At 52.7% G+C, this 54,952-nt stretch carries 66 protein-coding genes, 3 pseudogenes and 1 riboswitch (2 of these 70 only partly in view); of the genes and pseudogenes, 18 read left to right on the top strand and 51 right to left on the bottom strand.

Annotation, left to right across the window (positions count from 1 at the left end; all coding sequences use genetic code 11):
- The 5 genes from MOMUL_RS03810 to MOMUL_RS03790 all read right to left on the bottom strand — a co-directional run.
- On the bottom strand, positions 1-623 hold the start of the coding sequence (locus MOMUL_RS03810) for a PFL family protein (protein WP_062281738.1). Its footprint begins 751 nt before the window's first position; the window shows 623 of its 1,374 coding nt (coding positions 1-623); its start codon is at positions 621-623; its stop codon lies off the left edge, out of view.
- Positions 624-704: 81 nt separating this feature from the next.
- Positions 705-989, bottom strand: coding sequence for an ACT domain-containing protein (locus tag MOMUL_RS03805; RefSeq protein ID WP_062281736.1), 285 nt, complete (start codon positions 987-989; stop codon positions 705-707).
- Positions 986-1,738 carry a TorD/DmsD family molecular chaperone gene (locus MOMUL_RS03800; protein WP_236712972.1) on the bottom strand — a complete coding sequence of 251 codons (753 nt, stop codon included), beginning with the start codon at positions 1,736-1,738 and terminating at the stop codon, positions 986-988. The genes MOMUL_RS03805 and MOMUL_RS03800 overlap by 4 nt, the downstream gene beginning before the upstream one ends.
- Complete coding sequence (locus MOMUL_RS03795; protein ID WP_153018255.1) at positions 1,693-2,835, bottom strand: DUF362 domain-containing protein; 1,143 nt, start codon at positions 2,833-2,835, stop codon at positions 1,693-1,695. The genes MOMUL_RS03800 and MOMUL_RS03795 overlap by 46 nt, the downstream gene beginning before the upstream one ends.
- Positions 2,836-3,067: 232 nt before the next feature.
- The gene (locus MOMUL_RS03790) at positions 3,068-5,746 is read right to left on the bottom strand and encodes a calcium-translocating P-type ATPase, SERCA-type (RefSeq protein WP_062282399.1); all 2,679 of its coding nucleotides are present in this window, start codon (positions 5,744-5,746) and stop codon (positions 3,068-3,070) included.
- 493 nt (positions 5,747-6,239) lie between these two features.
- On the opposite strand from MOMUL_RS03790, the gene MOMUL_RS03785 reads away from it, so the two are divergent.
- Genes MOMUL_RS03785 through MOMUL_RS03775 form a run of 3 tightly spaced genes read left to right on the top strand, consistent with a single transcriptional unit; the run spans position 6,240 to position 7,317 of the window.
- On the top strand, positions 6,240-6,446 hold the full coding sequence (locus tag MOMUL_RS03785) for a spore coat associated protein CotJA (protein ID WP_054937203.1): 207 nt from the start codon (positions 6,240-6,242) through the stop codon (positions 6,444-6,446).
- A gap of 25 nt (positions 6,447-6,471) precedes the next feature.
- The gene (locus tag MOMUL_RS03780; RefSeq protein ID WP_054937204.1) at positions 6,472-6,729 is read left to right on the top strand and encodes a spore coat protein CotJB; all 258 of its coding nucleotides are present in this window, start codon (positions 6,472-6,474) and stop codon (positions 6,727-6,729) included.
- Between the two features lie 15 nt (positions 6,730-6,744).
- The gene (locus MOMUL_RS03775) at positions 6,745-7,317 is read left to right on the top strand and encodes a manganese catalase family protein (RefSeq protein ID WP_062281725.1); all 573 of its coding nucleotides are present in this window, start codon (positions 6,745-6,747) and stop codon (positions 7,315-7,317) included.
- Between the two features lie 14 nt (positions 7,318-7,331).
- On the opposite strand, the gene MOMUL_RS03770 is transcribed toward MOMUL_RS03775, so the two are convergent.
- Together MOMUL_RS03770 and MOMUL_RS17795 are read right to left on the bottom strand one after the other, a co-directional pair.
- Complete coding sequence (locus tag MOMUL_RS03770; RefSeq protein ID WP_161484960.1) at positions 7,332-7,601, bottom strand: CopG family antitoxin; 270 nt, start codon at positions 7,599-7,601, stop codon at positions 7,332-7,334.
- Entirely contained in the window at positions 7,585-7,860 is a 276-nt protein-coding gene (locus tag MOMUL_RS17795; protein ID WP_064774333.1) for a BrnT family toxin, read from the bottom strand. The genes MOMUL_RS03770 and MOMUL_RS17795 overlap by 17 nt, the downstream gene beginning before the upstream one ends.
- A 166-nt stretch (positions 7,861-8,026) precedes the next feature.
- On the opposite strand from MOMUL_RS17795, the pseudogene MOMUL_RS15585 reads away from it, so the two are divergent.
- Positions 8,027-8,493, top strand: a pseudogene (locus MOMUL_RS15585) (manganese catalase family protein).
- Positions 8,494-8,576: 83 nt separating this feature from the next.
- Here the strand turns inward: MOMUL_RS15585 and MOMUL_RS03760 are convergent.
- The 3 genes from MOMUL_RS03760 to MOMUL_RS16860 form a co-directional block, all read right to left on the bottom strand.
- Entirely contained in the window at positions 8,577-8,990 is a 414-nt protein-coding gene (locus MOMUL_RS03760) for a HEPN domain-containing protein (protein ID WP_062281718.1), read from the bottom strand.
- On the bottom strand, positions 8,980-9,303 hold the full coding sequence (locus MOMUL_RS03755; protein WP_236712971.1) for a nucleotidyltransferase domain-containing protein: 324 nt from the start codon (positions 9,301-9,303) through the stop codon (positions 8,980-8,982). Before MOMUL_RS03755 ends, MOMUL_RS03760 begins: the two co-directional genes overlap by 11 nt.
- A gap of 200 nt (positions 9,304-9,503) precedes the next feature.
- The gene (locus MOMUL_RS16860; protein WP_169802158.1) at positions 9,504-9,755 is read right to left on the bottom strand and encodes a hypothetical protein; all 252 of its coding nucleotides are present in this window, start codon (positions 9,753-9,755) and stop codon (positions 9,504-9,506) included.
- On the opposite strand from MOMUL_RS16860, the gene MOMUL_RS03745 reads away from it, so the two are divergent.
- The 3 genes and pseudogenes from MOMUL_RS03745 (at position 9,744) to MOMUL_RS03735 (ending at position 11,719) form a co-directional block, all read left to right on the top strand.
- Entirely contained in the window at positions 9,744-9,923 is a 180-nt protein-coding gene (locus tag MOMUL_RS03745; RefSeq protein ID WP_062281713.1) for a hypothetical protein, read from the top strand. The genes MOMUL_RS16860 and MOMUL_RS03745 overlap by 12 nt on opposite strands.
- A gap of 96 nt (positions 9,924-10,019) precedes the next feature.
- Positions 10,020-10,352 (top strand): annotated as a pseudogene (locus tag MOMUL_RS03740) (manganese catalase family protein); the annotation flags it as partial.
- Between the two features lie 422 nt (positions 10,353-10,774).
- On the top strand, positions 10,775-11,719 hold the full coding sequence (locus tag MOMUL_RS03735; protein ID WP_062281710.1) for a glycosyl hydrolase family 18 protein: 945 nt from the start codon (positions 10,775-10,777) through the stop codon (positions 11,717-11,719).
- Positions 11,720-11,760: 41 nt separating this feature from the next.
- On the opposite strand, the gene MOMUL_RS03730 is transcribed toward MOMUL_RS03735, so the two are convergent.
- The 13 genes from MOMUL_RS03730 to nikB all read right to left on the bottom strand — a co-directional run bounded on the left by MOMUL_RS03730 (position 11,761) and on the right by nikB (position 24,260).
- Complete coding sequence (locus MOMUL_RS03730) at positions 11,761-12,042, bottom strand: EscU/YscU/HrcU family type III secretion system export apparatus switch protein (RefSeq protein ID WP_062281707.1); 282 nt, start codon at positions 12,040-12,042, stop codon at positions 11,761-11,763.
- A 39-nt stretch (positions 12,043-12,081) separates the two neighbouring features.
- Positions 12,082-13,443 carry a hypothetical protein gene (locus MOMUL_RS03725; RefSeq protein ID WP_062281704.1) on the bottom strand — a complete coding sequence of 454 codons (1,362 nt, stop codon included), beginning with the start codon at positions 13,441-13,443 and terminating at the stop codon, positions 12,082-12,084.
- 244 nt (positions 13,444-13,687) lie between these two features.
- A complete protein-coding gene (locus MOMUL_RS03720) occupies positions 13,688-14,449 on the bottom strand; it encodes an energy-coupling factor ABC transporter ATP-binding protein (RefSeq protein ID WP_062281703.1) in 762 nt (253 codons plus the stop codon).
- Complete coding sequence (gene cbiQ, locus MOMUL_RS03715) at positions 14,450-15,262, bottom strand: cobalt ECF transporter T component CbiQ (RefSeq protein ID WP_062281700.1); 813 nt, start codon at positions 15,260-15,262, stop codon at positions 14,450-14,452.
- Between the two features lie 73 nt (positions 15,263-15,335).
- Positions 15,336-16,376, bottom strand: coding sequence for an energy-coupling factor ABC transporter permease (locus MOMUL_RS03710; RefSeq protein ID WP_062281697.1), 1,041 nt, complete (start codon positions 16,374-16,376; stop codon positions 15,336-15,338).
- Positions 16,377-16,640: 264 nt separating this feature from the next.
- A complete protein-coding gene (locus MOMUL_RS03705; RefSeq protein ID WP_062281694.1) occupies positions 16,641-17,393 on the bottom strand; it encodes an ABC transporter ATP-binding protein in 753 nt (250 codons plus the stop codon).
- Entirely contained in the window at positions 17,390-18,463 is a 1,074-nt protein-coding gene (locus tag MOMUL_RS03700) for a FecCD family ABC transporter permease (RefSeq protein ID WP_062281691.1), read from the bottom strand. Before MOMUL_RS03700 ends, MOMUL_RS03705 begins: the two co-directional genes overlap by 4 nt.
- 21 nt (positions 18,464-18,484) lie before the next feature.
- A complete protein-coding gene (locus MOMUL_RS03695) occupies positions 18,485-19,606 on the bottom strand; it encodes an iron ABC transporter substrate-binding protein (RefSeq protein WP_062281688.1) in 1,122 nt (373 codons plus the stop codon).
- Between the two features lie 185 nt (positions 19,607-19,791).
- Positions 19,792-20,217 (bottom strand): tRNA (N6-threonylcarbamoyladenosine(37)-N6)-methyltransferase TrmO, encoded by a 426-nt coding sequence (gene tsaA / locus MOMUL_RS03690; RefSeq protein ID WP_062281687.1) that lies wholly within the window; start codon positions 20,215-20,217, stop codon positions 19,792-19,794.
- A 44-nt stretch (positions 20,218-20,261) separates the two neighbouring features.
- Positions 20,262-21,221: an ABC transporter ATP-binding protein gene (locus MOMUL_RS03685; RefSeq protein ID WP_062281684.1), complete on the bottom strand. Its 960-nt coding sequence runs from the start codon at positions 21,219-21,221 to the stop codon at positions 20,262-20,264.
- The gene (locus MOMUL_RS03680) at positions 21,218-22,210 is read right to left on the bottom strand and encodes an ABC transporter ATP-binding protein (RefSeq protein WP_062281681.1); all 993 of its coding nucleotides are present in this window, start codon (positions 22,208-22,210) and stop codon (positions 21,218-21,220) included. Before MOMUL_RS03680 ends, MOMUL_RS03685 begins: the two co-directional genes overlap by 4 nt.
- A 178-nt stretch (positions 22,211-22,388) precedes the next feature.
- On the bottom strand, positions 22,389-23,318 hold the full coding sequence (gene nikC / locus MOMUL_RS03675; protein ID WP_084785444.1) for a nickel ABC transporter permease subunit NikC: 930 nt from the start codon (positions 23,316-23,318) through the stop codon (positions 22,389-22,391).
- Positions 23,319-23,321: 3 nt separating this feature from the next.
- Positions 23,322-24,260, bottom strand: coding sequence for a nickel ABC transporter permease (nikB, locus tag MOMUL_RS03670; RefSeq protein WP_153018229.1), 939 nt, complete (start codon positions 24,258-24,260; stop codon positions 23,322-23,324).
- Between the two features lie 314 nt (positions 24,261-24,574).
- Here nikB and MOMUL_RS16085 point away from each other — a divergent pair, with 314 nt between their 5' ends.
- The 3 genes from MOMUL_RS16085 (at position 24,575) to crcB (MOMUL_RS03660) (ending at position 25,825) form a co-directional block, all read left to right on the top strand.
- Positions 24,575-24,745 carry a hypothetical protein gene (locus MOMUL_RS16085; RefSeq protein ID WP_169802159.1) on the top strand — a complete coding sequence of 57 codons (171 nt, stop codon included), beginning with the start codon at positions 24,575-24,577 and terminating at the stop codon, positions 24,743-24,745.
- Between the two features lie 153 nt (positions 24,746-24,898).
- A riboswitch (Fluoride riboswitch) is annotated at positions 24,899-24,961 on the top strand.
- A 37-nt stretch (positions 24,962-24,998) separates the two neighbouring features.
- Positions 24,999-25,454 (top strand): fluoride efflux transporter CrcB, encoded by a 456-nt coding sequence (gene crcB, locus MOMUL_RS03665; protein ID WP_062281678.1) that lies wholly within the window; start codon positions 24,999-25,001, stop codon positions 25,452-25,454.
- Positions 25,455-25,456: 2 nt separating this feature from the next.
- Positions 25,457-25,825 (top strand): fluoride efflux transporter CrcB, encoded by a 369-nt coding sequence (gene crcB, locus MOMUL_RS03660; protein WP_054937230.1) that lies wholly within the window; start codon positions 25,457-25,459, stop codon positions 25,823-25,825.
- Positions 25,826-25,962: 137 nt separating this feature from the next.
- On the opposite strand, the gene MOMUL_RS15580 is transcribed toward crcB (MOMUL_RS03660), so the two are convergent.
- The 15 genes and pseudogenes from MOMUL_RS15580 to MOMUL_RS03595 all read right to left on the bottom strand — a co-directional run bounded on the left by MOMUL_RS15580 (position 25,963) and on the right by MOMUL_RS03595 (position 37,297).
- Positions 25,963-26,133 carry a DUF190 domain-containing protein gene (locus MOMUL_RS15580; RefSeq protein WP_236712987.1) on the bottom strand — a complete coding sequence of 57 codons (171 nt, stop codon included), beginning with the start codon at positions 26,131-26,133 and terminating at the stop codon, positions 25,963-25,965.
- Positions 26,134-26,165: 32 nt separating this feature from the next.
- A pseudogene (locus MOMUL_RS17790) lies at positions 26,166-26,360 on the bottom strand (MFS transporter); the annotation flags it as partial.
- A gap of 192 nt (positions 26,361-26,552) precedes the next feature.
- Complete coding sequence (locus MOMUL_RS03655; protein WP_236712969.1) at positions 26,553-27,704, bottom strand: sensor histidine kinase; 1,152 nt, start codon at positions 27,702-27,704, stop codon at positions 26,553-26,555.
- 5 nt (positions 27,705-27,709) lie between these two features.
- Positions 27,710-29,326, bottom strand: coding sequence for a HAMP domain-containing protein (locus MOMUL_RS03650; protein ID WP_062281674.1), 1,617 nt, complete (start codon positions 29,324-29,326; stop codon positions 27,710-27,712).
- Entirely contained in the window at positions 29,319-29,690 is a 372-nt protein-coding gene (locus tag MOMUL_RS03645) for a DUF192 domain-containing protein (protein WP_054935572.1), read from the bottom strand. The genes MOMUL_RS03650 and MOMUL_RS03645 overlap by 8 nt, the downstream gene beginning before the upstream one ends.
- A 34-nt stretch (positions 29,691-29,724) precedes the next feature.
- Positions 29,725-30,648 carry a type II secretion system F family protein gene (locus tag MOMUL_RS03640; RefSeq protein WP_062281672.1) on the bottom strand — a complete coding sequence of 308 codons (924 nt, stop codon included), beginning with the start codon at positions 30,646-30,648 and terminating at the stop codon, positions 29,725-29,727.
- 11 nt (positions 30,649-30,659) lie between these two features.
- The gene (locus MOMUL_RS15570; RefSeq protein ID WP_161484957.1) at positions 30,660-31,223 is read right to left on the bottom strand and encodes a type II secretion system F family protein; all 564 of its coding nucleotides are present in this window, start codon (positions 31,221-31,223) and stop codon (positions 30,660-30,662) included.
- The gene (locus MOMUL_RS15565) at positions 31,204-31,629 is read right to left on the bottom strand and encodes a hypothetical protein (RefSeq protein ID WP_062281666.1); all 426 of its coding nucleotides are present in this window, start codon (positions 31,627-31,629) and stop codon (positions 31,204-31,206) included. Before MOMUL_RS15565 ends, MOMUL_RS15570 begins: the two co-directional genes overlap by 20 nt.
- 12 nt (positions 31,630-31,641) lie before the next feature.
- Positions 31,642-32,976 (bottom strand): TadA family conjugal transfer-associated ATPase, encoded by a 1,335-nt coding sequence (locus MOMUL_RS03625; RefSeq protein ID WP_062281663.1) that lies wholly within the window; start codon positions 32,974-32,976, stop codon positions 31,642-31,644.
- A 132-nt stretch (positions 32,977-33,108) separates the two neighbouring features.
- Complete coding sequence (locus tag MOMUL_RS03620) at positions 33,109-34,329, bottom strand: CpaE/TadZ family protein (RefSeq protein WP_062281661.1); 1,221 nt, start codon at positions 34,327-34,329, stop codon at positions 33,109-33,111.
- 88 nt (positions 34,330-34,417) lie between these two features.
- The gene (gene cpaB / locus MOMUL_RS03615; RefSeq protein WP_062281659.1) at positions 34,418-35,146 is read right to left on the bottom strand and encodes a Flp pilus assembly protein CpaB; all 729 of its coding nucleotides are present in this window, start codon (positions 35,144-35,146) and stop codon (positions 34,418-34,420) included.
- A 16-nt stretch (positions 35,147-35,162) separates the two neighbouring features.
- Positions 35,163-36,104 carry a pilus assembly protein TadG-related protein gene (locus MOMUL_RS03610; protein ID WP_062281656.1) on the bottom strand — a complete coding sequence of 314 codons (942 nt, stop codon included), beginning with the start codon at positions 36,102-36,104 and terminating at the stop codon, positions 35,163-35,165.
- 6 nt (positions 36,105-36,110) lie between these two features.
- Positions 36,111-36,509 (bottom strand): TadE/TadG family type IV pilus assembly protein, encoded by a 399-nt coding sequence (locus MOMUL_RS03605; protein ID WP_201786458.1) that lies wholly within the window; start codon positions 36,507-36,509, stop codon positions 36,111-36,113.
- Positions 36,510-36,514: 5 nt separating this feature from the next.
- Positions 36,515-37,027, bottom strand: coding sequence for an A24 family peptidase (locus MOMUL_RS03600; protein ID WP_062281652.1), 513 nt, complete (start codon positions 37,025-37,027; stop codon positions 36,515-36,517).
- A gap of 87 nt (positions 37,028-37,114) precedes the next feature.
- The gene (locus tag MOMUL_RS03595) at positions 37,115-37,297 is read right to left on the bottom strand and encodes a Flp family type IVb pilin (protein WP_062281650.1); all 183 of its coding nucleotides are present in this window, start codon (positions 37,295-37,297) and stop codon (positions 37,115-37,117) included.
- 237 nt (positions 37,298-37,534) lie between these two features.
- Here MOMUL_RS03595 and MOMUL_RS03590 point away from each other — a divergent pair, with 237 nt between their 5' ends.
- The 5 genes from MOMUL_RS03590 to mqnC are packed head-to-tail and all read left to right on the top strand — an operon-like array spanning position 37,535 to position 42,067.
- Positions 37,535-38,167: a TetR/AcrR family transcriptional regulator gene (locus tag MOMUL_RS03590; protein WP_062281649.1), complete on the top strand. Its 633-nt coding sequence runs from the start codon at positions 37,535-37,537 to the stop codon at positions 38,165-38,167.
- Entirely contained in the window at positions 38,160-39,029 is an 870-nt protein-coding gene (locus MOMUL_RS03585; RefSeq protein ID WP_062281646.1) for an MTAP family purine nucleoside phosphorylase, read from the top strand. Before MOMUL_RS03590 ends, MOMUL_RS03585 begins: the two co-directional genes overlap by 8 nt.
- 6 nt (positions 39,030-39,035) lie before the next feature.
- Positions 39,036-40,154, top strand: a complete 1,119-nt coding sequence (gene mqnE, locus MOMUL_RS03580) for an aminofutalosine synthase MqnE (RefSeq protein WP_153018228.1) — start codon at positions 39,036-39,038, stop codon at positions 40,152-40,154.
- The gene (locus tag MOMUL_RS03575; protein WP_236712967.1) at positions 40,147-41,028 is read left to right on the top strand and encodes a menaquinone biosynthetic enzyme MqnA/MqnD family protein; all 882 of its coding nucleotides are present in this window, start codon (positions 40,147-40,149) and stop codon (positions 41,026-41,028) included. The genes mqnE and MOMUL_RS03575 overlap by 8 nt, the downstream gene beginning before the upstream one ends.
- On the top strand, positions 40,997-42,067 hold the full coding sequence (gene mqnC / locus MOMUL_RS03570) for a cyclic dehypoxanthinyl futalosine synthase (RefSeq protein ID WP_062281642.1): 1,071 nt from the start codon (positions 40,997-40,999) through the stop codon (positions 42,065-42,067). Before MOMUL_RS03575 ends, mqnC begins: the two co-directional genes overlap by 32 nt.
- Here mqnC and MOMUL_RS17785 read toward each other — a convergent pair.
- The 6 genes from MOMUL_RS17785 to MOMUL_RS03545 form a co-directional block, all read right to left on the bottom strand.
- Positions 42,052-42,171 (bottom strand): phosphomethylpyrimidine synthase ThiC, encoded by a 120-nt coding sequence (locus MOMUL_RS17785; RefSeq protein ID WP_201786457.1) that lies wholly within the window; start codon positions 42,169-42,171, stop codon positions 42,052-42,054. The genes mqnC and MOMUL_RS17785 overlap by 16 nt on opposite strands.
- Before the next feature lie 72 nt (positions 42,172-42,243).
- Positions 42,244-43,146, bottom strand: coding sequence for a VanW family protein (locus MOMUL_RS03565; protein WP_062281638.1), 903 nt, complete (start codon positions 43,144-43,146; stop codon positions 42,244-42,246).
- A gap of 28 nt (positions 43,147-43,174) precedes the next feature.
- Positions 43,175-43,603, bottom strand: coding sequence for an EamA family transporter (locus MOMUL_RS03560; protein ID WP_062281635.1), 429 nt, complete (start codon positions 43,601-43,603; stop codon positions 43,175-43,177).
- A gap of 279 nt (positions 43,604-43,882) precedes the next feature.
- Positions 43,883-44,116, bottom strand: coding sequence for a hypothetical protein (locus MOMUL_RS03555; RefSeq protein ID WP_062281632.1), 234 nt, complete (start codon positions 44,114-44,116; stop codon positions 43,883-43,885).
- A gap of 52 nt (positions 44,117-44,168) precedes the next feature.
- Positions 44,169-45,449, bottom strand: coding sequence for a Ger(x)C family spore germination protein (locus tag MOMUL_RS03550; protein ID WP_062281629.1), 1,281 nt, complete (start codon positions 45,447-45,449; stop codon positions 44,169-44,171).
- A gap of 59 nt (positions 45,450-45,508) precedes the next feature.
- The gene (locus MOMUL_RS03545) at positions 45,509-47,173 is read right to left on the bottom strand and encodes a spore germination protein (protein WP_062281626.1); all 1,665 of its coding nucleotides are present in this window, start codon (positions 47,171-47,173) and stop codon (positions 45,509-45,511) included.
- 150 nt (positions 47,174-47,323) lie between these two features.
- Here MOMUL_RS03545 and MOMUL_RS03540 point away from each other — a divergent pair, with 150 nt between their 5' ends.
- From MOMUL_RS03540 to mntR, 3 genes are all read left to right on the top strand, one after another.
- On the top strand, positions 47,324-48,415 hold the full coding sequence (locus MOMUL_RS03540; RefSeq protein ID WP_062281623.1) for a GerAB/ArcD/ProY family transporter: 1,092 nt from the start codon (positions 47,324-47,326) through the stop codon (positions 48,413-48,415).
- Between the two features lie 64 nt (positions 48,416-48,479).
- The gene (locus MOMUL_RS03535) at positions 48,480-48,722 is read left to right on the top strand and encodes an alpha/beta-type small acid-soluble spore protein (RefSeq protein WP_062281620.1); all 243 of its coding nucleotides are present in this window, start codon (positions 48,480-48,482) and stop codon (positions 48,720-48,722) included.
- Between the two features lie 138 nt (positions 48,723-48,860).
- Positions 48,861-49,334 carry a transcriptional regulator MntR gene (gene mntR, locus MOMUL_RS03530; RefSeq protein WP_064774320.1) on the top strand — a complete coding sequence of 158 codons (474 nt, stop codon included), beginning with the start codon at positions 48,861-48,863 and terminating at the stop codon, positions 49,332-49,334.
- A 6-nt stretch (positions 49,335-49,340) separates the two neighbouring features.
- On the opposite strand, the gene MOMUL_RS16855 is transcribed toward mntR, so the two are convergent.
- The 7 genes from MOMUL_RS16855 to MOMUL_RS03495 form a co-directional block, all read right to left on the bottom strand.
- A complete protein-coding gene (locus MOMUL_RS16855; RefSeq protein ID WP_062281617.1) occupies positions 49,341-50,741 on the bottom strand; it encodes a nucleoside recognition domain-containing protein in 1,401 nt (466 codons plus the stop codon).
- On the bottom strand, positions 50,741-51,529 hold the full coding sequence (locus tag MOMUL_RS16850; RefSeq protein WP_062281614.1) for a FeoB small GTPase domain-containing protein: 789 nt from the start codon (positions 51,527-51,529) through the stop codon (positions 50,741-50,743). The genes MOMUL_RS16855 and MOMUL_RS16850 overlap by 1 nt, the downstream gene beginning before the upstream one ends.
- A gap of 18 nt (positions 51,530-51,547) precedes the next feature.
- Positions 51,548-51,784, bottom strand: coding sequence for a FeoA family protein (locus tag MOMUL_RS03515; RefSeq protein ID WP_062281611.1), 237 nt, complete (start codon positions 51,782-51,784; stop codon positions 51,548-51,550).
- Between the two features lie 240 nt (positions 51,785-52,024).
- Positions 52,025-52,336: a putative Se/S carrier protein gene (locus MOMUL_RS03510; RefSeq protein ID WP_064774319.1), complete on the bottom strand. Its 312-nt coding sequence runs from the start codon at positions 52,334-52,336 to the stop codon at positions 52,025-52,027.
- Entirely contained in the window at positions 52,329-53,480 is a 1,152-nt protein-coding gene (locus MOMUL_RS03505) for an aminotransferase class V-fold PLP-dependent enzyme (protein WP_062281608.1), read from the bottom strand. Before MOMUL_RS03505 ends, MOMUL_RS03510 begins: the two co-directional genes overlap by 8 nt.
- Positions 53,481-53,668: 188 nt before the next feature.
- Positions 53,669-54,214, bottom strand: coding sequence for a Uma2 family endonuclease (locus MOMUL_RS03500; RefSeq protein WP_062281605.1), 546 nt, complete (start codon positions 54,212-54,214; stop codon positions 53,669-53,671).
- Positions 54,215-54,294: 80 nt separating this feature from the next.
- Positions 54,295-54,952 carry the 3' portion of an ABC transporter permease gene (locus tag MOMUL_RS03495; protein ID WP_062281602.1) on the bottom strand. 74 nt of this gene lie beyond the right edge of the window, so only the last 658 of its 732 coding nucleotides appear in the window; its start codon lies beyond the right edge, outside the window; its stop codon occupies positions 54,295-54,297.

The raw sequence follows: 54,952 nt of genomic DNA, 5'->3' as shown, positions 1-54,952 counted from the left end.
GCCCCGGCCATGAAGGGATTGTCCTCCGGAGCATTGCAAAAGGTAACCAGCTTGGCGCACCCAATCCCACCCCTGTCAGCCGTAAGCTGCGCCGTCTTTTTAATCAATTGGCCCAGCTCGGCGATGGCGTCCATATTCATCCCGGCCCTGGTGGTGGCCACATTGACGGAAGCGCAAACGCGCTCAGTGGTGGCCAGGGCTTCCGGCAGAGAATTAAAGATGGCCCGGTCACCTTTAGTGAAGCCTTTATGTACCAGGGCACTGAAGCCGCCGATGAAGTTCACCCCTACCTCCTGTGCCGCCCGGTCCAGGGTCCGGGCCAGAGGGGTGAGGTCACTTTCTCCCGAAGGTTCACCCACCTGGGCAATGGGGGTTACGGCTATACGCTTATTAACAATAGGGATGCCATAAGCAGTTGCCACTTCCTCGCCAACAGCAACAAGTTTCTCCGCCCGGCGGGTTATCTTATCGTATACGCGGCGGCAGGTTTCCTTTAGACTCCCGGTAGCGCAATCGCGCAGGCTGATACCCAGGGTAATGGTCCGGATGTCCAGGTTTTCTACCTGGACCATGCGGATGGTTTCTAAAATTTCTTCCGGTGTAAAAGAAAATAAAGTCGGCATTGTTTTCCTCCATCTTTGAATGGGAGAAGGCTTATCATTTAGTTGCGGGCTTACCCTCATTTAACCTCATGGGGGCTGCGGTTAGATGCGGTGCATAAATTTGAAGACTTCCGCCTGCTGCATTGTCACCTGGACACCCAGTTCCTCGCCCCTGGCCTTGAGTTGTTTTTGCAGGTCAAAAAAATCAAGATTACTACCCTTCAGGTCTACAACCATGATCATGGTAAAAAATTCCTGCAAAATGGTCTGGCTGATATCGAGGATATTCACATTGGCCGCCGCCAGGACGGCGGTTATACCCGCTAAAATACCCACCCTGTCCTGGCCTAAAACAGTGATTATGGCCCGGCCGTCGGCAACTGTCATGATTTTTCACCCCCGCAAAAATCCTCCAGTACTGCTTCCATCTCAGCTACATCGACCTGCAGCCAGCCCCTAGTGAAGAGGGCCAGGCCACGGAAAAACTTAGTCCGGGCAGCTCCCTGGATATCGCTGCATAAGGCCGGTACCCATTGCTCCAGGTGTTCCTTCAAAAAGCGCCGCTGTCCCTGCAGGAATTCACTTGCATCTTCACCGGCCTGGACTTTTGCGGCTGCTGCCTGGCTGAGCCAGGCCATAAATTCCATTTCCAGGCCCAGGTGGTCGTCCGGCTCCCGGTTTTTCTTTTTACTCTCCAGGCCAAAAGAACGATAAAACTCCCTTACCGCCAGGGTTTCCTCGCCAAAGAGGAGATGCTCCTTGGATCGATATACTGACTCCCACGGCGGCGCCTCCAGGTGGCCGGGGCCGAAGAAAAGGCGGTTATAATCCTCCTGGAGTTCCTGCCGGTAGGCTTCCAGGTCACTGGCCCGGGCTGTTAGCTCGGCCTGCATCTTCCGGCACCCTGCGGCCAGCTCTTCGTTCCGGCTGCTGGCGGCTAATTCCTCCAGGAATTTTTCCCCGGCCAGGGCTGCCAGCAAATCTTCAGCTGGCCCGTCCTGGTAGATTCTGGCCAGGAAGCTGTAAATCAGTTCCCGCCCCTGGAGCCACTCAAGTAATAATTCCTTGTCCATAAAATCTCCCACTCCTTCTACCCTGGCCCGGGCAGGTTCCGGGTCAGGTAACAGCGCAGGCACTCAGTGGCCCCGGCGCTGGCCTGGAAGGTTTTCCCGCAGGTCGCGCAAAGGTGTTCGCCGGCTGTAGCCAGATTAAAATTTGCCTCGTCGGCCACAGCTTCTATGGCCATATCCTCCCCCCAGGTTAGGCTGTGCTGGGGGCAGACTGCCAGGCACAGGCCGCAGTGGTTGCAGCGGGCCGGGATAAACCTTAACTCCCCTTCGCCCAGGGTCAGAGCACCGGCGGGGCAGAGGCGGCTGCAGATATTACAGAGGTAGCAGGGACCGGCCAGTTCCAGGGAGGCCAGGGGTAAACGGGCCCTCGCCGGGTAGCCTGTCTCAGGCCGTACTCGCTGTAAGGCCTCCCTGAGGATGGACATCCTCTCCCCGGGAAAAACTGCCTGTTTCGTATCCGGACCCGGGGCTGGTGTCGCTGCTTTAACTCCCGGCACTTTGATCCCCCGTACCAGGGAGCGGAAAAATTCGCGCCTGCCCATAGCAGCCGGGGCTGCGCGGGATGCCTGGCCTTCTCGATGCTTTGGGGCCGGAGCCGGTGTAAGGGTAGTCCCCTGCACCAGACGATCGTGTGGCAGGCCCAGGGCCGCCAGGGTCCTTTGTGCCCAGGCAAAGGAAGCCTTAAAAAGCTCCTGCCCCTTCTCTCCCCAGGGACAGGCAGCGCAATCCTCGGGCCGGTAGCGAAACCCTGTTTTGCCCCTTGCGGCCAGGGCGACCATTATTTCCGGAGCCACTGCCCCCAGGCAGGGAACCATAAAAAAGCCTTGCGGCAGGCTCTTTTCCTGACCCCGGGTGCAGGAAAAAATTACTTGCCCGGTGGCAGCAATAATCTCCTGACCCCGGGCGAGAATGAAGGCGTGGGTTTGCTCTGGATCTTCCAGGGCCCCGGTAGGGCAGGCCACGGCACAAAGGCCGCAGCGCCGGCACTCTTTCAAACCGGGCCGGCCGTTTTGCAGCTCAATCCCATCAACCGGGCAGACCTCCAAGCACCTCTGACAGGTTGCCCAGGGCGACAGGGTGCGGATACATTTTTCAGTACGTAAGCGTACCTGACCCAGCCCCGTCAAGGCGCTGGCAAGGGTTTCGAGATCCAGTTCCCCCACCCCCCATTCCTGTATAAAAGCGGGCCTCATCCAGCCCGCTTTTCATTAAATCCTCAATTTATATTATCGTACTTTCCTGCCTGATGGTCAAGGAGTGGAAAGAAACTGAAACCGGCACCCGGCTTCTGGTCGTCGACCTTGAATTTCAGCTGGCTCAGGTAATTGGACGCCAAAGTAGTCCGGGTAGCGGCGAGCAGGCCCCGAGGGCCTCAACATTAACCGGCATCAAAGTCTACCCTTTTTTGCCAACCTTCAGCTTGCCCAAAAGTTTACTTATTTCCACAGCCACCAGGGGGACAAGGCTCAGACTCAGGACCACCGCCCAGTCGCTGGTACGCAACACCGCCGTCTCAAAGATACCTCGCAAAAAAGGAATGAATACTACAGCCACCTGGAGAGATATTGACGCCAGGAAAGCATACACCAAACTGCGGTTGGTTCCCAATCCTATGGACAGGAGGGATTGATCCATGCTCCGGACATTGAAGGAGTGCACCAGTTGCGACAGAGCCATGGTTACAAAAGCCATGGTATGGGCTTCCTCCAGGGTCCGTCCCCAGCTAAGGGCCAGCCAGTATGAAAACAGAGCCAGCAGCCCGATCATGGTACCCTGCCACACGATGTTAATGCCCATGCCCCCGGCAAACACTCCTTCCTTGGGTTTACGGGGCGGACGCTCCATAACGCCTTTTTCGGGTGGCTCCAGGCCCAGGGCCAGGGCAGGAGGACCGTCAGTAACCAGGTTTAACCATAGTATCTGGATGGGAGTCAGGGGACTACCCAATCCCAGTAAAATGGCAGAAAAGATAGCTACAATCTCACCGGTGTTGCAGGAAAGGAGATACTGGATAGACTTGCGAATATTGTCGTAGATGGTTCGCCCTTCTTCAACCGCATTGACGATGGTGGCAAAATTGTCGTCTAATAATACCATATCTGAGGCTTCTTTGGCTACCTCGGTACCGGTAATCCCCATAGCAGCCCCGATATCGGCCCGTTTGAGGGCCGGGGCGTCATTGACACCATCGCCGGTCATGGCCACTATATGTTTGTGTTCCTTTAGGGCTGCTACGATGCGGAGCTTATCCTCAGGGGATACCCTGGCGTAGACGGTGACGCGGTTTACCACCTCTTTCAGTTGTTGGTCGTCCATCTGGTCCAGTTGCGCACCGGTCAGGACGCCGTCACCCTGCTGCCAGATACCCAGTTCTTTCGCGATGGCCATGGCTGTTTCCTGGTGGTCACCGGTGATCATTACCGTCCGGATGCCTGCCCGGCGGCTGACAGCCACCGCTTCCTTGACCTCGGGACGCGGTGGATCCTGCATGGCATAAAAACCGACAAAGGTAAGGTCCTGCTCGGCGGTATCCGGTGAGAGGCCAGCCGGAATTTCAGGCCACCGGCGGACAGCCAGGGCCAGTACGCGTTGCCCCTGGGACGCCAACTGAGAGTTAATTTGCAAAAGCCGGGTACGCATTTCTCCAGTTAAAGGTTCAATTCCCTGCCCGGTCATTACTCCGGTAGAGCGGGCCAGCAATACATCGGGGGCTCCCTTGGTAAAGGATTGGATTGAGCCATCTATATGGTGAAAGGTGGTCATCATTTTGCGGGCGGAATCAAAAGGGATTTCGGCCAGCCGGGGGTAGGTCTTCTCCACCTTCTCCCTTATCAAACCCGCTTTGGCTGCTACCACTACCAGGGCTCCCTCCGTGGGATCGCCGATTACGCGGTAACCCTTCTCTGTTGCCTCTAACCGGGCGTCACTGTTTAACAACCCGCCAAGGAGCATTAATTCCAGGTTCCGATCAGTTAAAGGAGCAATTTCATTTCCCTGCTGGTTCAGGAACCGGCCGTCAGGCTGGTAACCAGTACCAGTTACCTGCAGGAAGTTGCCGGCAGCATAAATCTGGATAACAGTCATTTCATTTTTGGTAAGGGTACCTGTCTTGTCAGAACAAATAACAGTTGCAGTGCCCAGGGTCTCTACCGCCGGCAGTTTTCTGATAACAGCCTGCCGCTGGCTCATCCTGGTAACGCCCAGGGCGAGCACAATGGTCACTACGGCGGGCAGGCCTTCCGGAACTGCTGCTACTGCCAGGCTGATGGCTGTCATAAACATTTCCAGAACATCTTCGCCCCGCCACAACCCGGTGGCAAACACCAGGGCCACGATGAATCCTGCAGCCATTCCCAAAATTTTACCAAGTTCATTCAACCGCCGCTGCAGCGGTGTAGGTTCCAGCGGCGTTTCCTGAAGCAGTTGCGCGATCCGACCCAGTTGGGTGTTCATCCCTGTTTCCACCACCAGGGCCTTGCCGCGTCCGCTGGTAATAATAGTACCCATAAAGAGCATGTTTTTCCGATCGCCCACCGGGACTTCACCGGCCGCTATCATGGCAGGGTCCTTTTCTACCGGTACCGACTCGCCCGTTAAGGCGGCTTCGTTTGCCCGTAGGGAAGCCGCCTCGATCAGCCTGGCATCAGCCGGTACAGAATCTCCTGCATCTAATAATACTATATCACCAGGGACCAGTTCGCCTGCGTCAACCTGCGTTACCATTCCGTTCCGGATCACTTTGGCTGCAGGTTTGGTCATCTCCTTTAAAGCTTTAAGGGCCTGCTCAGCTTTATTCTCTTGATACACGCCCAGAACGGCATTCAACACTACGATGACAAGGATAACAATAGAATCTTCCCATTCGCCCAGGATACCCGAGATGATCGCCGCTCCAATCAGGATTAAGACCAGAATTTCCTTTAGCTGGCCTATAAACATGGAAAAAAGGCTGCGGGGGGGCGGCTCTTTTAAAACATTGGGGCCGTAGATCTTTAATCGTTCGTTGGCCTCCTCTTGATTCAGCCCCTGGTGCAGGTCTGAGTTAAGTTCCTGGCAGACCTGATGGCTCTCCATGGCATACCATTTCTTCTCTGGCAACTCATAATCCTCCTCCCAGTTTGTGTAGAGCTTTAACACTACAATAACCCTTAGCAAGTTAAAAAATGTAAATAAAAAACCTTTGTTCAGTGCAAAAAGCACCAAACAAAGGTCTTGCTCCCAAGTTAAGCCCCTGGGACCAGGGCGGCTCTTACCGATGCGTACTGTCGCCCTGGTCAACAGGCCATAAGGCCTACGAGCTACTCCCCTTTGATTTTAATTAAATTATATACGAGAAACCCATTGGCGTCAACCACTAGCTGAAATGCCAGTCACCAGGCCGGCACCGCGGGCCACCAAAGGGCGATGATGCCCTTAGCCTCCTTAGGAAATACCGCTCCCTTCTCCTTGTTGCAGGAGTACCGGGCTTAAACCTGGATACAGGTGGCATCAAGCTTATCTTCTGGTAACCCTTCCTCCCCTATCCATCATAATATAAATTAGCGATTTTTAGGGGAGGAGGTCTATTATGACTGCCGACCAGCAAGGAAAGCGTGGTATTACCGTCCGTCCCGGCGACGAGCAGGTAGAAAAACAATCCTTTTCTTACCAGTTGGCCCGGGCCTATGTACCCTGGCAGCGTTTTACTAACAGGTGGGACCCTATGGAAGGCCTGGCCCGGGGGACGATTTTCCCCGAACTCTTCCAGCCTTACCAGCCCCGGCGGACACCTTAAAACAATGTAGTGGAGGGGTAAAATCATGGATGGACAACGTTTAAGCCTGCTCAAAAAGATTATGGCCCTGGAATTTACCTGCGTAGACTTTAACCTTTACCTGGACACCCATCCCGAAGACTACCGGGCGCTAGCGGAATATAATGCCGCCAGCGAAGCCCTGCTGGCGGCAAAAAAGGAATACGAAAACCTTTACGGTCCTTTAACAAATTACGGCAGTACGCCCAGTCCCCAGGCCTGGCGCTGGATCGACGAACCCTGGCCCTGGGAAACAACTTTTTAGGCGGAGGGATTCTAAATGTGGATTTTTGAAAAAAAACTGGAGTACCCTGTACGCGTCGGTGGACCCAACCCCCGCCTGGCCAAGGTAATCATCACCCAGTATGGCGGGCCCGACGGCGAGCTCGCTGCATCTCTACGCTACCTCACCCAGCGCTACACCATGCCCCTCCCCCAGGCCAAGGCAGTTTTGACGGACATCGGCACGGAAGAGCTGGCCCACATGGAGATTGTGGCTACCCTGGTCTATAACCTAATAAAAGACGCTCCCCTGGAAGAAATCAAACGCGCCGGCCTGGACGGCTACTATGCCGACCACGACCGCGCCCTCTACTTTGTCAACGCCGCCGGCGCCCCCTGGACGGCCACCTACATCCAGTCCAAGGGTGACCCGGTCACCGATCTCCATGAGAATATGGCCGCCGAGCAAAAGGCCCGTTCCACTTACGAATACCTGATCCAGCTCTCCGACGACCCCGATGTTAGCGACACTCTCAAGTTCTTGCGCGAAAGGGAAATTGTCCATTTCCAACGCTTCGGCGAAACGTTAAACCTGGTACATGAATACCTGGACAGAAAGAAATATTATTAAAGCCTTAAGCCCCACTACGGGGCTTTTTTAAAGCCCTCTCTTTTTATAGCTTCCCGTAGCGCCATCCGGATGTAGGTGGTGTAACCTAGTCCCTTCTTCCTTGCGGCTTTTTTAATGGCGGCCACGTCTTCTTTCGGTAAGCGTACTGATACGTGGACGAGCTCAGGCTTTTTGAATTCAACATCGGCATCCTCCCAATCTAGCTCCTGGGTGTCAGTGCGATCAAAGAAATCAGCCAGCTTATCTATATCATCAATGCCAGGCAAGTTAGTGTCTCTTCGCAAGATAGTACCTCCTTTCGGCTGGTGTCATATCCCGCGCTGTCACGAGGTAAGCGCGGCCATGACCTTTGTAGATAAATATCACCGCTAGGTAGCGTCCTGCTTCTGTACGCCCCAGTAAGCGGTAAACATTCTCGCTAGGGTAGGACGTAGAAGGCTTAAGCCGCTGTACTATATGGTGGCGGTCTTCGTAGGCTACCTGCTCCACTTCTTCAGGACTCACGGAGTGCTTAGCAATGTGCCTAATACGGTCGGGCGGCATGATAAACCATGTTATCTTCAATGTATTTCACCTGTGGTATATTATAACACAATGTAGCACTAAATAAAATGAGCAGCTAAATGCTTATCAAAGTAGCCGCGGGGACTTCCTTGTCCCGTAAGGGAAAGAAGTCCCTTTTGGTGGTGGCTGGTCCACCAGGACCTTTTTGGCCGCTTCGCTACGCTACCTCACCCAGCGCTACACCATGCCCCTCCCCCAGGCCAAGGCAGTTCTGACGGACATCGGTACGGAAGAGCTGGCCCACATGGAATTGTCGCCACCCTGGTCTATAACCTAATAAAAGACGCTCCCCTGGAAGAAATAAAAAGGGCCGGCCTGGACGGCTACTATGCCGACCACGACCGCGCCCTCTACTTTGTCAACGCCGCCGGCGCCCCCTGGACGGCCACCTACATCCAGTCCAAGGGCGACCCGGTCACCGACCTGCATGAAAATATGGCCGCCGAGCAGAAGGCCCGTTCTACCTACGAATATCTGATCCAGCTCTCCGACGACCCGGATGTCAGTGATACCTTGAAGTTCTTGCGCGAAAGGGAAGTCGTCCACTTCCAGCGCTTCGGTGAGACGTTGAACCTGGTACATGAGTATCTGGAGAGGAAAAAGTACTATTAAAGTTAAATATGGGGGTTAGCCTCCCCCCTATATAATGTTATAAAATGGCTCCTTTATCATTGGACCCTTCCGCTTTGCTCGTTTTACTTACAGGCCTCCCCAGTTTCCAAAGCTTCAACGATATTATTGTATATAGCCTCTGCCATCGCGATCGCTTTCTTAGCATCTTCATGGGTAGCTTCGGGCCAGTCACCAGGGTAACGACCTTCAGTAACCCAATCGCTTAACCATTCAAGCTCTATACCAGCAAAGGCGGCCTTATCTTCATCCGGAAAAAGCTCGATTAGGTACTCAAGGTCATGTTTATATGCAAACTCAATTCCTGTGCTGATCAAAAACGCCTTCAAGCTTTTTTCCGCGCATTGTTGCGCCAAGTAACATGCCACGCCATACTCCGGCCCTTCCCTATCCGTAAAAGCCAGCCGGGCTACCCGTAAATCCCCCTTAGCTTTTTTCAACCACTTGAGCGCCTCTTGTTTCCTTTCCTCAACGTTCATACATCACGACCCCTTCTTTAAGAGCAGGATGATAAACTGTCCACCAGGAGTCTTTATGTTTGTTAATGTCAGAAAGGCTGGCAACTATAACATCCTTGGGCACCTTGAACTCCCGCAGTTCTTTGCGGATTGCCACCTGCATCTGACGTTTTTTTTCCCGAGCACAGTCCATTATGACTAGGATATCTACATCGCTGTTTGGCCCTGCTTCTCCTTTAGCCCAGGAGCCGAAAACAATAATCTTTTCTGGATTAAATTTCTCTTCTATACGCTTTGCCATAGAATAAATAATTTTTTCATCCACCAGATCCATCCCCCCGGGATATTAGTTACCAGGCATTTCTTCCACTATTTTACACTAATATAATTAAACATTCAACAGACAATACCAGATAATGATTTCCCCGGGGCTTATAGTGCCTTGTTGCGATGTCATTTTATTACTGTTACTGGTTTTTCTGGTTATATATTTCTCTGAGAAATAACCTGGGCGCCTACCTTCCTACCTTGACATTACTCATCTTCTTCAAATCCATAGTCCTTAAATTTCAACGTACGACAGTTTTCCGTAACTGTTCTAATTACAATTTCCGGTAACCCTTCCGGAATTTCAGCTTCTATCTCCAGGGTTACTGTTACCCTAGCCCCCATACCTGTCCGTTTCGGGGTTAACCGGAGGCCTGCCGGCAAACCTGGGTGGTATTTCAATAAAACCTTGGTAATCAAAACCGCCACCGGGTTGAGATCGCTGGCATGGGCTTCCAAGCCCAGGCGCTGCAACAACTTCTTGAAGAGCGAGCCCTGGCCAGGGTAATGCAGCCGATTGAACCCCTAGCCTGCACTCCTGAAGAAGTGCAGGTGGAAAAATTGAGGAAGGCCAGCTTCCTTTATGACGTCCTTGCCCGGCAAAAAACCGTAGAATACCGGCTTTAAACAAAAGCGGCAGGAACGCTTTGCCGTTCTTGCCAACAGGAGTAAGGTTTTTTACCTGTTTCTCTTTTTTGGGGGGTTAGTCTTGGATAACAAAATTTGAAGTCCGGCGGGCCCGACGGCGAGCTCCCTGCATCTCTACGCTACCTCACCCAGCGCTACACCATGCCCCTCCCCCAGGCCAAGGCAGTTCTGACGGACATCGGTACGGAAGAGCTGGCCCACATGAAGATCGTGGCTACTCTGGTCTATAACCTGATAAAAGACGCTCCCCTGGAAGAAATAAGAAGGGCCGGCTTGGACGGGTACTATGCCGACCATGACCGCGCCCTCTACTTTGTCAACGCCAGTGGCGCCCCCTGGACGGCCACCTACATCCAGTCCAAGGGTGACCCGGTCACCGATCTCCATGAGAATATGGCCGCCGAGCAGAGCTTTTTTAAAAGCCCATTGCGTTTTATGAAGAATTTCAAAGAAGTAATGCAAGCAGGATTTATTTAAACCGATACTGGTAGAGGTTCTAAAGGAGAAGCCTGCTCTGCGGCCCACTAGGATACCTGCAGTAAAGTTGCCAGGGATAATTGGTATCTGGGAGAAGTGAGGGGGCACGTCTTCTTGACTCCACCATTATCCGCGGCAGAATTCCGGCAGGCGCTCGGGTCGCTCCTCAGCATTGCCCTATCCTCCTGCCGGAGAAGAGCCACTTATAGTATCCCCCTTTTATAGGCTGCTTTGCCATTTACACAAAATGATTTACACTCCCTAAGGTAGGTGTTGCAGCGTGCCGCGAGGTTTCCTGGACACATTTGCCAGGAATAACATATTATATAATATGAACAGGAGGTGTTTTAAGTATGGCCTTGCAAGAACGGCAGGTAGAAAACAACTGGTATTATGTTCCTGATCCTCCGGGGTTAGCTTCCTTACGCAGCCACGGCGGCCAGTTAAGATATATCCTACCTTTCTGGTTTGGCGTAACCGAGACAGGAAGCCTCGTGGATCAAGCCGATACCGAAGGCCTAGCGGCCATCCGGCAATATAATCTCCCTGTGCTGGCCATCGTCCACAACTATTCCAGTCCCCAGTACAGGCCCCTGATACACCGCTTGCTGACTACGCCAAGCTTGCGCCAGACATTGGTAAACAATATCTTAACCCTCATGTACCGCTGGGGTTTCGCCGGCGTCAATATTGATTTTGAATTTGTGCCTCCGGAGGATCGTCCCTTCTTGACCGGCTTTATGCGTCAACTCTCCCAAGCCCTCCGCGCGGCAAGTTATTTAACCACCATTTCCGTACCGGCAGAACTGGAGGATAACCCCCGCCACCCCTTCTCGGGCGCTTTTAGTTATCCGGAACTAGGAGCGCTTAGTGACCAGGTCTATATTCTAGCTTACGACGAACATTTCGCTACACCCGGCCCTATCGCTTCCATTGGTTTTGTCCGTCGGGTACTGGACTATGCTGTAAGCGTTATCCCCCGGGAAAAAATACGTCTCGGTATGGCTGTTTATGGTTACGACTGGGCTGAAGGAGCACCCATTCCAATAACCCTCTCCCACAGCCAAGCCGTAGAGCTTGCTCGCCGCGTGGGTGCCACTATCTATTATGACCAAGCGGCCCAGGAATCCACCTTTAGTTATGTAGAGGATAATATTCCCCATGTAGTATGGTTTGAAGATGTGCGGAGCTTTAGCACAAAGCTAGGCCTGGTGCGGGAGTACAACCTCCCTGGCATCGGTGTCTGGCGCCTGGGCCTGGAAGACCCGCGCATCTGGGAACTGCGAGCCGGGGGATAGAGGCTAGTAACTATCTATCTCCTTCCGTCTCTAGTTTTTTTCTATTTTAGCTTTTTCGCGCCTAAGTCCAAAGAATAAATAAAGACCAGAATCTCAGCCACCATCTGGTACAGTTCGACCGGAATCTCAGACCCGATATCTATCCCCGCTAACATCTCCGCCAGATGGGTGTCCCGGTGAACAGGGACGCCAGCTTCTCTAGCAGTGGTAATGATTTTATCGGCTATAGCCCCCCTACCGGAAGCTACTACCCGGGGGGCTTTATCTTGCTCGCTGTTATATTGCAGGGCTACCGCCTTTCTTACCCCTTCCTGCTCCTTCATGGCTGCGCTTTTCCTTTACCCCCGTTCCGGTGAAACAGGTTAAACCCTCTTATCCAGAAAGCCGATCTGGGAGCTGGTTTCCCCGGAAGCCATTTCCCAGGGTATAAGACACCGGGGAACTATTCCTGGCTGCCATTTATACCCATGCAAATGGTAGCCCATGCGGGCAAAGGCACCCTGAAGAGCCGGCCAGGATTCATTTATCAACCGGCCCACCCATTCCTTCTCCACCCTTCCCTGGACCCTGACCTCCCTCTGCCAGATACTTATTTCCAGCAACAGGCAGCCCAAATTCTCCGTATTAACTAGGATAGAGATATTAAAATTCTGGCGATCAATGGGGATGTTCCCCCTTCTCTCTTTTTTAATCACCAGCTGCCCCCAGTTAGTTACTTCATTGTTTTTCAACAGGGGCAGGGTAAAATAAAGGTAGCTCTGGAGTTCGTTATCCCTACCGCACCATTGGAAAATCAGCTGCCCGGCCAGCTGCCTGACAATCATTTTGCCAGTCTCGAGGAGTTTGCCGCTGGCATCCTGGCCTGTTTGCCGGGTACCATCCCGTATGGCCTGTAAAAGATAGTCCAATTTTTCTATTAGCCCATTCGAAGGGAGGGGCTTGAAAGGGGCGACGCCGTCCCTGGCAGGTAACTGGGAGGATAACAGGTTGCGCAACTGCTCCGCTACCTTTACCTCGCCTTCCTCCGGCTTAAGGACCAGGGAAGCCACCAGGGTCCTGAATTCCTGGTAAAGCAGCCTGGCCTCCTTTCCCCTTTCCCCGGCTAAACCGTCAATTAAATCTGCCAGAAGAGGGATAAAACGGGCCAGGCGCGTCATCCCTGCCTGCCCCGGGTCTTTCTCCCCCAGCATAAACTCCTGCAGGAGCTTGAGGGCGTCTGTCCGGGGCAAGACTCCCAGCTTAAGGGCCTGTAAAACCACTTCAATCCCTTCCTCGTCCTCACTGCCAAGGAGGGCTAGAGCCTGTTTTACCTGTCCCAATAATTCTTGTTGCAATGGGAGCCTGTGGTTGATAAATTTTTGCACCAGGGAACGGTGCAGGGGTGTGTCTTTAAGCCCCAACCGGGCAAGAATTTCCCCGGGGATGTCATTTGTCGTTAACCCGGCCCGGGAAAGGAGTTTGACCATGTAAAGGCTTCCCTGGCGCTCCTGGACCTGCAGGCTGACCAAATCACCTGGGGATAAGAAAAAGGGAGTACGAGCCAGGATCTCCCGACCTTCGAGCTCCAGGATAAAATAGCCCGTTCCCCGCTGGCCGATCACTCTGCCCTGGAGTACCTGCCCCACCTCCCAGGCCAGCCCCCGGCTATCTTTTACGGCCCCTGCCCCGCTGGTAGCTATAGCTTTACCGGCCTCGGTCCTCAGGTCAGTTAAGATCAGGTTCATAGTAAAGCACCCCCAGGTAGTTGGTTGCAGACAGGTACTTAGAACCGGTTGGATAACTATAGACATTCTAACATATCGGAGGACGGGGCATGATTTTAAGTAGAGGCTGGTGTACAAGACGCTCAAACCCGGGCTAAATTACAGCGCCTACTGCAGGCAATCAATCCTCTTGCACTTCACCACCAACTGGAAGAATTACTGGCTAACATCTCAAGAAAATCAAGAAAATAGAGGGGACTAACGTTCAAATGGGCTTTTTCGTACCACAGACCGGACACCCCTGTAAACCCAGGGGTAACTCCAGCCCACATTCTTCCATCAGTTCTGCATCACAAAGAATTTTTTCTGTAGGACCGTCAGTTATTACCCTGCCGTCCTTCAAAACAATTGTTCTCTCGCAAAGCTCAAATACCATGTCTAAATCATGGGTCGCAATTATCTTCGTATGGGTAAAGCTTTGAAGAAGTCTTATTAAACGGCGTCTTGATTTCGGATCAAGGGATGACGTTGGTTCATCCATAACAAGAATATCAGGATTCATGGCCAAAACCGTCGCAATAGCTGCTGCGCGCTTTTCACCACCTGAAAGCTTGTACGGCGGTCTATCCTTCAAATGTAGAATTCCAACAGTATTGAGTGAGCTAATTACCCTCTTTTCAACCTCTTCCTCAGGTAATTTATAGTTGCGCGGCCCAAAGGCTACATCATCATAAACGGTGGTCATAAATAACTGGTCATCCGGGTCTTGAAAAACCATCCCCACCCTTTGCCGGATCAACGGCAATGTTTTCTTGGTTACCGGCACATCACCTATCCTGATTTCTCCTTCATCTGGAAACAATACCCCGGCAAGGTGCATCAACAATGTCGACTTGCCTGCACCATTCGCGCCTACAATTCCAACGGATTCTCCGTGGGTAATCCTGAAAGCAACTCCGTTCAACGCCTGGCGTCCATCAGGGTACTTATACTTTAAATTATTTGCTTGTATAATATGATGGCTCATTTATCTCCTTACTCCCATCATTACCCAACCTATCATCTCCGGAATGTTGAAGTAGCGTATTATTACAAAAGATAAACTCCATCCGGCGAAGTACAGGATGTCGCCAATACCAATTCCTTTTTCTCTTCCGGTATGATATTCTCCTGTAAATCCCCGGCAGCACATTGAACGGTAAACACGTTGGGCCCTTTCTATCGACCTGATAAGTAAGTGTCCCGTTAACGAACCCCAATCTCTAAATTTGATGCCTTTTTCACCCGCAGAGCGCAATGAATAGGCACGTACCACACGGCCAGCTTCCTCAACCAGCACCGCGATATACCTGTATGTTAGCAGAAGTTGGATAATAAATACCCCAGGTATCCTTATGGTTCTTAGCGCTGAGGCGATTCTCGTCATTCCAGTGGTGGCTATGAGAATGAGTGCTGCCAGTATTGTTAAAAAACCTTTAATTAAGATTGCAAAAAAAGAAACCCAGCCTCCCGAAATAGTAATCCATGGCAACACTAGCATCGGGCTTTTATCGTATATGGGGTTAAATAATCCGATGCCGATTATCAAAGGTAAAGCCAAGAGTACCCTTTTGAAAACCGGGACCATGGGAATATCTGCCAGTGTCATGATAATAACAGGGTAAAATATAAGTGGCAACATACCACTTAACTCGTAATTACTAAAGGATACAGTTACTAGCAAATATGCGCCCGTTGTTAACACTTTCATAAGCGGGTGCACATCATGTATAATAGATTTCTTATCTGCAAATTCGTCAAGTATTCTTATATTATATAATGATTCCGCCGGATTGGACATCACCTATCATCCCATTATAATTATATTATATAAGTTTTGGCGGGGTTTAAAGCCCCGCCTTGTTGCTTTTACTCTAAACTGCGCTTGCTTTTTCCCTCTTTTTAATTGATCTTATAATAAGACCTGTTATTGCAGCTAAAAGCAAAGTCATTGCGCCGCCAATCAATCCCGATACGCTAGTCCCGGCATTAACCGCCGGCCATGCCTCTTCAGTCTCGGGAGCATCAGTACTTACTTTCTTAAAGCTGTAGTCAGGCAAAAACGCGATTTTCTCCTGAATAGAAGCCAGCGTTTGATGAATACCGTCCGGAGCCTCGAGTTCCTCTTTACCTGAAGTGTTTAACATAGACCATTCCAATCCATCGGGATATGTAGATGCAAACCATGAGAAAACACCACCAGTTATAATTGCAACAATGGCAAGGCCGGCAAGGACCTTCTTGAGGGGAAGACCGCCCAGCTTCTCACCCGATGCTGCCTTCTCAATTATTTCAGGGCGGGCTTTCCAAATGAAGGCGACAACAGCAGCAGTTACGAGGCCTTCTACCAATCCGATAGCAAGGTGAATGGGCTGCATCAACAAAACAAACGTGCTGAAGGGCAACTCTGTTATACCCGAAAACAGGGTTTCTAGAACTACACTGAACGCTCCCAGCTGCAAGCCTACTATTGCAGCCAGTAGTGACCCGGCAAATATGCGTCCAGTTGAGTACCCTTTGCGAATAATCAATTTATAAATCAGGGGATATGCAATAAAGCATGTATAAAAACCAAGATTAAAAATGTTGCATCCCAATGCTAGCAGGCCACCGTCGGCAAAAAAAAGTGCTTGGATAACTAAAACAGATGCCATGGTTAGAAAACCAGCATAAGGACCCAGCAATATAGCCAGTAGCATGCCTCCTCCTAAATGGCCGCTGGATCCGGTACCCGGAATTGTAAAGTTAATCATTTGGGCCGCGAATACAAATGCACCTACTACCCCCATTAAAGGTATTTTTTGCTCATCTAATTCATTTTGAACCTTTTTAATTGAATAAGCTGCGACTCCTGCCGTCACTGCCCACATGGTTCCACCTACAGCCGGTGAAAGCAGGGCATCTGCCATATGCATACGTTTTTCCTCCTTCAATTATTTAAGTCTCCGGTTGCGCAGGCCTAGTCTATCTCCATGACCACCCCTCCCAGGTCAACCAACTTGTGTTAAAAATAAAATAAACCATGGAAGATGTCCGGTTTATACCGTAACGACCTCCATGGTCGAGATTTAGCAACCTCCTTGGTTGCCTATTGCTTTAATAATTATATAACAAACCAAAATAACATTCAAGATTTCGCGGGCTCTATGTCAATATTGGAAAGCAAGTTCGCCTGCTTTTTACAAGGGCACGACCACGGGGATGTCTGCCAGTCTTTCCACCGCTACCCGAACTCCGTAGACGCCGGCGATGTTTTCCGGAGTCATGATTTCCATCCCCCCGCAAGCAAATACGGTCCTGTTCTTCAGGAGCAGGAATTTATCCGCAAACCGCAAGGCAAGGTTTAAGTCATGCATTACGACCACCACTGCAATGTTTCGCTCCCTGGCAGCTTTTTTGACTATTGTTAGCACCTCGAACTGATTCTTCAGATCCAGGTTGCTAGTGGGCTCGTCCAGCAAAAGCACCCGGGGTTCCTGGGCCAGGGCCCTGGCAATGACCACCTTTTGCAGTTCTCCCCCGCTCAATTCATCCAGGTAGCGCAGGGAAAACTCTTCCAGGCCAAGAATGCTCAACACATTCCGGACGATTTCCAGGTCTCTTGCGGTTGTACCCCACTTGATGTGGGGTTTCCTGCCCAAAAGCACGGCGTCGAAGACCGTAAACCGGGCGCTTTCGTATCTTTGCGCCACGTACCCCAGGCGGCGGGCAACTTCCCGTGGACTGAGGGCAAACAGGTCTTCTTTTTCAATGAGAATTGTCCCTGTTTCTGGCTTTAAAATCCTGTTCAGGCACTTGAGCAGGGTGGACTTCCCGGCGCCGTTGTTGCCTAGTATAGCAAAAAATTCCCCCCTGTTGACTTCAAATTTGATATCCCTTAAAACGGTCCGGCTGCTGTAACTGAATTCCACCCCGTCTACAGACAAGATCATCTTTTGCCGTACCCCCTGGAGAGAAGGTAAAGGAACAGGGGGGCACCCATAAAAGAGGTAATCGCCCCCACCGGCAAAACAACCGGGGAAACAACGGTCCTGGCTAGGGTATCGGAAGCAAGCAGCAAAAGCCCTCCCATTACGCTGGAAGCAGGGATCAGGAAACGGTGATCGCCGCCCAGCACCCTTCTCATCATGTGCGGGCCGACCAGGCCGATAAAGCCGATGATGCCCAGAAAGGAAACAGTTACCGCCGTGACCAGGGAGGCCGCGAACATCCCGGTCAACCTGATTCTCTCTACATCAACACCGAGCCCTTTGGCCGTCTCCTCCCCGCCGTCCAGAGCGTTGTAATTCCACCGGTTAGCCATAAAGTAGAGCAGCGCGGCAAAGGTTAGCGCGGCCATGATTTCCAGATCCCGCCAGGAAGCCCGGCCGATGTCGCCGAAGGTCCAGAAAACAATCGAAGCCACCTGCACGTCGCTGGCAAAAAACTGCAGGATAATGGTGGCGGCTGAAAAAAGGGAGCCCAGGGCCACCCCCGCCAGAACCATTGCTTCGGGAGTGACCCCCCTGACCTGGGCCAGGAAGAGAACCACCAGGGTCGTCGCCATCGCCCCCACAAAGGCGGAAATGGTGACAAGGTAGGGGTTGTTGATGATGACTGCATCGGCGCTGGTGCTGTGGGTGCTCCCCGCCCCCAGGGCAATGATGGCCACGGCGGCGCCAAAGGCCGCACCCTGCGAAATGCCTAAGGTGAAGGGGGACGCCAGGGGATTGCGCAAGAGGTTTTGCATCACGCAACCCGCCACGGAAAGGCCGACCCCGGCAGTGACCGCCGCCAGCACCCGGGGCAGCCGGATATTCCAGATAATGATATTTAAACGTCCCTCTGCTTTGCCCAGCAGCGTCAGCAGCACCTGGGCCGGCGAAAGCTCCGCCGACCCGGCGTTGATGGCGTAGACACCCAGCAGGACAGTCAAAAGGATGAGCAGGCAAATGATGAAAACTTTTCTTTGGGTATACTTAAGGTAACTTTCCGGGATGTTTTCCATTACTACCTGCCGCATATTTTTCTATCTCCTCGAGTATTACGGATTAGCAAGATCAAGCTTCTTGAATCCACCGTAATCTTTCGCCATCTGTTCATATAAAGGTTTGCCCAAAAGGAACTGGTAAATCTCATCGGCCTTTTGGGCCGGGTCGATATCCTTAAATTGTTCGGGGTAAATCACTTTTCCGGCGTAGTAGGCGTCGGCAATGGCGGTTCCGATGTTTGTGGTGTAGTAATTATAAGGAATCTGGCCGTAAACCTGGCCTGTTTTGACCGCCTTCAAGGACAGGTAAAACTGCGGGTTTTTCTTGTAGTCTTCCCGCACCAGGGAGAAGCCCCCTTCATCGATGAAAATGATATCGGGGTCCCAGCTCAGAAGTTTCTCCCTTTCAATCATGACACTCCCCGTTTTACCCGTTTCGTCAACCACATTCCGGGCATTGACAGCTACAAAGGGCGGATATTTGGCCTGGGTGCTTTCGATACCGTGTACTCCCTTCATACCCAGAGCGCCTACATAAACTTTGGGTTTTTTGTCTTCAGGGATATCCTTCGTCCTATCATGCAAATCCTGCTGGCATTTTTGCAGGTAATCAACTAATTCCCGGGCCCTTTCTTCACTGCCGGTAATTTTCCCAATCAGCTCAAGGGACTTATAAACGTCCTCGTCAAAAGTGGCCAGCCTGCCGTAGCTCAGCACCACTACCGGAATGTTCGTTTTGGCCTGCAGTTCATCTGCCCGCGACCTGTCTACCAGGTAGGCAACAAAAATTACGTCCGGATTGACGTTGACCAGCTTTTCCGCGTCCGGGGTGGAATCGGGCCCTCCCTGGCCAATGGTTGGCAAATTTTTTAATTCTGGGTGGGCTAAAATATACGGCCGGCCAGTGGGCTGCTGCTTTTCCAGGTTCTCCACGCCCACCACCTTATCCGCGCCGTTCACATAACAAACCAGCCGCAGGGCACCTGGGCCGATGGCCACCACCTTCTTTACCGGTACGGGAACTTCCACCTGCCGGCCGGCCAGGTCGGTGACAACGGTTTTCTGCTGTGCCGCCGTATCCTGCCCGGGCGCTTTAGCGCCGCACCCACCCAGGATAATGATGGTAATCAGCAGGGCAATGAGCATAGCCACTGCCTTCAATGCCTTTGTCCGCATTTATTTCTCCTCCCTTTTTTGAATTACTGTATAAAAACTCGTTTTCCGTAACCTCTTCCGCTGCAAGGCATCCCCCCTTCGCCACACATCCCTACATGCAACACATATCCCGGCAGGCATACAACTTCTACCTGTTCTCGCCAGTAAAAGCAGGGGCTTCGTCCTTTCTGAACCCCCTCAAATTTTTATTTTTTGAACCAACCAATACGTACCCCAGAAATACTATCCAAATCAGAAGAATAGGGTTTTATGTCCAAAAGGGGGCTTCCATCCACAGCGTCGAGTCCGCTCACCAGCAGGCGGTTTCCTTTCACTTCCAGCAACTCAACCACACAAAAGGCGATGGGGTTGGGGCGGGAAGGTGAGCGGCAGGCAAAAACGCCGCGTATCTCCGGGCCAAAGGGCGTTTTGGTCTGCAGCGTGTTCCGGTTTGCAAGATGGCACCAGTAAAGAATAATTAGGTGGGTTGCCTGGTCCACATCCTTTAATCCTTCCGCAAACTGGGCGTAAATCTCCAGCTCTGCCAGCTGGTCAGAAAAACGCCCCTGGAATGGTGCCTCTTGAAGTGTGCGGTAAGGGCTACTGATTTTCCCGATAGGTACCAGCTCCAAAGAACCACCTCCTCGCCTTCTAAGCTCTGCCCGCCAAAAACTCCTCAACTAAAATGGCACCTCAACAAATGCCCCTCCCCCACCTCCTTCAAAACGGGCTCATCTTGCCGGCAAACGTCGCGGGCCTCAGGGCAGCGGGGGTGAAAGCGGCAACCCGCAGGAGGCCTTGCCGGGTCGGGCGTCTCGCCCCGTACCACCGGTTTTCGACCGGTTCTTTGCCGCGGGTCTGGCTCCGGCACCGCGCGCAAAAGCGCCCGGCTGTAGGGGTGGCGGGCCTGTGATACGAGGCCTTCTGCCGGCAGAATCTCCACGATCTTGCCCAGGTACATTACCGCCACCCGGTCGGCCAGGTAGTTCACCGCCGCCAGGTCGTGGGAGATGAAGAGGTATGAAAGATTGAGCCGTCTTTTCAGCCCCCGCAACAGATTCAAGATCTGCGCCCGGATGGAAACGTCCAGGCTGGAAACGGGCTCGTCGCAGACCACCAGTTCCGGCTGCAGGGCCAGGGCCCGGGCGATGTTGATGCGCTGGCGCTGGCCCCCGCTGAATTCGTGCGGGTATTTCCACGCATCCCCAGGTTCCAGGCCGACAAGGGTTAATAGTTCGGCCACCCGCTCCTGGCGCTCCCTTTTAGCCACGCCGAAATTGGCCAGGGGTTCCTCAATGATTGCCCCCACCGTCCGGCGCGGGTTGAGGGAGGAAGAAGAGTCCTGGAAGATGATCTGGAAGCGGCGGCGCAGCTCCCGCAGCTTTCTCCCCGTCCAGCCGGTGATCTCCTCGCCGGCCAAAAGGATTTTTCCGGCCGTGGGTTCTTCCAGCCGCACCACCAGCCGCCCCAGGGTGCTCTTGCCGCAGCCGCTTTCCCCCACCAGGCCCAGGGTTTCTCCCCGCGCCAAGGCGAATGTGACGCCGTCCACCGCCCGCACCTTTTCCCGGTGACCCGCAAATATCCCCCTTTTCCCGGCGTAGTGCTTCACCAGTTCCCTTACCTCTAAGAGGGTCACCTGCGCCCAGCCTCCCCTGGACAACTCCGGGAAATGCGGTGGCAGGCTGCCGCGTGGTCCGGCCCGATCTCCCGCAATTCCGGCTTCTTTCCCCGGCACTCCGTGTGCGCCTCGGGGCAGCGGGGGAGGAAGGCGCAATGGGCCGGGAGATTTAGAAGCGCCGGCGGCTGTCCCCCGATGGGCACCAGTTCTTCCTTGCCCAGGCGCGGCACGGAACGGAGCAAAGCCCGGGTGTAGGGATGGGCGGGACGGTCAAATATTTGTACCACCGAACCGCGTTCCACAATCGATCCGGCGTACATCACCGCCACTTCGTCGGCCATGGCCGCGACCACCCCCAGGTCGTGGGTGATGAGGATGATTGCCATCCCCATCTCTTCCTGCAGCCGCTTCAGTTCCGCCAGGATCTGGGCCTGGACGGTAACATCCAGGGCAGTGGTGGGCTCATCGGCAATCAAGACCTTCGGGCGCATCGAGATCGCCATGGCCATCATCACCCGCTGGCGCATGCCCCCGGAAAGCTGAAAAGGGTATAAGCGCATGAGCCTTTCAGGGTCGGGCAGGCCCAGGCGAAAAAGAAGCTCCACCGCGCGACGCCGCGCTTCAGCCCGGGAGACCTCTTCATGAGAGACAATGGTTTCCGCAAGCTGCGTACCAATGGTTAAAACCGGGTTCAGGGAGGTCAGCGGGTCCTGAAAAACAAGTGCTATTTCCCTGCCCCGTACCTGCCGCAACTGCCCTGGGGGGATCTTAAGCAGGTCGTGGCCGTTTAACCAGACTTCCCCGGAGAGAATTCTTCCCGGCGGCTCAATTAGCCGCAGGATGGACAGGGCCGTAACACTCTTGCCGCAACCGCTCTCCCCTACCAGCCCCAAGAGCTTCCCAGGCTCCACCTCAAAACTAACCCTATCCACAGCCTTGATGACGCCAAGCCGAGTGTAAAAATAGGTAGAGAGATTTTTTATCTTTAAAACAGGAGCTGAAGACACCCCGCTAAGCCCCTTTCTGCCCTCTTTAAAAACAACAATCCATTGAAAGCGTGCTCTGCCATTTTCATTCACAAGAGCAAAAAGTTACTTTCAAGAAAGGGTTCGTGAACCACTTAAATCCTAGTATCTTGACTTTGCTCAATTCGGTAGCCTGCAAGAACTTCTGTCGTCGACCAACCTAAATCCTGGTATTCCCCCTCGGATCTAGAGCATCCCTGAGCCCATCACCTAAGAGATTAAAGGCCAGGGCCACCGTCATGATGGCAAGTCCGGGGTAAATCATCAGCTGGGGCGCCGCCTGCATGTAAGGTCGACCGTCGCTTAGCATGGCCCCCCACTCCGGCGCGGGCGGCTGAGCACCGAGGCCCAGGAAGGAAAGCCCAGATATGGCCAGGATGAGCTTACCCATGTCTAACGTAGCCAGAACGATCATCGGGGAGAGTACATTGGGTAGGATATGCCTGGCAATAATACCTAATTCCGATGTCCCGCAGGCCCGGGCCGCCAGTATAAACTCCTTCTCTTTCACCGAAAGGACCATCCCCCGTACGACCCGGGCATATCCCACCCACCAGACGGCAGAAAGCGCCAGCATCACGTTTAAAAGGCCCGGTCCCAGGGTCCCGGCAATGACCAGCGCCAGGATAAGGCCCGGAAAAGCCAGCAGTATATCAACAAATCGCATAATAAGGTTGTCCACCCACCCCCCACAGTAGCCCGCCAAGGTACCCAGGGGGATACCAATAAGCATAATAGCCCACAAAGCTAAAGCTGCCGTGCTAAGTGAAGCTCTCGCTCCATAGATTAACCGCGATAAAAGGCACCGCCCCAGGTGGTCGGTGCCCAGGGGGTATTGTGTACCCGGTGGTGCCAGGCGATGTTGGAGATCCACCTTGGTGGGGTCATTGGGAGCAATATAAGGCGCAAAGACTGCCACGGCCATCACGGCCAGGATGATAATAAGGCCTAAAAGAGCCAACCTGTCCTGCAGGAGTCTTTCCAGCGCGGCGGCCGAGCCACCACGCGAGACCGTTTCCGCCTGGCCCGCTGACTCCACAGTAGCGGGATAACCGGCAACCCCAGCACCGAAATTTCTCGACAGGCCCACCAGCTACTTCCCCCTTTCCAGGCGGATGCGCGGGTCAAGGAAAACGTAGGATACATCCACCAGAAGGTTCACCAGGACAAAAACGACAGCCATAAAAAGAACATATCCCTGGATCACCGGGTAATCCCGGTTGAAAATAGCATCCACGGCAAACTTCCCCACGCCCGGCCAGGCAAAGATGGTTTCCACAATTACCGCTCCCCCCAAAAGATGTCCGAAGCTCATGCCCAAAAGCGTCACCGTGGGCAAAAGGGCGTTCTTCAAGGCGTGGCGCCCGATCACCCACTTTTCTTTCAAACCCTTAGCCCGGGCCACCTTGATGTAGTCCTGTCCCAACACGTCCAGCATGCTGGCACGTAAGATCCGGGCGTAGACGGCAGCCATGCCAAACCCTAAGGTTACCGCTGGCAACACTAGATGCTGTGGCCCGCCCCGGCCCATTACCGGAAGCACCCCCAGTTTCACCCCGAAAAAGTAGATGAGCACAAGCCCCAGCCAGAAGCCAGGAAGCGAAGCACCCAGAAGAGCACTTAGGCGGCTTAAGTGGTCAAGGAAAGCGTGTCGGTAAAGGGCAGAGAGGATCCCCGCCGGCAGGGCAAGACATACCATTAAGACCATAGCCGCGCAGGTGAGTTCCAGGGTGGCCGGAAAGCGGGACAGAATTTCTTCCGCCACTGGCCGCCCGGTGCGAAAAGACTTACCCAGGTCCCCGTGCAACACCCGCCACAGCCAGCGCCCGTACTGTACGTAAAGGGGGGCGTTCAAGCCCAGCTCTTTCCGTAAGGCCTCCAGAGTCTCCCTGGTGGGCTCCACCCCGCCGGAGCGTAAGATAAGCTCCGCCGGGTCGCCGGGTGCCAGGTTGATTAGTCCGAAGGTGATGATGGAAACCCCTAGCATTACAACACCAAGAAATACCAAGCGCTTTAGAAAGTAACCCCCCACTGCTGCTCGCCAACTCCCGGACAAAAATAAGAGCCATGGAACCTCCCCTCCTCCATTTTTAAGGGGATTAGGCCTCCGTGGCCCATATACAGAAAAAAGCACCACTTGGATGCTGCCTTCGCGCAGACTCAACACCTTCGTGGTGCTTATCATTCTTCCTTGCTTCCTTAATTTTGCTGCCCGGCGGCTCCGGCCGCTTTTCTACTCTTGATTATATTCGCTACCTATCCTTAATTTCCTTCTAAACTAAAGTTCGACCATCCTGAAAGAAAACCCATGGATAACCAAAATATGTCATCAATGTCCGGAAAAAGTTGAGCAACAGCAGCCGTTTTGAAGTCCTGGGTACGGCTATCGCCAGGTTAAAGGAACACATTGAACCTCTGGCCTGCACTCCCGAAAAGGTGCAGGTGGAAAAATTGAGCAAGGCCAGCTTCCTTTACGACGTCCTGGTCAGGCAAAAAACCGTGGAATACCGGCTCTAAACAATAGCGTCAAGCCGCTTTGGCGTTCCTGCCGTATATTCAGGAGGTAATTGTTTTAGATTGATTATTATTTTTATTGCGTATTTAGTCATCTTGCTGATCTAGGCAGGATTTTAACGCCTTCTTGTCGTATAACACTAGCATATCTTGCTAATAGTTTTAGGCGATGGAGTTCGCCTTAAATCTGCAGCAAGCAGTGATGACTCCTACCAAAAAGCGGGCTAATTTTATACCCGGAAGGTAGGATTTTTTTATGGGTTTTGCAACTCCATGTGGGGGTGATAAGTTGATCTACATATATATTGGTATTTTTGGCTTTCTGGGGGCCATAGCCAGGTTTGAACTTGGCCGCTTCATTGCTATCTTATGGCCCTCAACCTTTCCTTTAGGAACCCTTATAATAAACATTTTGGGATGTTTCGCTATGGGCTTTATTCTTACCTATAGCTTAGAACGCTTAACCTTAAGTCCCGAATTAAGGCTGGGTATAACAACAGGCTTTATTGGCGCTTTTACGACCTTCTCCACCTTTAGTGTGGAGACGATAACCCTTTTAACTAGCGGTCATAAAGCTTATGCCGCCATCTATGTTCTGGTATCCACTTTAGGAGGCTTAACTGCCGTGAGGGCGGGAATAATCCTGACCAGAATACCAATTTTGTCGGCATTTAAAGTACAGCAAACCGGGGCAGAAACAGGTAGGAGATAGGAATGCAGTATTTATATGTAGGACTGGGCGGGTTTTTGGGTGCCATTACTCGATACGCTTTAGGACAGGCATTATCGGCAAGAAGCAGGGGTAATTTTCCTACAGGCACTCTAATAATTAACCTAACTGGCGCTTTTTTGTTAGGACTACTTTTAGGCACACCGGCATCTGCCCATAGATTTGGCACCAGCTTGACGTTAGCGCTAGCTACGGGGTTTTTAGGCGCTTATACTACCTTCTCTACCTTTTCATATGAAGTTGTCCGGCTTCTGGAAGATGGGGAAGTTATAAATGCTTTAACCTATTTACTGGGCAGCATCATCTTAGGTCTTTTGTTTGCCCTGGCAGGGCGTGCTATCAATCTAATCTAATCCCTTCAATCCCGGCGTTAAATTACACTTAACCCGTCTCGCCCCCCTTATTCCCCCCTTTCTCTCCGCTTTCACTCCGCTTTTGTGCCTATTTTCACAATTAAATATAATTTAACCCTCCCTCTTCAACGCTTTTTTCATAAGTTATCCTCATGTAAGATAATCTCTACATCAGACACCGTTATCAGCCCCTGGGATACTATGGCTTGTACCTGCGGTAAGACAGAAGCAACTTTTTCAGCTCTATCAACTGCCTCGACAATCACAGGCAAGTCATAAGAAAGGTCTAGCATCCGGGCCGCATAAATACTATTTCGCTTACCGTAGCCTTCTATACCACGGCTAACAGTCCAACGCCGTAACCCAGCAATTCACCTAGCCCGGTAACGAACCCAACGACTGCCCCGCTGGCTCCCAGCACAGCCAGGAAAGGCCCAGTAATACTGCGCGCCCCTTCATAGGTCATATCGGAAAGCAGGCTAACAATCCCGAGTAAGATAATAAATTTAAATGCCTTTTGTAGCGAGAGGGTTATTTTTTTACCTTTACTTTGTTCCTCCCCCAGGAAACCTCCTTTGAAATATTAATAGCACCAAAATAAAGGGAATAAATGACTCCTGCCTGAATTATCCAGACAGGAGTCATCAGCGCTATGAGCGCATTTTCGAGATTTCTCGGGGCCGACTCCTTGGCCTCGGAGTTGCTCTGCGAGCATGAAGGCATTTGTTTAAGCCTGGTCCTGCAAAGGTATCGAGATGCTAATGTGGGTACCTTTACCCGGTGCGGTGTTAATTTTCATCTCACCGTTTAAGAGCTGGACCCTCTCGCGAATACCTACCAGCCCGTAACCGTTACAATCTTTATCGCCCTGGACAGAATTTAGATCAAATCCCTTCCCCATATCGCGAATCGAAATTGTGATCTTATCGGGCAGCATCTCCATTTTAACCAGGGCGCTGTTGACCTGGGCATGTTTTTTAATGTTGTTAACTGCCTCTTGAATAATGCGAAAAAGTGCTGCCTCAACGGTGCTATCCAGACGGCGCTCCTGCCCGAAGAAAAGAAACTCAATTTCCAGCCCGTACTGTTCCTTATATGTGGCAAAGTACCGCTTCAACGCCGGGGCCAGGCCCAAATCATCGAGGACCATGGGCCGCAGGTCAAAAATAATCTTGCGGACGTCTTGCAAACTGAGCATGACAATATTTTGCAGGGCCAGCAATTCCTCCCGGATTTTACCCGGGTCCTTGTCTAAAAGTTTAAGACAATATTCGGCCCGCATAACGATGTTAGCCATGGATTGGGCCGGGCCGTCGTGAATTTCCCGGGCAACACGCTTGCGCTCTTCTTCCTGGGCCCGGATAATACTAAGGGCCATTTGTTGTGTTTGTTGCAGTTCACCAAGTTTTAAACTCAAATCGTGGAGTCCGCCGTTTAAATAAGTGAGGACCACCCCTACCTGGGAGATCAGCTTTTCTGCTCTTTGGACGGTAGTTTGTAAACGGCGCAAGCTCATTTCCAAATGATTGCGCCGGTATTGCAACACTTTTTCCTTTTCCCTGAGCTTAATAAGTTCAATTTGCAAATTATAGGCCGTATCGTAGGCGGTTTTGATATCTTGCTCGGTATAGCGGTTAAAGTCTCTACTTACCTCTGCCAAACGCAACCGGGCTCTTTTTTCCGCCCGCTCCAGCTTATCGACCTCCGTTATAATGGCATTCAACTCATTCTTGACTGCTGTCAATTCACTACTAACCAGGTTCACCTCAGTGCGTGTATTTTCAGCAATATCATAAAGCTGAGCCTGACTGCGCTCAATGGCTTCGATAGTTTCTTTGACGATGCGATCCAGGGTACTGATGGGCTCACCTCGCACCACAGGATTTAAGTTTTATACTGCCAGGCTAAAGCTTTAAGGCGTTCGATCATCCGTAATAGCTTTTTGGTCAGGGAATCAATCTCTTGCCAGTCGGCTAAGGGTAACTGGCCGTCACTGCTTAAGCTGCCCTGTAACAATTTATTTAAGGCAGGGAGATAATCACCGAAATCCTTGGTTAAGGTATGGGAAGCAGTTGCCAACCATTCCAATTCCCCCTGGATTTCGAGTTCTACTTCTTTCTTTCCTTGGAGAATCTGCCTGAGCTCCACCCACGTCCTAGTGGAAGTAGCCAAATTGTCTTGTAACGCTCCGACCTGGAGCAGGCTTTTTTCCAGCGCCTCCCGGTTAGCCCTGCAAGCATCCATCAGCGCTATGAGTTCCAGCCTGAGATCTTTTAGATAAGTGTATGTATCTCGCAGTGCCTGGCTTAAGTTTTCGGCAGCGGCGGTTAACCCCTCATTCCCCGATTTTGCCGCCTCTAAGGCCACCTCGACCACGAAGGGAGCCAAATGATCGCTAAGCGCCGCCAGGTTAGCAATACCCGCTGACCAGAGCTCTCCCTTCTCCAAAAGTAGTGCTTGTAATTTTTGGCTTTCAGCCAGTTCATGGTAAAAGTCGTTTAGTTTGCTGGTGGCCGCTCTAACAACCGTGGCTCCCTTTTCGCCGGCCTCTAAAGCATTGTTTGTCAGGTTGAAACTCGCGTTTTGGTGCTCGCTGGTTTGCTGGAAGCGATTTGCCAATTGTTCTGCCAGGGAAGCTGACAGCGCCAAAGCCTTTAGCTGTTCCTCTGCATTTTCTTTCAGGCAAGCCAGGTTGCGGAGGAAACGGCTATTGGTGCGGCCTGCCGTTTGGAGGGAACTCTGGAGTTGCTCCATTCCTTTCTGCACATCGGCAATATTTATTTTAACTGACTGGATTAAGTTGGCTAAATGAAAAGACATAGTGTTAAAGGAATTGGCGAGATCGCCCAATTCATCTCCACCCAAAACGTTTGCCCGGGAAGAAAAATCGCCGGCAGAAACCAGTTCTGCGGCAGCCGTTAATTCGGCTAAGGGTTTTTGCAGGATTCGCTTGGTAAGTATGGCTGCTAAAAAAATACCGGCCAGAACAGCGGCCAGGGCAAACAAAGCCCAATCAACAGCCATAGCTAAAGTGGAATTTTTTAATTGCGCCGGGTTAAGGCCTAAGCGAACATAACCAATAGTCTCGCCCCCAAAGGGCGTGATGGGAGCCGTGAATTCGTTTGCGGCTGCTGCCGTCTTGACGCCAACTGTCTTACCGCCGGCGGGAGAATTAGTAGTACTGGCGGCTAGCACCCTGCCGCTGCCATCAGTAATGATTACATACTCTATGTTACCATAAGACTTAAGCTTGTGAACAAGATCTGTTAAAAAATCAAGGTTTCCTAATAAAATATATTCGGCAGCAAACAGAGCTACTGTACGGGCAATTTCCTGGCCTTTCCCCTGGTATTCCCGGCGGATCAAGGCCTGTTCACGAAGAAAAAAAGAGGACCCGACCACGGGGATTATAAAGAGTAATAGTGAACCCAAGGCTAGAGCTATTTTGTTGATAACCGAAATACGCCTGCTACCAATAGCCAAGTTAATTCCTTTAAGCATACGGCTCCTCCCTATCATCAAACACTAACCTGTCACCCGTTCTGGTGTTAGTTTGCTTAAGCCGCCCCGCCGGTAGTTCCACCACCAGCCTGGAGCGACGGATTAGGGGACTAAAGCGAAACGGGTGCAAATTGGCCAGGGTAAAAAGAACCTGGCCATCGGCAGCGACAAAGAGCACGTCCAGGGGAAATTTAAGAAAACAAGTATGGATTGCCTGGCAGGGTAACAAAACTAAAGCTTCTTCCTCACCCACGGCCGGGCGCCCCATCCACCCTAACAACCGCTCGTAAAAGGTGCGGGCCACGCGAACTTCTTTGGCCAGCACTACCTGTTTGGTAACGTTAAATATAATTATTTTAATCACCCCATATCCGGCTAGACCGGCCGTTTAAACACCCTTATTTAATAAAATACTTCGTAATCTGAATTACTGCCGGGCCCAACAAAACTACAAAAATGGCCGGGAAGATGAAAAAGACCATGGGTATCAGCATTTTTACCGGCGCTTTCATAGCCAGTTCTTCAGCCCGCTGGCGGCGTTTAAGGCGAATTTGTTCCGCCTGCAACCGGAGGACGTTACCGATGCTTAAGCCCAGTTGGTCGGCAAGGATTACTGCGCCTGTAAAAGAAGCCAGATCGTGTACCCCGGTACGACCTGACAAATCGCGCAGGGCTTCGGCCCTGGGCTTACCCATTCTTATCTCCTGCAGGGTAAGGCCAAATTCCTCCGCCAGGGGACCTTTACTCTTCTCCACTACCTTAAGTAAAGCACCGTCAAAACCGAGGCCGGCCTCAACACTTACCGTCAAAAGGTCCAAAACGTCAGGCAGGCTCTTTTCTATTGCCTGCTGTCGCTGCCGGCCTTTGACTTGCAGGTAAAAATCCGGCCCGTACCATCCGGCCAGCAGCCCCAGTAAACTAAGGATAAATATACTCTGAACTTGTTGTACCAAACTCGTTCCTACTAACGCGCCCAAAACAGCTGCCAACCCGCCGGCTAAGTATTTTATCACCAGGAGTTCCCGGGGCGCTATTTTACTTTGGAGATTGGCGTAATTTATCCTGCGGCCCAGTTCGGCTTCTTTTTCGGCCGGTAACATTTTGATCAATTTTTGGCTCCACATGCCGAGTATGGGCTTGATAGCGCGTTGGTAGAAAGGGGCTTTGAGTTCCCTTTCCCTTACCGTAGGAACCGGCTGGCTGCCCAGCACCTCGCTTATCCGCCGGCTCTTCCTTGGGCTGGTATGGGTAAGTTGCTGGTAAAGCATGACGGTCAGCAGAAAAAATAGCCAAAAAACCACTACGGCAATGACCAAAGGCATATGCGCCACCCCTAAACTTCAATACGAATGATCCTGCGAATCATGATAACGCCCATGAGCTGCGCCAGTACGGCACTAAGTAGCATGATGACGCCGGTTTTAGTGGTAAAAAGAAGGCTTAAATAGCCGGGATTAAGTAAGTAGATAACTGTAGAAAGGACAATGGGTAATAAACCGATAATCAGGCCTGATATCCTTCCCTGGGCGGTAAGGGTTTTAATCTCACCCTTGATGCGTACACGCTCCTTGATGGTATGGGCGATATTATCCAGGATTTCAGCCAGGTTGCCACCTACCTGGCGTTGGATTAGCACCGCCGTGATTACCAGGTCCAAATCGTCGCTTTTTACTCGTTCTGTAAGGCCGAGCAGCGCTGTTTCGGTAGAACTGCCCCAATTCATCTCTAAGAGCGCTGTACCAAATTCCTTAGCAATGGGATCGGGCATCTCCCGTCGCACCATGTCCATGGCCTGCAAAAAGCTAAAACCAGACCGTAAAGCGTTGGCCATAACCACCAGGGCATCACCAATTTGACCGTTAAATTTAATCCGGCGTTTATTTTGTTTGACCCGCACGGCAAAAAAGGGCAGGTACCCGCCCAAGCATGCTGCCGTTATCGCTAAAGGCAGGTTGTTTGTAAAAAAAGAAAGATCCAATCCCCAGTCCTAAAAGCAATAAAAAAGTTAATCCCAAAAATTCCTCCCCTTTAAGGAGGACATCCGCCCTGGCAAGTTCCTCCTCCAGCTTAGTCTTCAAGCCCCCGGCTCCCAGCATTTTACCGATTAATTCCAAAGCTTTGCGGCTACCTTTACCTTTCTTGCCCTGAAAGTTGCTCCAAACCCTTGCCCTTTGCTTACCTAAAACTTTTTCCAGCTGTGCTGTCACTAGCACCTGCTCCTGGTACCGCAATCCGGTTAAGTAAAAGGTCAAAAGAAACATTGCCAGGAAAACCATAATTGCAGTTACGACTGGTACCGTCAACAATCTCCCCTCCTAAAGAATTGACGGGCTGAAAATCTCAGGAGGCAAAACAATGCCGTTAGCTTCTAACTTACTTAAAAATTTGGGTCTAATCCCGGTGGCTAAAAAGCGCCCTTTTACCTTACCTCCCTGGTCATAGCCTTCCTGCCGGAAAAGAAAAATGTCCTGCAGGGTAATAATCTCCCCCTCCATACCCTGCACTTCAGTAAGGTGGGTAATCTTACGGGAACCGTCTTTGAGGCGACTCTGGTGGATGATCAGATCAATAGCCGAAGCTATTTGCTCCCGAATGGCCCTGACCGGCAAATCCATTCCGGCCATGAGAACCATGGTCTCCAACCGGGAGAGCATATCCCGGGGTGAATTGGCATGACCGGTTGTTAAGGACCCGTCATGGCCGGTATTCATGGCCTGGAGCATATCCAGGGCTTCGCCGCTCCGTACCTCGCCAACTACAATGCGATCGGGACGCATCCGCAAAGCATTCCTCACCAGGTCACGGATGGTGATGGCTCCCCGGCCTTCAATATTTGGCGGCCGGCTTTCCAGGGTAATTACATGTTCCTGGCGCAACTGGAGTTCGGCGGCGTCTTCAATGGTAATTATCCTTTCGTCACCGGGTATAAAGGAAGAAAGGATGTTTAAGGTGGTTGTTTTACCGCTACCAGTACCACCGGATACGATGATATTTAGCCGGCCTTTAACGCACATTTCCAAGAATTTGGCTATCTCTGGCGTTAAAGTACCTAGTTGAATTAGATCCTCAATAGTTAAAGGATCTTTAAAAAACTTGCGAATGGTAATGGTGGGCCCGTTTAAGGCCACCGGCGGAATGATAGCGTTAACCCTCGAACCGTCCGGTAAGCGGGCATCGACCATGGGCATACTCTCATCAATTCGCCGCCCGAGAGGAGCAACAATTTTTTCGATAATGTGCATCACATGGGCATTATCGCGAAACCTAACGTCAGTGAGCTGTAATTTACCCCTACGCTCCACATACACTTTTTGCGGCCCGTTGACCATGACCTCGGAAATTTCCGGGTCATTTAAAAGGGGCGTAATGGGGCCAAAAGCAACAGCATCATCGGTGATTTCCCGCGCCAGGCGCTGGCGTTCGGCCCGCGGTAGGGGCTCCCCTTGATCGGCCAAAATCTCTAGAACCCGTTGTTCAATCTTAGCAGCTAACTCCCCGTTTTCACTGTCGTCTTCTAAGGCTTGTGCTTTCAATTCATCAATTATTTTCTTGTGCACCAGAAGTTTTAGCTGGGCGTAGGGGTCTTCCCGCCTGTTGCCGTTTTCCCTGGCATCCTCTACTTGTTGCTCTAAGCGGGCTAATAGGGACATGGGCTTAACCCTCCTGAAACCAGGTATAAATATGACGCTAAGAACCGTAAAAACCGGACTTTAGGGCCTACTCCTACCTTGTCCTTCAAGGGTTTAAGGAAGGATTAGGCGGGATAGTTAAAACAGAAAGGGTTAAAGCAGCTTACTTAGAAAGAAGAATCTTTTCTGCCTGCCTTTAATACGCTTACCCATTGCCGCAGGCATAAAATTTTCCGCTAATTCTTTAACCCTTTGGGCTATGACGCTCCCCGGGTGGGTCAGAACAAATGGATGACCCCGGTTAACTGAAGCAAGCACCATCTTTTCTGCTCGAGGTAATATTGCCAGGGGCGTAACGCCAAGACTTTGCTTTATTTCAGCCAGGGAGATGCCGTTTTCCAGGGTGGATTTGTTCAGCACCGCTTTAACCTTGGTAGCCTGATTTAAGCGTTCCAATACTTCCAGATCTGTCTTGGCACATTTCAGTGCCGGCAAATCAGGCGTAAAAACAAGCAAAATATCGTCGGCTAAATCCAGGGCGCTTAAGGTTAAGTCATTGAAAGCAGGAGCAGTGTCTACAACTGTATATGCGTAGTTACCCTTCAAAAGTTTAAGAATGGCTTCTATGTCCTTAACCGCCACAACTTCTGCCTGTTCCGGCTTTAATGGTGCCGGCAAAACCTTAAGCCCTGAGAGGTGAGGATAAAGATAGTTGTCTACCAGGGAAATCTCACCGCGATCTTCTTCCTGAACCAGCTCAGCAATAGTACCCTGGGGAAGAATATTAAGCATTAAGGCCACATTGCCGCTTTGCAGGTTTAAGTCGACCAGGGCAACTTTTTGCCTCGTCTCCCGGGCCAAGCTGACGGCCAGATTGCAGGCTAAGGTGGTCTTGCCAACTCCACCTTTACTGGAAAACACGACGAGCATCCGATTGGCCGGTGCCGTTGTTTGGGGAGCTTCCTTAGGCGCCGGAGCCCTCAGTTGCAATATTTGCTGTTTCTGGGTTCGCCCGACGCGACGAATAGTTTCGGCTAAATCACTGCTGGTGAAAGGCTTTACCAGGTAATCCCTGGCCCCGGCGGCCATGGCCTTGCGCAGGTATTCCGACTCCTTTTGGATGGAAATGATGACCACCGCCGTTTCAGGCACCCGGCTGGTAATGGCTTCGGAGGCGGCAATACCATCCATACCAGGCATATTGATATCCATTAGAACCACATCAGGCCGCAGGGCCTCGACGGCACGAACGGCCTCTTCACCGTCACTGGCTTCACCGATCACTTTGATATCTTCTTCGAAATAAAGCAGGCGCTTAATATCTTCCCGGGTGGTAGAGATATCGTCGACTATTAAAACGCTGGTCTGGCTCATATAAACCCCTCCGCAAACTTCCATCCCTATTATCTGAGACTACTGTTAGCCGCAGCAGCCATTTGGTAATAGATTTAGTTGACGGGCCTTAACGTACTAACTGCGGCATTTTTATTGAAGGTAGGGAAATAATGTCCTGGTCAGCAGGTGCCCTTAAGAGCAGTCTAATGCTGCCTTTTTCCGAGCAGAGAACTATAGGTTGTGCTTGCTCAGGAGTCACCATTAGCGTCACATTGCGGTAACCAATTTGCTTTTTTCCGTCACCAACCGGCTGGCCAGGAGCGGCCAGGGTCTGATCTACGGAGAGCACTTCTACGTTTTGGACCAGTAAGGAGGTAAGGCTGGCTTTCTCCTGACCGGCTGCCGCCGGCAAATCAAAGGTCCCCAGGACATCGACCCGATCCCCGGGGCGCAACAAGCCGGCCAAACCGGAAACATCATTTACGGCCACCGTTATAGCCCTCTTCCCGGGGCTTATAAGAAAAGCTAGACCGTCGGCAGCATCTTTGCCGCTGGCCAGTTTTTCAAGGCGCAGTATCTCCCCAGGTAGGATTTCCGACTTAACTGTCTTGTCCAGGGCTTCCCTGGGTTCCGTAATGGCCTTGGCACTGATATATTGGGCCGGCAGTTCTTTGACTTCGATCATCTGGGAGGTGATTTGCGTCTTGGCCGGAATCCGCACCCGCGCCACCACCACCTGGATAAAATCTCCCTTTTGCTGATAAGTCTTTTTTAAGTTATCCAGATAATAGTAAACCAAAGCAGCTGCCACCAAGGCCGTCACTAATGATAAGACCAAAAGCAATTTGTTGCGCATGGGCACACCTCTTTAGCTATTGCACCAGTTTAACGCCCTGCAAGCCGTAGTTTCGCTGGCCTGGATCCGCTTCGCCCGCTACAACGGTGCGAATAAAATAACCTTCAATAAAGTTTTCATTGCCCTCCCCGCGAACCTGTTCCACTAAAAAAGCGGCAAAACCGGCAATAATTATCGACTTGATCTGGCCGTCTTGGACCAAATTGGGTTCATAAACCGGTAAAATCAGGATGCGGGAGCAACCGGGAGCAAAATGTTCTGGTGTACAGGGAGGCGAATGCCGGCAGAGATCAATACGGTAATCAATGGCCCTCTTGGTTGGGTTGGACATATTGCCGGTCTCGGTATTAACAACGTCGCCCACCGCCAACCTGCCTTCATAGCCGTATTTTAAATTGTCCTCGTAATTGCTGGCGCCGCTCCCGCCTAAGGACAGGGCTGAGTAGTTACCCGGACCGAGGGGGGAATCCTGGCCGGCACCTTGCTTGAGAATATACTTGCTCCCAAACTGGAAATCTTGAGCTGGAACCGCCAGCGGCGCTGCACCCCTTACCGCCTTAATTCCGGCTACCATCGCCACCCCTCTGGCTCTAACCTCACCGCGCTCGAAGCCCATTAACCGGGCCAAAAAATAATTTACTTCTTTACTTGCCGTTACGGTAAGGAAGTTTCCATCTGCCGAAACTTCCGCCTCAACTGTTTCGGTGGCTCCATTCATAAGGGCGTAGTCAATAGCTGTATTCCTGGCCAAATCAGGATTGCCAGGCAGCTCCCTGGCCCCGGCCAGGGCTGCAGCATCAACGGCATTAATTAACAGGTGACGGTTTAAAGCCAGAAGACCCAGATCAATAACTAAGGCAGCAAAAGATAACATGGCCACCATATTTAAGGCCACAAAGACTGCCGCAAAGCCCTTTTCCTCCCGTAACAATTTGCTAAACTTTGATCCGCTTACCATGGCACCCTATTCCACTCGCATGTTAATTTCGGCGGTTAAGGGAAAGGGGTTGGGTAGTAAACTATTGAGGACCGGTGTAACTAATTCTACGCCGTAAGTCACCTTCACTTTAAGCGCAGTTCCGGGGTTACGCAGTCCTTGTTCTGGAACAATGGTAATATCGCCGTCGGTAAGGTTAAGGGTAAAAGCCACTTCCTTTACCCGGTCCCGAATTTCGTCATCGCTCGCGCCCACGATCCCTATCCGGGCTCCTTCTCTAGTGGCGCTGGTTAGAACCAAATAGCTGTGTAAAATCCGGCCCATTTCCAAACTGCCCATTATGAGGAGGAGTAACAGCGGTAGGACTAAAGCTAACTCCACCAATGCTTGCCCGCGCCGGCCGTCAAGAAGTTTTTGCCGCCGCAACTTTTTCACCCGCTCAAGTAAGTTAATAAAGTGCCGAGTGCTAGAACCGCGCCATACGGAAGCGTCTCCTCAGGGCTAGTCTGATTAAGGTTAAAACTTGGCCATGTTACGGGTAGACCCCGCAATAAAAAATAAGCATTTATCAACAGGGTATTAAGTGTAATTAAAAACCTCCCCTGGCGGGCCAGGTATACAACGGCCCAGCCGCCGCCCACCAGGGCGCTGAGTAAAAAGGCACGCCAGGTAAAATGCGGGCCTTGCAGGGCACCGATAACCGCCAGCATCTTGACATCGCCGGCCCCCAGTCCACCAAAATAAAAGGGCAACAATAATAGCAAGAAGCCTAAAATCATACCTGCTAAACTCTGCCCGACGCCGCCAATGCCGTTGGTCAGCCAGGCATAAAGGAAGCCAAATATAATAGCCGGTAGCAGTACCCGATTATAAATCAGGCGCTTGCTCAAATCCGTATAGGCGCAGGTAAGCAGGAGAATAAGCAGCACCGCGTCTTTTAGCACCGGTATCAACCCTTTGTTGCAATTAACCTTTTAAAATTCGGCCCTACTTAAGAACTTGAACTCAAGTAGGGCCGGCCCGCCTGGGAGTTATTGTGTGCTAGTTGCTTCATCAGAGAGCGTACCGCCGATTTTCTCGAACACTTTTCCAATACCGTCGCTTAAAAGTCCCAAAGCACCAATTAGAACAATTGCCACTAGAGCGATGATTAAACCGTATTCAGCCATTCCCTGCCCGTTCTCCTCATGAACAAGCCTCTTAAGTAATTGCATTATCCCGCCTCCTTTGTAATTGTTAATTTAATTTTAGCAATTTAGCAAAGGAGTTCCATCGGACTTCGGTCTCATTTTAAGCTATGACTTTAGTCCTATATCATTTCAGGACTGGTCCTAATTTTTACGCCTTAATTTAAGCTTAATTTAAGATTGACGTCCTCCCCGGAATGTTCTAGAATTGCAATTGAAGAGTTGAATGCCTGTTCATTGCTTGAAAATTGGGGGGAAGGGCTTTTGGTTTACCGGCGGACGAAAAAGGTAGATCAAAAGATAGAGGCTCGCCTGCAGGCCATTATGCAGGCGGCAAGGGAAGAATTTGCCCGCAACGGGTTTTATGGTACTTCGGTTAAAGATATCGCTCGCCGGGCGGGGGTGGGCATCGGCACGATTTACTTATACCTGCGCAATAAGGAAGCCCTTTTTACCGCCCTGGTCAACGAAGCCTACGAGATGGTCCTGGAACGTATTGCCCGGGCCCGCAAAAACGCCACTGGTGGACGCCAAAAACTCCAGGTCTCTATGGAGGCAGCCCTGGCGGTCTTACAGGAGAACCGTGACCTGGCCCGGGTAATGCTGGTCCAATCGCCGGCGGGCCACCCGGCGGTGGCAGAACAACTCTACGACTTGTTACGCCGTCTAACCAAGCTTGTAGAGGAAGACGTGCTAGAGGGTATCCAGAGGAAGGAGCTACCACCCCAGGATGCCCATGTCGCAGCTTTAGCTTTTGTAGGTACCTTTTACCAGGTGGTCATTAGCTGGCTGAAAGATGGTATTCCGGCTGATTTAACGGCGGCGGGGAAAGAGCTGGTAGCCTATAACTTGCGCGGTCTGGGTTATCGCCTGGAAGGAGACTTAGGAAATGATTGAAGAAAGGGTGCAGGCGGATATTGGCTTTATCGGTGGCTCGGGCACCTTTAGCCTGGATTTTCCTGAAGCTTTAAAGGATCCTGGAACAGAGGTACTGGCCCGGGATGTGGTTTTTGCTACCCCCTGGGGTCCCAGTGCTCCCTTAATCCTTTTTCGCACTGGTGACCCACCGCGCCGGGTGCTGGCGGCCAAGATGCATGGACGGATTCCCGGAGTCTCCTGGGGCGAGAGTTCGCAGCGCCTGTTCCATGCCTTTATGCAGGCTAAAGTCCGGAAGATCATTGCTGAGGGCGGTGTGGGGAGCGTAAATCACCTCCTGGATCCCCGGGACATTGTAGTGGTTACCGATTATATTGATTTTTCCATGCGCCGGGATGTTGGGCTCCAGGAGGGCTACTTGTCAATAATGCGCCAGCCTATTTGCCCTTCTCTACACAAGACTTTGGTAGAAACGGCTAGAGAGACCCCCCTGGGGCGGGTCTTTGACCGCGGCGTTTACCTGGTGACAGATGGGCGCCACTTTGAGAGCGTAGCCGAAGTAAACATGTTTCGGCAATGGGGGGCGGATGTCGTAGGCCAGACCCTCTGCCCCGAGGTCTACCTGGCGAGGGAAATGGGGGCCTGTTATGCCGGCATCTACCTGGTAGTAAATTACGGGGAAGGTGTGGTGAAACCCTGGGAACACAGGGAGTTAAAAGAGATCTTTTTTGAGGATGCCCCGGCTTTCGGCCGCATTGTCCTGAAGGCCCTGGGACGAGTGAGTTTTGATGAGGACTGTGGTTGCGCTACGCTGCGTAAACCCACCCTTTTGCGCCCGGAAAATATCGGTAAGTATTATAAACCCCGCATAGAAGGGAGTTGACAGGTCTTGTCAGCCATTATTGACCAAATACGTTCGGAACTCTCCCGGGGAGAATTGGCGGCCATAGCTGCCAAGGTGTATGCCGGGGAAAGGCTGAGCCGGGAAGACGGTATTCGCCTGTTCGAGAGCCAGGACCTCCTGGGCATTGGGTTCCTCGCCGACCTGGCTCGACGGCGGGCGTGCGGGGATGACGTTTACTTTATTAATAATGCCCACATTAATCATACTAATGTTTGTCAAAATCTCTGTGATTTATGTGCTTTTGGGAGGGAGGCAGGTAGTCCGGAGGCTTACACCCTTACCCTGGCTGAAGTCGAGGCAAAGGCCAGGGCGGCGGCTGCCGCAGGGGTCACCGAGATTCACATTGTCGGAGGTTTGAATCCGGAACTGCCTTATGAATACTACCTGGACCTGATCCGTACGGTGCGCCGGGTAGCGCCCCGGGCCTGCATCCAGGCCTTTGATGCCGTAGAAATTGACTTTATAGCGACCCAGGCCGGCCGGCCTGTAGCCGACGTACTCCAGGAGCTCCGGCAGGCGGGCCTGGATTCCCTACCCGGCGGCGGTGCCGAGATCTTTGCCCCGGAGGTACGCCGGCGCCTTTGTGCCAGAAAGATTGACGGCCAGCGCTGGCTCATGGTCCACGAAACCGCCCACCGCCTGGGTATACCCACCAACGCTACCATGCTCTATGGCCACCTGGAGACAGTAGCCGACCGGGTGGACCACCTCCTGGCCCTCCGGGAACTCCAGGACCGGACGGGGGGCTTCCTGGCCTTTATACCCCTGGCCTTTCACCCGGCCAACACGGCCTTTAGCAACCTGCCGGGAACCACCGGGGTGGACGACCTGAAGATGCTGGCCATCAGCCGCCTGCTCCTGGACAACTTCCGTCACATCAAGGCCTTCTGGATCATGATGGGACCGAAATTAGCCCAGGTGGCCTTGCATTTCGGGGTCAACGACCTGGATGGTACCGTACGGGAAGAACGTATTTTTCATGACGCGGGAGCCGCTACGCCCCAGTACCAGCCTGCCGAAAGCTTTTTGCGCAGCATCCGGGCCGCCGGTAGGATACCGGTGGAACGGGATACTCTGTACAGGGAAATCAGGCGCTATGCCTGAAAGGGGGATGGACATGGAATGGCCACGGCTGGGCCGGGTGAGTTACCTGAACTGCCTCCCACTTTTTTACGCTCTGGAGACAGGGCAGGTAAAAGTACCGGCCAAAATAATTGCTGACCACCCGGCGGTTTTAAATAAGGCCTTCCGGCAAGGGGAACTGGAGGTCACGGCCGTCTCTTCCCTGGCTTACGGGAAGTTTGCGGAAGAAGCCCTGGTTCTACCGGGATTATCTATCTCCTGCTACGGCAAGGTTGGCAGCGTGGTCCTGGTGAGCCGGGTACCGGTGGCGGAACTCGGGGGCCGGCCCCTTTCCCTTACACCTTATTCGGCTACCAGCGTAGTTTTATTGCGTATCCTCCTGCAACGGTTTTATCACGTTGCGCCAGACCTATTTATTCGCCCGGCCGGCACACCCCCGGATTGGGGCCAGCCGGAAGCATTGCTTGCTATCGGGGATGAAGCCCTGCAGGTTGTCCGGGCAGGTCGCTACCCCTTTGTTTATGACCTGGGGGAAGAGTGGCGCCAATTAACCGGCAAGCCAATGGTCTTTGCCCTCTGGGTCGCCAGGAGGGACTTTGCGGCTGCGTACCCGGAGGAACTGGCCGGTATCTGGCAGGCTTTACAGGCAGCCCGGGCCTGGGGAAAAAGGCACCCGGGGACCCTGGCGGCAGTAGGAGCCCAGATGCTGGGGGTGGAACCGGAATTCATCGAGGATTATTTTACCCTGTTAAACTATGACCTGGATTGGCCGCACCTGGAAGGCCTTTTAACCTTCTACCGCCTGGCCCATGCTGAGGGCTTACTACTACATCCGGTAGCTCTGGAAATCTGGGGAGGAGAAGATGAAGGAAACTATCGCTTGCAAAGTGCTTGACGGTGAGCGTTTGAGTTCTCATGAAGCGGGGCGCCTTTATCAAGAGGCCGGCTTGCTGGAACTTGGTTACCTGGCCAACCGGGTTCGCCAGAAGCTGCACCCCGAGGGGACGGTCACCTTTGTCGTGGACCGGAATATCAACTATACCAATATCTGCGTCAATGCTTGCCGTTTCTGCGCCTTCTATCGCCCGCCCGGTCACCCGGAAGGTTACGTCCTCAGCCGGGAGGAAATCGGCCGTAAAATAGAGGCGACCCTGGCTGCAGGTGGGACTCAGATCCTGATGCAGGGGGGCCTGCATCCCGATCTAGACCTGGCCTGGTTTGAGGACCTCTTTTCGTGGATTAAATCTCGCTATCCGGTCACCCTTCATTCCCTATCCCCCGTAGAAATCGATGACCTGGCCCGGAAGGAAGGGCTGCCGGTGGCAGAAGTTTTGCAGCGGCTGAAGAAGGCGGGCCTCGATTCCTTGCCTGGCGGAGGGGCGGAGATCCTGGTCGACAGTGTTCGTAACCGGGTTAGCCCTAAAAAGACTTCAACGGCCCGTTGGCTGGAGGTGATGCGCGCAGCCCATGCCCTGGGGATGAAATCAACAGCCACCATGGTTTTCGGATTGGGAGAAACTATTGGCGAGCGGATCGCCCACCTGGAAGCTATCCGGCAGCTTCAGGACGAAACGGGTGGTTTCACAGCCTTTATTCCCTGGAGTTTCCAACCAGGCAATACCGACCTGGGCGGTGAGGAGGTGGGCGCCTGCGAATACCTGCGGATACTCGCCCTTTCCCGGATTTACCTGGATAACTTCCCCAATATCCAGGTGTCCTGGGTAACCCAGGGAACCAAGATAGCCCAGACGGCCCTTTTCTTTGGCGCCAACGATTTCGGTTCCACTATGCTGGAGGAAAACGTCGTCCGGGCGGCAGGGGCTTACTTCCGCGCTGATCAGGAGGAGATCCTCCGCTGCATCCGGGCGGCTGGTTTCCGGCCCGCCCAACGCGATAATGAGTATCACATTTTGCGCTACTACGAGGCAGTGTAGTAATCAGCGCCAGCCCAGGCGCTTATGGCGCGGCCAAGGCCAGCGTTAATGTGGTCGTAACCAGCAGCTAAGTCGGTTACGGTAGTACCACAGTGCAGGGCCAAAAAGTCAATCCCGTCGGCAGCTCAGCCCACCCCTGGCACGTCAAGGTGATTTTTCTACCAGCTGGCGCGCAATTATTTCTTAATTAGGGGACCCCGTTCTACAAGGCAAGGGCTGGCTTGATAGCGGCTAATGCCAAGGTCTTTGCGGATAATTTTACCATTTGGCTGTTCAATGGTAACCCAGGAACGAACGGTAATACCATCCTGGCCGGGAAAAATTACCTTTTCTGTCCCGGGGGGTAAGGAAGGATTGTATTTATATTCCGTCCAGCTTTCAGTTTTCCCTAGAATTTCATGATGCCAGGTTACCCTGGGTGGCTTTTCCCGGCCGTAAAAGGCAATGTAGAGGGTATCGCCGTAAGTATCAGCCCAGATGACCAGGGGGCTGGTGGTATTGTTGCGAAAGCGAAAATCATAGGTGCCATAGGCAACCGTAGCATCCTGACCTGGAGGTACGTAGGGCACTGTTAATGAGTGGGGATAACGCTCAATGATTTCCAGGTTGGCCAGGATGGCTACGTTGTATAAGACCGAGGCAATTTTACAAACCCCACCGCCCTCGCTGGGAATGATTTTATTACCTGCAAACATGGGACCATCGCGGTAACCGCGGGCTTTGGTATATGGTCCTAAAAGTTTATTCTGCGAAAAAATTTCCCCGGGTTTAAGAACGGTGCCGGCAAGCCTGTCGGCAGCCAAGGCCACATTGTATGCTTCCCAGAGAATAGGGTCGGGTAAACTGGCGTGATAGGACGCCATGAGAACAGGGGTGTCATACTTTCTTAAAAGTTCTTCTACCTCCCTGTTCCCGGCCCAGGGCAGCGTTTCGTTACCCGAGACAACGTTTTCCGTTTTATATTGCGACGAACCTGAGGGTATAGAATGGATCACCTGCCGGCCTTTAGACCAGTCCAACCATAGCCAGGTTAGGAGCAACCCGGCAATAATAAATAATATCAAGTAAATAATACGCAAAGGGTTACACCCCTCGCCAGGTGGTCGGTCACCTTCCCACCAATCCTACCAGAAAAACCCCCAGACAAATAAACAAACCGCCCAGCAATTTATTCCAGCTAATTTCTTCGGCAAAAATAAGTGCAGACAGGATAAGGGTAATAAAGGGAGAGGTACTTATAATTAAATTTACTTCAGCCGGCTGGCCGTGTTTTAAGGCGGAGTAATAGGCCAGGTCACCGGCCACAGCAGTAAAGAAAGCTTCGGCAGTGAGAAAACACCAGGATTTGAGGGGTATAGCCAAAAGATAGCCCAGGCCCCCCCTGTAAATTACCCATGGAGCTACCAGCCCCCCGGCCAGAAAGGTACGGGCTATTAATCCCGCCGCGGCGGATACATCCAGTAAAGCAACTTTGCCAAAAAGCGGAGCTATACCCCAGCAAAGGGCTCCTAGCAAGGCGAAGCTAAGGGGATTCACGTCCAACACCCCCATAGGAAAGATTATTCATTTTTTCTCCGAATAGAACTATTAACATTCAACTTCGCCGCGACATGAGCCCTAGCTTAGCTATTAGCTCGCACCGGGACCGGCGTTGCCAATTAAACCTGTCGCTATGTGTTTGCCTTTGGTATAGGTAATATTTGTTCGGGCAATAACGGCCGCTATTTGGCCATTACTCCCTAACTGTAATTCCTGATTACCAGTTCAGTTACCGGTCCGCGCCTGTCGGCGCGGCAGTTGAAAGCAGCAGCTGCCTTATTCCTGGGGGTCCAGGACCAACCGGGCCAGCGGCTCAAAAAATTTGATGAGTGCCTCCGAAGGAAAGAATATTTTATGCCCCAGGGACCAGGGAACCCCCAGGGCCAGCCCCATCAGGGAGAGGACGGCAAAAGCGAGTAGTTCCCGCCAGGCCCGGCGCCGGACCAGGGGCGGGACATCCAGGAGAAAAATAATGGTATATACAACCACTAAAATGAACAAACCTGCCATTAAGGCACTCCTTACATAGCAAGTCTCAGAAGGGAGCAGGCTGCTTTAACTACTAGCGCGCCCCGGGTTGCCAGGGACGACCTGTCATCCCAGTACGTCTTAATTTAGCTTCGACATTGATGGCAACAGGCAGCTTTTTAAATTCTTCGTTCCAGCGTCCCTGTAGCTGGTGCCACAGTTCAGGTTGTTGGCGATGGAGGGCGCCGCCGAAGCCGAAAACATCAGCTCCCACCATCTTAGCCTGATTGAGGGCACTGCTGATTTCAGCCGTAATCTGTGCTGCCATCTGGCTTTCTAGCGATTTAATGGCCTCTTCCCTGGTAAAGTCCAGGTTGCACTGCTGTTCCAGAAGCTCGCCCTCCACCCTTAGCTTGATCTTACCCTGGAGCTGGCCCCCTTGCATGTCGACGCTTACATCTGCGCGGGCTTCAGTTATATCTACGGCAACCTTAGTATTATTTCCCTGGCAACGTAACGCCAGTACGGCCCGCCGTACTTTATTGCGCACCCAGGCCCACCCGCGGACTTGATCTTTATCCAGCCACGCCACCAGTTTGTCGTGGTAAAAAAGGCCGGCACCGTTGAGGTGCACCGTCCTTACCGTTTCCGGTTCCTCTACCCGTCCCTCTGTACTCCCGGTTCCCCGGGAACCGCCGCTGCTTGACGACGCACCCGTGCCAATATGGGGCGGGAACGGCTGGGGACTAAGCTCCAGAACCGGCAGGACAGTGGTTCCCGCTTCATTGGATAAATCAAAAAAAACGTCGTTAACATTAGGAATAAAACCGTAGCCACTGCTCTGCACCCACTTGCGGAGACCGCTTATTTCCTTGCCCAGGGTTGTTTCCATGTCCCCCTGCACTTTTATTAATATCTCCCGTGCCGTTCCCCGGGTGAGCATAATCAAGGTCGTGCGGCGCAATTCCGGGTTCCGGTCAATAAAATCAAGCACCTCTCCCAGGCCCCGGCGGGCCATTTCTTCTCCTACCAGTACGGCGTTAGTATGGGCAAGATAAGCCCGGCGGGGGAGGGTGGTGGTAATTTGCCTGTTGGCAGCTATAATGGTTTTTCCACTGCCGCTGCGGAGGGTAGCCTGGCGATGAGGTAAAGTTCCCCCTCCTCCCCTTTCGCCCCCACCGGTAGCACCCGGCCGGACGAATTCATAGGTTAAAAGACGCTGCTCTCCTGCCAGGTCTACCGCCATGCTGGACAGGAAGGCCAGTTCATTTATCTCCCGGCGATCCCAGCAGCCGTTCAAGAACAGGGCCGTCAAAAGGGCTACCAGGCCAAGGGTTACGTATAAAAAATAATTGCTTCCGGCTTTAGAAACCAATATACCACTTCCCAATCGTTCTCGCCACTAAACGCCATAAGGCCTCTCTGGCAGTTAATTTATCTCTTCCTCGCCAGCTTCCCCGTTTTTTTTTTCCCTTTCCTGGCTGGAACGCTTTTCCCATTGCCTTCACCCAACTGCGTTTCCAATTCATCCTGGGCATTTTTATCTCTAGATGTAATAAAAGGGTGCAAGCCTGGTTTTATACGCCATAAATCTCGCCAGCCGGTGAGAACGGGCCGCCAGAGCATGGCCCACCAGGGCACCCTCACCACCAGGTCTTTTTGCGCTTCCCAAATAAATGGTGCCAGGGGGCTGAGATAAGGCTCACCAAAACTCCTCAGGCTCACCAGGTGGATTAAAATGACCAGCAAGCCGGCAAAAATACCAAGCAAGCCCAGAAAACCGGCTAAAAGAATCATCGGCAGGCGAAGCATCCTCACGGCCTGGCTCAGGCCAAATGTAGGTATGGTGAACGAAGCGATGGCTGTAGCGGCAATAACGATGACCATTGCCGCCGACATCAGCCCCGCCCGGACGGCTGCTTCACCGATAACCAGGGCTCCTACAATGCTGATCGCCGTGCCTATGGCCCGGGGCAACCTTATGCCGGCTTCAATGAGAATTTCAAAAAGCACCTGCATGATTAAAGCTTCAACAACGGCCGGGTACGGCACCAGCTCACGCTGGGCAGCGATAGATATCGCCAGGGGGGTCGGAATCATTTCCTGGTGGAAGGTAGTCAATGCTACATAAAGGGACGGCAGTAGCAGGGCGATAAATATTCCTAAAAAGCGAAACAGGCGTATCCCAATAGTTAAAGGCCAGCGCTCATAATAATCGTCCGGGGCATGCAACTGGGATATCAGGCTGCCCGGGAGGATCAGGGCAAAGGGTGTACCATCAGTCAGGACGGCTATCCTCCCTTCTAATAAATCGGCAACCAGTTTATCCGGCCTTTCCGTGCGGTTAAGCTGGGGAAAGGGAGAATTGGGAGCGTCTTCAATGAGTTCCTCAATATAGCCGCTTTCCAGGATGCCGTCAATATCAATGCGCTGCAACCGGCGGCGGAGTTCCTCAAGAATTCCCTTTAATACCAGTCCTTCCAGGTAACAGATAACCACCTTGGTGTGGGTACGCCGGCCCAGGTTCATAGCTTCAAAACGAAGCTCGGGCGCACGCAACCGCCGCCTGATGAGAGAGATATTCGTTGCTAAATTTTCAGCAAATCCCTCGCGGGGGCCACGGATACTAACTTCATTGACAGGTTCTTCGACCGGCCTTTTTTCCCAACCTTCTATACTGAGCAGCAGGCACCGGCTATATCCTTCAACCATTAAAACCGCCTTGCCGTCCAGCAAGCCGGTGATTATCTTTGACCACAGCCGCTCTTCTTGAAGATCGCCGATGGTTAACCTGGCACGGATCAACCGGCTGAATCTTGCTTTATCCCCCGGCAGTGGTATTGCCTGCAAGGCTAACAGGGAACGCAGGATATCCCGCTGGACCACATCCCGGTCGATCAGGGTTTCCAGGTAAACCAGCGCCAGTTTGTTACCCGGCAGCTCTATCTCCCTGATGACCAGGTCCTCACTCCGGCCAAAGGTTTTTTTAAGGTATTCAATGTTAGCTTCAAGCCTGGTAGTTATTGGCAGGGCGTGTTCGTTTGAAGTTTGCTTGCCTGGGGTGGCTTCGCGCCATAAAAGACGCCATAACCAGAGCAAAGCCAGCACCTTCTCTAGCCAAAATTGTGGAACTTGATGGAACTAGTATGAAACCCGCTATGGCTTTGTATACCAAGAGCAGTTGTATATTTCCCCTTTAAGTGGAAATATTATTTAGGAAATACTGTCCGGTCACCAGGAGGAATAACCGTGGGTGAAAAAGGCAGGATATCTCTCTGGCAATTTTTTTTGCTCGTTACCGGGTACCTTATTGGTACCTCTACCCTGATCGTCCCTGTCGGGCCGGCCAAACAGGACGCCTGGATATCTTATCTTCTAGCGGGAACCATAGGCCTGGGTGCGGCCTATTGCTATACTGCCCTCGGCCGGCGCTTCCCGCGAGAATCACCGGTGCAATATGCCTCCCGGGTTTTAGGGCGATGGCTGGGAACCTGCTTGAATATTATTTTTCTCTGGTACGCCCTGCACCTGGCGGCCCTGGTTTTGCGTAACGTTGTTGATTTATACAAGCTGATCGTTTTGCCCCAAACGCCAATGGAAATCGTTGCCGGGGTTTTTGCCGGCCTGGCCGCCTACGCCGTTCGCCTGGGGATAGAAGTCCCGGCCCGGATGGGCGAACTGCTACTTCCTTTTATTATCTTTGCCATTTTAGTTCTCACCGCCCTGGCTGTATCTGTCCCGGGACTGGTTCACTGGGAAGCCCTCCTCCCGGTTATGGAAAGGGGGCCGCTGCCTGTCCTGCGCGGGGTCTACCCGGCCTTTGTTTTTCCCTTCGGCGAAGCCGTCTTCTTTTTGGTTCTTTTACCTTTTTTAACCGAACCCCAAAAAAGCTTTGCTCCCTTCGCCCGGGCCGTAATCATAGCAACATTGCTCACCACGCTGGTACTGGTACGTAACATCATCGTCCTGGGCGCATCCGAAACGGCGCGCATTAATTTCCCCAGCCTTATAGCCATCCAGATGATTAATATCGGCGACTTTTTGCAACGCCTGGAACCGGTCATCATTTTCGTATGGAGCTTTACCATTTTATTAAAACTGAGTGTTGTCTACTATACCTTTACCCTGGGCTCGGCCCAGCTTCTAGGCCTGCAGGATTACCGCCCCCTCGTGCTACCGGCAGGCCTTCTGCTAACCTTTTTAGCCATGAGCCTCTATGAAAATTTTTCCCAAATGTTAATCTTTGCCGGCCGCGCTTTCCCGTTTTATTTCCTCCCTGCTTACCTGATCTACCCGGCCTCGCTGCTCCTGGTAGCTAAAATACGCAACATTAAAGGGTGAGACTGCTACTAACAGGTACATAATTCCCTGCCTGTACCGGTACAATATTGCGGGGGTGATTAAAATGGGCCACAAAAAGGATAATGACCGGCTGCGGACGGAAAGACAGCTCGAGAAATTAAAGTGGGAAACGGCCAAAGAATTGGGCCTGGATGATGACCTGGCCAACCCGGGAGATGAGTTGACCACCAGGGAAGCCGGTAAAATCGGCGGCAATATGGTGCGCAAGCTGGTCAAGGCCGGGGAAAAGGCCCTGGCCGGGGAGGGCGATCGGAAAGCCCGTTTAAACCTGCAGGATGAGCTATAGCCGGTCATAAACCGGCTTGTTTTTTGGACTTTATTGCCGCGACCGGCTTCAGGTGTACCATGGCCTTTTAGTCCGGGCAAAAAACTGTGCCTCCCGGCATAAAGTTTAGCAGGCAAGAAACTTCCGGGAGGGAGAGCCATGTTGACGGAAAGCATGGAAGATTACCTGGAGATGATCTACAGGTTAACCCAGGAAAAAGGTTATGTCCGGGCGGTCGACCTGGCCGGAGCCCTGAACGTCCAGCCTTCATCCGTGACCAGAATGATACAAAAGCTCCATGAAGAGGGTTTTATCCAGTACGAAAAGTACCGGCACATTGCCCTCACCGATAAAGGAAAACGGCTGGGGTATTTCCTCGTCTGGCGCGACGCCATGCTCAAAGAGTTTTTAACCCTCCTCAATGCCCGGGTAGGAGTGGAAGAACAGGTAGAAGGCATCGAGCATTACATCACGCCGCCTACCATGTGCCTGTTCCGCAACCTGGTCCAGTATTTTCGTACCCATCCCGAGTGCCTGGAGGAACTCCAGGCCATGAACCGGCTCAACAAGTACCCGGAAGGAGAAAAACTGGAAGACCTCAGGGCCTGGCTGTTCCGCCACAGCAGCGACTAGGGATCGTTACCCCCCAAGCGCGGCTCCTAATAGACCTGCCAGCAGCTTTACCAGGAAGCAGGCAGCCAGGCCCAGGGCCGTCGGGATTACAGCCGCCAGGAGGGGCCATTTCAGGCTTTTCGTTTCTTTATAAATGGTCAGCAGGGTGGTCCCACAGGGCCAGTGCATCAGGGAAAAGAGCATGACATTAAGGGCGGTAACCCAGGTCCACCCGTGTCGCACCAGGATTTCTCCCAGCGTGGCCAGGCTATCCACCTCTGTGAGCATGCCTATTGAGAGGTAACTCATCAACAGGATGGGGATGACGATCTCATTGGCCGGTAGGCCCAGGATGAAGGCCAGGAGTATGTAGCCATCCAGGCCCACAGCCTTTCCTAAGGGCTGCAGCCAGCCGGCCATGTGGTCGATAATACTGAAAGCGCCCAGGTGGACATTGGCCAGGACCCAGGTAAAGGCTCCGGCCGGGGCGGCCACCAGGACAGCCCTGGCCAGCACATAGAGGGTCCGGTCCAGGACGGAGCGGGTGATTACCCGTAACACCTGGGGCGGCCGGTATGGGGGCAATTCCAGGGTAAAGGATGAGGGTACACCTTTCAGGAGGGTCCGGGAGAGCAACCAGGAAGTAAAAAACATCAGTACAATACCCAGCAAGATAATCCCAGCCACGGTGAGGGTTGCTGCCACTGCCCCGGCCGCCGTGGTGAGCAAACCGCCCATAAAGATAGCGGCCAGGGTAATTAGCGTAGGCAAACGACCGTTGCAGGGGGAAAAATTGTTGGTCAGGATGGCCAGCAGCCGTTCCCGGGGGGAATCAATGATGCGGCAGCCCACGACGCCGGCAGCATTGCAGCCGAAGCCCATGCACATGGTTAAAGCCTGCTTGCCATGAGCGCCGGCCTTTTTAAAGAAATTGTCCAGGTTGAAGGCAATGCGCGGCAGGTAACCCAGGTCCTCCAGGAGGGTAAACAGGGGGAAAAAGATGGCCATGGGCGGCAGCATGACGGCAACTACCCAGGCCAGGGTGCGGTACATGCCCAGGACCACAATGCCATGTAACCAGGCAGGGGCACCCAGCTGGTGGAATAAGCTGGTAAGTATATCCTGGAAAGCAAATAGTAAGCTGGCCAGCAGCGCGGAGGGGTAATTGGCCCCCTTTAGAGTCAGCCAGAAGACAACGGCCAGCAAAGCCAGCATGATGGGGTATCCCCAGAGCCTGGAGGTTAAAATGGCATCCAGCCGCCAGTCAAAATCCTGGCATGGTGCAGGTGCCACCTTAACCGTCCGGTAAGCAATAGTTTGCGCCCGTGCGTAAAGGGCCGCCACAATCCGGTCGCGGTAAGAATCCTCCGGGTCACCGGCCAGGCGCCGGGCCTCAACAAGTACCGGGTCGGTTTTCTGGCCAGTCATTATGCCAGCACCTCTTTTACCTGTAGCTTTATCCCGGGCTCAGATAAGTCGACACCTAAAAATTGTTGTATTCCCTGTAACAGGGTTGCGTCGCCTTCCAGCAGGCGCAGGGCCACCCACCGGGCATTGAGCCGGCCTTTAAGATGCGGTTGCAGTTGCCCTACCAGCCTGGCCGCGGCCGCTTCAATATCGTCATCATAAATTATCGGTGTGGGAACCGGGCGCATCGCGCCTGTAGCCACGGCCGCGATGACGTCTTTCAAACGGCCAAGACCCTCACCCTTTCTGGCAGCCGCCGGTACCACCGGTACCCCCAGTTCGCCGGCCAGGAGGGGTACGTCAATCACGATATTTTTCCGCCGGGCTTCGTCCATGAGATTCAAGCAAACTACCACTGCGGTAGTTGTTTCTATTACCTGGAGGACCAGGTTGAGGTTACGTTCCAGGCAGGTGGCATCGACGACCACCACCGTGACATCGGGCCTGCCGAAGCAGATAAAATCCCGGGCCACCTGTTCTTCGGCGGAATTGGCCAGCAAGGAATACGTACCCGGGAGGTCTACCAGGTTAAAGGTATGGCCCTGGTGGGTAAATCTGCCCCGGGCCTGCAAAACCGTTTTCCCCGGCCAGTTGCCGGTATGCTGCCTTAAGCCCGTGAGGGCATTAAAAACCGTGCTCTTGCCGGCATTGGGATTCCCGGCCAAGGCTACCAGGTAGCTGCCTGTTCTGGCCGGGAGAAAGTTTTCCCGTAAAGTACGAAAGCCTGTTGCCTGGTTTGTTAGCCCCATTCTGGCCACCCTCCTGCTTTACACCGTCCGCACCAGAACCTGCCGGCCTTCTTCCCGCCGCAGGGCAATGGTCGCCCCGCGGATAAAAAAGGCCGTAGGGTCACCACTGGGACTGCGGCGTAAAGCCACCACCCTGGTGCCCGGTACCAGCCCGAGATCCAGGAGGCGGCGCCGGGTCAGGCCCCATGCTTGTAAGGAAACTACTTCGCCGGAACTGCCCGGCCTGAGGTTGCTGAGGCTAGTGATCGTACTCATTGGCACTCCCCTCTTCTTACCTGATACCTGATATAGCCCGGCTTCCTTAACCCACATTTTTGCTTGCCACGCAATCCCTTGCCGGCGGGCAACTTTCTGATATCAGGCTATGCCGCCCGCCAGGCCGGTGTTACCCCTGCCTTTTAAACCGGGAAAGAAAAATTTTAGCTTAGTAGATGTGTAGCTATACCATGGTGGTATAAATTTCATGGTATAAATTTAAAAGGTCCTGAGCTCAACTCAGGACCCGCTCTCCTCTCCTTCCCGCAAATCGCCTGCTTCATATTTCTCAATTGCCTCTATTACCCGGATGCGACCGCGGTCTTTGAGCACCTTCACCTTTTTTTCCAGCCTGACGCCTGCTGCCTGAAGAAGGGCTAAGGCGTGCACGCTTATTTCCGGCTCCAGCTCCAGAGCCAGGCCGCACAAGGAACTCAGCTCCCGGGGCATTGGTATGAGCCGCCCTTGAAGTCCGGCTCCCTGGACGGTCTTTTCCGCCTTGAGGGCATAATGGGTGGAAGGAAAGGTCAGCAATACCAGTTCCTCAGGCATCCCGCAGCACCCCTACCAGTTCCCGCACGGCAGCCAGGGTGGTCTCGATTTCGGCCGGGGTATTAAAGTACCCCGGGCTCAGCCGCAAGGTACCTGTCGCCAGGGTACCGGCAGTCTGGTGGGCCAGGGGGGCGCAGTGGAGACCTGAACGAGTTGCAATTTCATAATGATCCGCCAGCCAGGCGCCGGCCTCCCCTGCCGAGATACCCCGGATATTGATTGATATCACCGGTACCCGCCTTTCCGGCTCCGCAGGGCCGTAGACAGTCACTTCCGGGATTTGCCGCAAGCCCTCTAAAAGCTGGCCTGTCAGCTCCCGGGTATGCCGGCGGATCTTCTCTAACCCAGTTTCCTGGATAAATCTTACCCCTGCACCCAGGGCGGCAATGGCCGGGGCGTTGATGGTGCCGCTTTCAAATTTGTCTGGCATTATTTCCGGCTGGGTAAACAACTCCGAATTGCTTCCCGTACCACCATAGATGAGCGGCCTGATAGTATCCGGGTAACGAATATACAGGCCGCCGGTCCCGGGAGGGCCCATTAACCCCTTATGTCCGGTAAAGGCCAGCAGGGTAATCCCGGCCGTTTCAACATCGATGGGAATTTCTCCGGCCGTCTGGGCCGTATCTACCAGGAACTGGAGGTGGTGGCGGCGGGCGATCTCGCCAACTTCAAAAATCGGCATAATGGTACCGGTAACATTGGAAGCATGGGTGAGGCAAATCAGCCTGGTACGGGACTGGATTGCTTTTTCCACCGCCAGGGGATCCAGGGTGCCGTCGGCGGCGCAGTTAACGACGGTAAATTCCACTCCCCTGTTTTTCAGGGCGTATAAGGGCCGGACCACGGCATTATGTTCCATGCCGCTGATAATGACATGGTCCCCGGGTTCCAGCAACCCCTGGAGGGCCAGGTTCAGGGCTGCGGTAGCATTGACCGTGAAGACTATCTGTTCCGGCTCCCGGATGCCGAAAAGAGCTGCCAGCAGTTCCCGCGTTTCTAGGACTGCCCGGCCGGCGTCCAGGGCACCTTTATTGCCCCCGCGGTTAACGCTGCCGCTCAACTGCCGTAAAGATACGTCAGCCATCTGGTAAACGGCCTCAGGCTTGGGCCAGGAGGTGGCGGCATTATTCAGGTAAATCATGCGCTAATCCCTGACGCTCCCTATCCCGGTTGGAAGAGCCGGGTTATTTTCCAGCAGGTCTCCCCTGCTATCCATATAATATAATATTCTTTTTTTACCCGCGATACCCTGTATATGTAACATAACTTTTCGTTATAAGTCCATCCAGGCAGAGGACTTCTTCTCCCGCAGCAATAAACCGTTGAAACTTAAAAAACCCGGTCTAAATCTAAATCTAACTCGGGTAAAACTGTGGAAGTAAAAGGTTTCTTGCCCCGCCGGGTGTAGAGCTCTCTTTTATCTCCTCCGGGAGTAAAAGTGCAAACTTCGATGGTCTGGGCCACCGGGTGGACAAACCATATCTCCCGCACCTGGTGGGCGGCATATAACTTTTTCTTGATTACTTGATCCCGTTCGGCGGTAGAAGGGGAGAGTATTTCAATTACCAGGTCCGGCCCGCCTTTGATATTGGCTTCAGTGATGATAGCCCGTCTTTCGTTGCTGATAAAGATGATATCCGGCTGGACGACATCTTCCGGTGTTAAATAAACATCAATAGGTGAGTGGAGAATTATCCCTATCTTTTGCTCTTCCACATGCTGGCGTAAAATAAACTCCAGGTTCCCGGAAACCATCTGGTGGATGACACTCGGTGCCGGTACCATATACAGCTTCCCCCCGATGAGTTCGTATCTTTTGTCCTCCGGTAGCTGGCAATAGTCCTCGTAAGTAAATTTAACCTCGTTAACGGCCATGTTTCATCCCTCCCGGGACATTTCCTTTAGTGGTATTGTACCATTTGTTTACCCGGCTTAAAAGCCGTCCGATTAAAACCTTATCGTACCTTCTGCACGGCTACCACTGCAGCAAGGAACAATAGGGCCGCATAACTTGCCAGCACGGCCAGGGAGACGGGCAGGAGGCCCTGGCCCTGGGCCAGGGCCCGCAAAGCATAACTGGTATGGGTCAAGGGTAAGGCTTCAATGAGATAAGCCACGCCCTGGGGCAGGCGGTCCGGCAGAAAAAAGGTACCGCTCAAAAAAGACATAGGCAAGATAACAAAAGTAGAGAAGTTAGACATATCCTCATGGGAGTTGATGGTCATGGCCGCCACCACTCCTAAGGCGGCAAAAAGAAAACAGGTTAAAATTATGATCGCGAAAAACCAGCCGTTGACGGCTAATCTCGCCCCGAATAAAAAAGCCAGGCCCAGGATAATCAATGAAGCAATCAGGCCGCGCACCGTACCCGCCAGGACTTGACCAAAAACGAAGGAGCCGGCGCTCAAGGGGGCAATCAGGTATTCTTCTAAGGTTTTATAGTATAAGCGGCTGATGTTCAGGGAAATGCCCACGGCGTTAAAGCTGGTGTTCATGGCCGAGAGGGCGATAATGCCGGGCACCACAAATTCCAGGTAATTGCCCCCGTCCATGCGGATGCCCCGGCCCAGGCCCCAGCCGAAAGCCACCAGGTACAGGAAGGGGCTTACCAAC

Source organism: Moorella mulderi DSM 14980, from assembly GCF_001594015.1.
In the GTDB taxonomy this organism is placed as follows: domain Bacteria; phylum Bacillota; class DSM-521; order Neomoorellales; family Neomoorellaceae; genus Neomoorella; species Neomoorella mulderi.
Note: the sequence above shows the minus strand (reverse complement) of the source record. Positions and strands in the feature narration are given on the sequence as shown.

What these genes read in the sequence shown, in the direction of transcription:
- MOMUL_RS03805 (WP_062281736.1), bottom strand. Translation starts at nt 989, where the DNA reads ATGACAGTTGCCGACGGCCGGGCCATAATCACTGTTTTAGGCCAGGAC.
- MOMUL_RS03790 (WP_062282399.1), bottom strand. Translation starts at nt 5,746, where the DNA reads ATGGAGAGCCATCAGGTCTGCCAGGAACTTAACTCAGACCTGCACCAG.
- MOMUL_RS03785 (WP_054937203.1), top strand. Translation starts at nt 6,240, where the DNA reads ATGACTGCCGACCAGCAAGGAAAGCGTGGTATTACCGTCCGTCCCGGC.
- MOMUL_RS03780 (WP_054937204.1), top strand. Translation starts at nt 6,472, where the DNA reads ATGGATGGACAACGTTTAAGCCTGCTCAAAAAGATTATGGCCCTGGAA.
- MOMUL_RS03775 (WP_062281725.1), top strand. Translation starts at nt 6,745, where the DNA reads ATGTGGATTTTTGAAAAAAAACTGGAGTACCCTGTACGCGTCGGTGGA.
- MOMUL_RS17795 (WP_064774333.1), bottom strand. Translation starts at nt 7,860, where the DNA reads ATGCCGCCCGACCGTATTAGGCACATTGCTAAGCACTCCGTGAGTCCT.
- MOMUL_RS03760 (WP_062281718.1), bottom strand. Translation starts at nt 8,990, where the DNA reads ATGAACGTTGAGGAAAGGAAACAAGAGGCGCTCAAGTGGTTGAAAAAA.
- MOMUL_RS03755 (WP_236712971.1), bottom strand. Translation starts at nt 9,303, where the DNA reads ATGGATCTGGTGGATGAAAAAATTATTTATTCTATGGCAAAGCGTATA.
- MOMUL_RS03745 (WP_062281713.1), top strand. Translation starts at nt 9,744, where the DNA reads ATGGGCTTCCAAGCCCAGGCGCTGCAACAACTTCTTGAAGAGCGAGCC.
- MOMUL_RS03735 (WP_062281710.1), top strand. Translation starts at nt 10,775, where the DNA reads ATGGCCTTGCAAGAACGGCAGGTAGAAAACAACTGGTATTATGTTCCT.
- MOMUL_RS03730 (WP_062281707.1), bottom strand. Translation starts at nt 12,042, where the DNA reads ATGAAGGAGCAGGAAGGGGTAAGAAAGGCGGTAGCCCTGCAATATAAC.
- MOMUL_RS03725 (WP_062281704.1), bottom strand. Translation starts at nt 13,443, where the DNA reads ATGAACCTGATCTTAACTGACCTGAGGACCGAGGCCGGTAAAGCTATA.
- MOMUL_RS03720 (WP_062281703.1), bottom strand. Translation starts at nt 14,449, where the DNA reads ATGAGCCATCATATTATACAAGCAAATAATTTAAAGTATAAGTACCCT.
- cbiQ (WP_062281700.1), bottom strand. Translation starts at nt 15,262, where the DNA reads ATGTCCAATCCGGCGGAATCATTATATAATATAAGAATACTTGACGAA.
- MOMUL_RS03710 (WP_062281697.1), bottom strand. Translation starts at nt 16,376, where the DNA reads ATGCATATGGCAGATGCCCTGCTTTCACCGGCTGTAGGTGGAACCATG.
- MOMUL_RS03705 (WP_062281694.1), bottom strand. Translation starts at nt 17,393, where the DNA reads ATGATCTTGTCTGTAGACGGGGTGGAATTCAGTTACAGCAGCCGGACC.
- MOMUL_RS03700 (WP_062281691.1), bottom strand. Translation starts at nt 18,463, where the DNA reads ATGCGGCAGGTAGTAATGGAAAACATCCCGGAAAGTTACCTTAAGTAT.
- MOMUL_RS03695 (WP_062281688.1), bottom strand. Translation starts at nt 19,606, where the DNA reads ATGCGGACAAAGGCATTGAAGGCAGTGGCTATGCTCATTGCCCTGCTG.
- crcB (WP_062281678.1), top strand. Translation starts at nt 24,999, where the DNA reads ATGGGTTTTGCAACTCCATGTGGGGGTGATAAGTTGATCTACATATAT.
- crcB (WP_054937230.1), top strand. Translation starts at nt 25,457, where the DNA reads ATGCAGTATTTATATGTAGGACTGGGCGGGTTTTTGGGTGCCATTACT.
- MOMUL_RS03650 (WP_062281674.1), bottom strand. Translation starts at nt 29,326, where the DNA reads ATGCTTAAAGGAATTAACTTGGCTATTGGTAGCAGGCGTATTTCGGTT.
- MOMUL_RS03640 (WP_062281672.1), bottom strand. Translation starts at nt 30,648, where the DNA reads ATGCCTTTGGTCATTGCCGTAGTGGTTTTTTGGCTATTTTTTCTGCTG.
- MOMUL_RS03625 (WP_062281663.1), bottom strand. Translation starts at nt 32,976, where the DNA reads ATGTCCCTATTAGCCCGCTTAGAGCAACAAGTAGAGGATGCCAGGGAA.
- MOMUL_RS03620 (WP_062281661.1), bottom strand. Translation starts at nt 34,329, where the DNA reads ATGAGCCAGACCAGCGTTTTAATAGTCGACGATATCTCTACCACCCGG.
- cpaB (WP_062281659.1), bottom strand. Translation starts at nt 35,146, where the DNA reads ATGCGCAACAAATTGCTTTTGGTCTTATCATTAGTGACGGCCTTGGTG.
- MOMUL_RS03610 (WP_062281656.1), bottom strand. Translation starts at nt 36,104, where the DNA reads ATGGTAAGCGGATCAAAGTTTAGCAAATTGTTACGGGAGGAAAAGGGC.
- MOMUL_RS03595 (WP_062281650.1), bottom strand. Translation starts at nt 37,297, where the DNA reads ATGCAATTACTTAAGAGGCTTGTTCATGAGGAGAACGGGCAGGGAATG.
- MOMUL_RS03585 (WP_062281646.1), top strand. Translation starts at nt 38,160, where the DNA reads ATGATTGAAGAAAGGGTGCAGGCGGATATTGGCTTTATCGGTGGCTCG.
- MOMUL_RS03575 (WP_236712967.1), top strand. Translation starts at nt 40,147, where the DNA reads ATGCCTGAAAGGGGGATGGACATGGAATGGCCACGGCTGGGCCGGGTG.
- mqnC (WP_062281642.1), top strand. Translation starts at nt 40,997, where the DNA reads ATGAAGGAAACTATCGCTTGCAAAGTGCTTGACGGTGAGCGTTTGAGT.
- MOMUL_RS03555 (WP_062281632.1), bottom strand. Translation starts at nt 44,116, where the DNA reads ATGGCAGGTTTGTTCATTTTAGTGGTTGTATATACCATTATTTTTCTC.
- MOMUL_RS03535 (WP_062281620.1), top strand. Translation starts at nt 48,480, where the DNA reads ATGGGCCACAAAAAGGATAATGACCGGCTGCGGACGGAAAGACAGCTC.
- mntR (WP_064774320.1), top strand. Translation starts at nt 48,861, where the DNA reads ATGTTGACGGAAAGCATGGAAGATTACCTGGAGATGATCTACAGGTTA.
- MOMUL_RS16855 (WP_062281617.1), bottom strand. Translation starts at nt 50,741, where the DNA reads ATGACTGGCCAGAAAACCGACCCGGTACTTGTTGAGGCCCGGCGCCTG.
- MOMUL_RS16850 (WP_062281614.1), bottom strand. Translation starts at nt 51,529, where the DNA reads ATGGGGCTAACAAACCAGGCAACAGGCTTTCGTACTTTACGGGAAAAC.
- MOMUL_RS03515 (WP_062281611.1), bottom strand. Translation starts at nt 51,784, where the DNA reads ATGAGTACGATCACTAGCCTCAGCAACCTCAGGCCGGGCAGTTCCGGC.
- MOMUL_RS03510 (WP_064774319.1), bottom strand. Translation starts at nt 52,336, where the DNA reads ATGCCTGAGGAACTGGTATTGCTGACCTTTCCTTCCACCCATTATGCC.
- MOMUL_RS03505 (WP_062281608.1), bottom strand. Translation starts at nt 53,480, where the DNA reads ATGATTTACCTGAATAATGCCGCCACCTCCTGGCCCAAGCCTGAGGCC.
- MOMUL_RS03500 (WP_062281605.1), bottom strand. Translation starts at nt 54,214, where the DNA reads ATGGCCGTTAACGAGGTTAAATTTACTTACGAGGACTATTGCCAGCTA.